Raw genomic sequence first — 56864 nt, 5'->3', positions numbered from 1 at the left:
GACCGGTGCCACTGACAATGCCTCGGCCCTGGACGGGGGGTCGCGGTCGCATGGTGCTCTCCTGCTTGCGGCACCGCACGGCCGGGGGCTTCTCCCGGGTGCGGGGAGAGGCATCGTACTGCGCTGCGAGAAGCGGACGGCCGTACGGCCCGGTCGTCGGCCGGGGAGGGCGGCCGTGGTGCCCGGGCGCCGGCCGGGGAGGGTGTCAGCGGCGCAGCAGCGCCCGCCGGGTGGCGCGGGCCAGCCGCACCGCCGGGCGGTGGGCGCGCGGCCGGGGCCCGGACCGGTCCCGCCACCACTCGTGCAGCGCGCGCCGCGCCCGGTCGTCCGCGAGCGCTTCGCCGCGCAGCAGCGACTCGGCGAACTCCAGCGCGTCCAGGCGGTACCCCCCGCTCATCGGGTGGTGCTGGGCGTAGGCCAGGAACGCCGGACGGTAGGCGGCGCCGAGGATGCCCGGCAGCTCCGGGGCGACCTTGGCCACCACGTCCGCCCGCTTCCCGGCCAGCGCCCGCGCCTGCACGGTCAGCCGCGCCCGGTCGAAACCCTCGGGCACGGGCGTGCCCGCGACCAGCGCCGACAGCAGCGCGGTCTGCGCCAGCGCGAGCCGCGCCCGGGTGGCCTCGGAAACGGCCGGCAGGCCGGGAGGACTCGCCGGCTGCGGCTGCGGCTGCGGTTGCGGTTGCGGCCCGGCGGGGGAGACGTCCGGCGCGGTCGCCGACGCCCGGCCCCGCTCCACCGCGGCGCGTATCGACACGAGCTCCCTCTCCAGCTCCGACGGCTCGGGGAAGTTGTCGTCCCGTTCCAGCAGGACGCCCGGCGGGCTGGTGCGGGAGGCCAGCGCGGTGAGGATGTCAAGGACCGGCTGCGGCACCGGGTGCGCGTGACTGTCGTGCCATACGCCGTCCCGCTCGACGCCGCCCGCGACATGGACGTAGGCCAGGGCCTCCACCGGCAGGTCGGCCAGCGCCTTGGCCGGGTCCTCACCCCGGTTGACGTGGTTGGTGTGCAGGTTGGCTACGTCGATCAGCAGCCGTACCCCGGTGCGGTCGGCCAGTTCGTACAGGAACTGGCCCTCCGTCAGCTCCTCGCCGGGCCAGGCGATCAGCGCGGCGATGTTCTCCACGGCGAGCGGAACCGGCAGGGCGTCCTGCGCGATGCGGACGTTCTCGCACAGCACGTCCAGGGCGTCCCGGGTCCGCGGCACCGGCAGCAGGTGGCCGGCCTCCAGCCGGGGCGAGGCGGTCAGCTCGCCGCCCGCCCGCACGAACGCGATGTGCTCGGTGACCAGCGGCGCCCCCAGCGCTTCGGCCCGTTCGGCGAGAGCGCCGAGCCGGTGCGGGTCGGGGCGGTCGGCGCCGCCGAGGCCCAGCGAGACACCGTGCGGCACCACGGTGACACCGCGCTCACGCAGCCGGCGCAGCGAGTCGGGCAGGTGTCCGGGGCAGACGTTCTCCGCCACGACCTCGACCCATTCGATGCCCGGCATGCGCTCGACGGCCTCGGCGATCTCGGGCCGCCAGCCGATCCCCGTGCCCAGTCGCTCCATGGTTCCCCCTCCTCGTCGCTCACCGCGGGCGGTCGATGTGACGGGGGTATGGCCCCGGCGACGGACGGCGAACCGCGCCGGGCCGGGGTTCAGAGCAACATTTGAGCTTGGACGACGGCCGACCGCTCAGCGCTTGACGCCCACGCCGCCGAAGCAGTCCACGTCCCGCCGGTCGGTGGAGGCCGGCTCGGGACGCCACTCGGCGACCGGGACCAGCCCGGGCGGCAGCAGCTCGAACCCGTCGAAGAACCGGCCCAGCTGCTCCGGCGTGCGATTGACCCGCGGATTGTCGCTCGCCTCGTTCCAGCGCTCGACCATCGCCCGCATCCGCTCGGCGTGGAACACCTCCGTGCTGTCGCAGAACACCAGGTGGCTGCCGGCCGGCAGGGCGTCCTTGAGGTGGTCCACCACCTCGTGGGCGCGCTCGCCCGGCACGTGCGCCGCGATGCCCAGCAGCATCAGCGCGACGGGCCGGTCGAAGTCGAGGGTGCGCCGGGCCGACTTCAGGATGACCTCCGGGTCGCACAGGTCGGCGTCGACGTAGTCGGTGGCGCCCTCGGGGGTGGAGGTGAGCAGGGCGTGCGCGTGTGAGAGCACCACCGGGTCGTGATCGACGTACACGACCCGCGCCTGCGGGGCGATGCCCTGGGCCACCTCGTGGGTGTTGTCCAGCGTGGGCAGGCCCGTGCCGACGTCGAGGAACTGCCGGATGCCGGCCTCACCCGTCAGGTGCGCCACCGTGCGGCGCAGGAACGCCCGCTGGGCGCGCGCGATGTCGGCGATCTCCGGATTCACCTCGCGGATCCGGTCGCCGACCTGCCGGTCGATCTCGTAACAGTCCTTGCCGCCCAGCCAGTAGTTCCAGATGCGCGCGGAGTGCGGCACCGCGCTGTTGATCATCGGTCGGTCCACCGACATCTCGACTCCCCGTGTCCCGGCGGCCGCTCACGGCCCGTGCGTCGCCCACCCACCGTAACGGGTGATCAACGCAGCGCCGGATGGTCCGCGACCACGGTGCAACTGCCCGGCGCGATCTCGGTGAAGCCCGCGTCGCGCACCAACGGCAGTCCGGAGCGGGTCAGTTCACGCCACTGCGCGGGCTCGGCGGTGCGCACGGCCAGCGGGAAACCGGCGTCCCGCCAGGCGGCCCGCTCCTCGTCCGACAGCTCCCACCAGGCCAGCTGAGCGCCGTGCCCGGCCTGCGCCATGGCCTTGCCGGCCGACATCTCGACGTCGGGACTCATCCACAGCACCGGCCCGGCCGGGTCCGCCTCGGCGGGCGGCTCCGGGTCGTCCAGCTCGGTGCCGGAGACCTGCAACTTGGCCAGATCCTTCGGCCAGCCGTCCAGCGGCACCGGCGGGAACACCCGCACCTCGGCCGACTTCCCGGTGACCGTGATGCCGGACAGCGCCTGGGCGCGCCGCCATTCCGCGCCGCGCGCCCGGCGCACCACCTTGCGGATGCGCGCGTCCTGCCAGTCCCGGATCGCCTGCGCCCACTCGCCGTCGCCGAGCGAGCGCTCGTCGCTCAGCATCACCAGGACCGCGCGCGCCGCCGTCTCCAGGGCGTCGGTACGGGCGGGCGGCTCGGCCTTCTCCAGCCGCACCACCAGCGGCAGCACGTACTGCGGGGCGAGGTCGCGGTCGCCGGGTTCGGAGCGGAAGGGGCTGTCCTGGACGGGCGTGGGTTCACTGTTCACGCCGTCCAGTCTGCCAAGCGGCCCCGGCGCGCTCGCCCGCGCGTCTCAGCCCGAGCAGGCGGTGCGCTGCGCCTCCTGCCATTCGCACACCGGGCACAGCGTGATGCCCTTGTACGACTCCGGGTACTCCGTGGGCTCGCGGCACAGCACACACGCGGCGTACGGCGGGCCGTCGGCCTTCGGGGGCCGGGCCGCTTCGATGAGGCAGTAGTCGACAGGGGCGTCGTCGTCGCTCATGCGTCCAGCGTACGAGAGGGCCCGCCGGCACACGCGTGTGTACGGGCGTCAGGGCCGGCCGCTCGCCTCGCCGATCAGCTCGGACACCTTGACGAAGGTGTAGCCGCGCTTGCGCAGCTCGGGCACGACGGCACGCACGACCCGCTCGGTCGTCGGGGCGGCGCTGCGGGTGCAGTGCATCACGACCACGGAGCCCGGCCGCACGCCGTCCAGCACCTGCCGCACGACCGCGTCCGCGTCCGTCGCGAACGCGTCACCGCTGACCACGTCCCACTGCACGGCCGTCACACCGGTACCGCTGAGCGCCTTCAGCGCGTCCCGGTCGTAGCAGCCGCCGGGGAAGCGGAAGTACGGCCGCGCGTCCTTCACCCCGGCCGCGCGGAACGCGGTGTAGGCGCGCTCGACGTCGTCGCGCATCCGGCCCGGGTCGACCGTGGGCAGCCCGTAGCAGTCGCCGGTGAAGGCGTAGTGGCTGAAGGAGTGGTTGGCGATCTCGAACAGCGGGTCGCGGTCGATGGCCCGCGCCTGCGCCGGGTACTGCTGTGCCCACCGGCCCGTCATGAAGACCGTCGCGGGGACCTTCAGGGTGCGCAGCGCGCTGATCAGACCGGGGTTGTCGAAGTGCTCGCCCGCCGCGGCGCGCGGTCCCTGGTCGGCCGTCATGTCGGCGTCGAAGGTCAGCGCGACGACCTTGCCGTGCCCGGTGCGCGGGCCGTTCTTGAAGACGGGCGTCAGCCCGGCCGGTCCGGGGGCGAGCGTCGGCGGCCGGGACACGGCGGCCGACGGCGACGCCGCGCTGGGCGCCGGCCGTGCGGCGTGCGGGGACGCCGTGTGCGGCGCGGGGGTACGGGCGGTCCCGCAGGCGGTGAGGGCGGCGCCGAGGGCGCACAGCGCGGTGAGACGGCGAAGGGGAACGATCACGGTATGAAGATATGACCGCAACCGTCCCGCCCCGCACCACCGACGGCCCGACGCGACGCCGGATCACCCACCCGGCAGGCAACACCCGGCAGGCAACCCGAAGGCGCCCCGGCCGGCCGGAAGGGGCGCGGGGCGCTGCGGGACGAGCCCCGGATCCCCCCGCAGCCGCCCGCGCGCACGAGCCCCGACCCTTCAGCACCCCGGAGCCCGTCTCAGGCCCCCGGCGCCCGCCGTCGAGGCACCTGGCGCCCGCCTTAGCGGCGCCCGGCGCTTCGAAGCCGAGGTCAGCCCTTGTGCCGCTTGGCTCAGTCCTTGTGCCGCTTCAGCGGCTTCAGCGCCGGCCCCTGAAGGATCTCCCCGTCGATCCCGAACCGGGACCCGTGGCAGGGGCAGTCCCACGAGCGCTCGGCCGCGTTGAAGTTCACCAGGCAGCCCAGGTGGGTGCAGCGCGCGGACAGGGCGTGCAGCTCGCCGTCCTCGTCGCGGTAGGCCGCGACCCGGTCGCCGCCCGCCCGGACCACCGCCCCCTCGCCGGGCGCGACGTCCTCCAGGGACTTCGCCGGGTGCAGCCGGTCGCCGACGAAGTGCCGCGCCACCTTGGCCTGCGTCTTCAGGAACGTCGGCGCCTCCCGCACCACCGTGGACAGCCGGCGCGGGTCGTACAGCTCGCTCCAGGCGCACTTCTCGTCCCGGATCAGCGCCGTCAGCAGCCGCCCGGCCATCATGCCGCCGCTCAGCCCCCAGCCGCCGAAGCCCGTGGCGACGTAGGTGTGCCGTGCGCCGGGGTGCATCAGCCCGACCATCGGCACGGTGTCGGTGGGGTCGTTGTCCTGCGTGGCCCAGCGGTGGGTGACGTACACGCCGGGGAAGTGCGTGGCCGCCCAGTCCGTCAGCTCCTCGAAGAGCGCCGGGGTGTCACCGGTGCCGGGCGTGAAGTGCTGGCCGGTGACCACCAAGAACCGCTGTCCGTCGCCGTAGGGAGCCGTCCGCACCGACCGCGTGTTCTCGTCGGGGGTGATGTACATGCCGTCCGGGTCGCGGTCGGCGGGGATCGTCCCGGCCACGACCAGCTCGCGGCGCGGGGAGAGCCGGGTGAACAGCAGGGCCCGGTCGAACACCGGGTAGTGCGTGGCGACGACCACCTTCCGCGCGGTCACCGTGACCCCCGCGTCGGTCGTCAGCCGGCACGGCTCGCCCTCGGTCAGCCCGGTCACCCGCGTGTACTCGTGGATCCGTCCGCCGCGCGCCTGGAGATCCGCGGCGAGGGCGAGCAGGTACTTGCGCGGATGGAACTGCGCCTGCCCGGTCACCTTCACCGCGCCCGCGACCGGGAACGGCAGCCCGGTCTCCGTCACGAACGACGCCGGCAGCCCCGCCTCCTTCGCCGCCCGCGCCTCCGCGCGCACCTCCTCCACCCGGCCCGCGTCGCGCACGTAGGTGTAGGCGCTGCGCTCCTCCCAGTCGCAGTCGATGCCCAGCTCGGCCACGATCCCGGCGGCCCGCTCGATCGCCTCGGACTGCGAGCGGGCGTACAGCCGCGCGGCCTCGTCGCCGCGGGTGCGGCGCAGCTTGTCGTAGATCAGGGTGTGCAGGGCGGTGACCTTGGCCGTGGTGTGGCCGGTCACTCCGGCGGCGACCCGGTCGGCCTCCAGCACGGCCACACCGAGTCCGGCGCGGGTCAGCTCCCACGCCGTGCTCAGCCCGGCCATCCCGGCGCCGATCACGGCGACGTCGACCGTCAGGTCCTCCGTCAGGGTGGGCCGGGGGCTGCCGCCGGGTTCCGTCTGCAGCCAGTACGAGCCGCTGACCTGCTCTTTCCGCGTCATGCCGGGGCGGGTACCCCGTCCCGGCATGATCACGGCTGCGGACCGTCCGCTATCGGCGCCAGGGGCCGGTGACCGCGAACGTCGTGCCCGGCGTGTAGCAGTTGACGTACATCGTGCCGCCGTCGGGCGAGAAGGTGACCCCGGCGAACTCGCCCCACTCGGGCTGCTCGGGGGTGCCGATGTTCTGCCGGCCGCGGGCCATGGCGTACACCTCGCCCCCGCGTGTGACACCGAAGACGTGCTGCGCGCCGTTGCCGTCCTCGCACACCATCAGTCCGCCGCTGGGCGCCAGGCAGATGTTGTCCGGGGACTCGCCGGGCAGTTGCACGTCGGTGTCCGGCCCGAAAACGACCACCAGGGTCAGGCGGCGCCGCTTCGGGTCGTAGCGCCAGATCTGGCCGTAGTGGTCGGCGCCCGAACCGTCCGCGCTGCGGGCGAAGGACGACACGAAGTACACGCACGAGCCGCCCCAGTAGCAGCCCTCCAGTTTCTGCGCGTGGGTGATGCCCCCGCGGCCGTAGTCCTGGAGCCGGGTCGGGGTGGAGGCGGCGAGCGGGTCGGGTACGTCCACCCACTCCACGCCGTCGAAGCGCGCGCCGGTCTCCTGGATCGTGGACAGATCCGGTACGCCGGGCACGCGCATCGCCTGGAGCCGGCCGCCCGCCCGCAGCGAACCGACGCCGCCCAGCGGCTTGTGCGGCAGGAAGCGGTAGAACAGGCCGAACGGCTTGAGGAAGGCGTCCTCCGTCTCGTAGACGATGCCGTTGCCCGGGTCGACCGCGATCGCCTCGTGCTGGAAGCGCCCCATCGCGGTCAGCGGGACGGCGCCGGTGCGGTGCGGGTCGCTCGGGTGGACCTCGAAGATGAAGCCGTGGTCCTTGGCGTAGCCGTTGGTGCCGGCCTTGTCCTCGGTCTCCTCGCAGGTCAGCCACGTGCCCCAAGGGGTGCGGCCACCGGCGCAGTTCACGGCCGTGCCGGCGATGGCGACCTGCTCGGCCAGGACGCGACCGCGAGGGTCCAGCGTCAGGGCCGTACAGCCGCCTTTGCCCGCAGGGTCGTAGGTGAGGCCCTCGATCGTGGGCACGGGGACGGCCGCGGTGACGCGGTTCTCGTGGTTGCGCACGAGATGGGTGCGGCCCGCTCGGCCGGCGAACGCGGCCATGCCGTCGTGGTGGGAGGGGACCGGGCCCTCACCGGAGCGCATCGGGTCGCCCTCGCGGGAGAGCACGGTGTAGCGGAAACCTTCCGGCAGGTCGAGCAGTCCGTTCGGGTCGGGGACGAGCGGGCCGTAGCCGGTGTGGCCCGTGTTCTGCGCGGCGGCGGTGCCCGCGAAGAGCTCGGACAGGGCCCCGGTGAAGGCGATGCCCGCTCCCAGGGCACTCGCACGGGCCAGGACCTGACGTCGAGTTGCAGACATGCGGCAGCAACCTTCCTGCTGGCGGACAGGAAATGCACAGGAACTCCTACTGACCCCGCCGTGTCTACCATCTGCCGCCGTGCGCGGGAACCACGCGTGTAGCACGTGTCACCGGACGTGACGTCCCGCCTCACTGCTCGACGACGTGGTCCTTCGCCACCTGTGCGTCGCCGAGGCCGTTCGGTGCCTGCTCGTCGAGGAGGCCGTTCGGCGGCTGGGGGCCGACGAGGCCCTTCGGCAGCTGTTCGTCGGCGAGGCTCTTCGGCGCCCGCTCCTCGACGTGCTCCTTCGGCGTCTGCTCGTTCCGCTCGGCGCCCCTCTCCAGGAACCGCAGCAGCTCCACCGGAATGGGCAGCACCAGCGTGGAGTTCTTCTCCGCCGCGACCGCCATCACCGTCTGCAGCAGCCGCAGCTGGAGCGCGGAGGGCGTGTCCTCCATGGCCTGAGCGGCCTGGGCCAGCTTCTTCGAGGCCTGCAGCTCGGCGTCGGCGTTGATGATCCGCGCCCGCCGCTCACGGTCGGCCTCGGCCTGCCGGGCCATCGACCGCTTCATCGTGTCGGGCAGCGAGACGTCCTTGATCTCGACCCGGTCGATCTGCACGCCCCAGCCGACGGCCGGGCTGTCGATCATCAGCTCCAGGCCCTGGTTCAGCTTCTCGCGGTCGGACAGCAGGTCGTCCAGTTCGCTCTTGCCGATGATCGACCGCAGCGAGGTCTGCGCCATCTGGGAGACCGCGAAGCGGTAGTCCTCCACGTTGACGACCGCCGCGGTGGGGTCCACGACCTTGAAGTACACGACGGCGTCCACCCGCACCGTGACGTTGTCCCGGGTGATGCCCTCCTGACCCGGCACCGGCATGGTCACGATCTGCAGGTTGACCTTCCGCAGCCGGTCGACCATGGGGACGATCATGGTCAGCCCCGGGGGCCGCACGTCACCGCGCAGCCGGCCGAGCCGGAAGACCACTCCGCGCTCGTACTGTTTGACGACGCGGGCCGCCGCGCTCAGGTACACCAGGCTGACCGCACCGGCCCCCACGATCGCCCCCACCAGCTCCTCAACCATGCCGACCTCCTCACCGAGAGGTCCGTTTCGTCTGTTCCTGCAACGATATGCCCGGCCTCCGGTCGCGGGCCACGCCCCCGACCGGTGGCCGGGCAGCTGGAAGCTCACGTCGGGAGGCCGGGCAGCGGGTAGCCCGCGTCGGGAGGCCGGGCAGCGGCACGGCCATGAACGAACGGTGGCGGTGGCCGGGCGGCCGTACGCGCTATGCCGCCGTCGTCACTTTCACCAGCTTCACCGGTTCGGTGCCGACCGCGCTGTGCCGCTCGGCCCAGGACTCGAGCGCCGTTCGGCAGGCGTGGTCCAGATGGTGCAGTCCCGAGAGGTCCAGCTCGACGGGCCGGTCCTGCGGGAGCGCCTCCAGGCTGTCGAGGATCCTGGGCAGCCGCAGGAAGGTCGCGTTGCCCGACAGGTGCGCCTGGACGGGGCCGGAGCCCTTGTCGACGATCTCCAGCCGGATGTGCGAGGCCTCCCAGGCGGTCTTGACCACGGACAGGGCCAGACCGATCAGCACGCCCTCGAACATGTTCACCGCGACGATCGACACGGCCGTGACCACGAGGATCAGCGCCTCGCCCCGGTGGCCGCGCCACAGGTCGGAGATCTGGCGGAACGGGATCAGCTTCCAGCCCGCGTGGACGAGGATGCCGGCCAGCGCCGGGACCGGGATCAGCGCCAGCGCGGCGGGCAGCGCGGCGGCGAACAGCAGCAGCCACACGCCGTGCAGCACCCGTGACGCCTTCGTCCTGGCACCCGCCTGGACGTTGGCGGAGCTGCGGACGATCACGGCCGTCATGGGCAGCGCGCCCAGCAGACCGCACACCGTGTTGCCGGCCCCCTGGGCGATCATCTCCTTGTCGTACCGGGTGCGCGGGCCGTCGTGCAGCCGGTCCACGGCCGCCGCGCTGAACAGGCTCTCGGCCGAGGCGATCAGCGCGAACGCGACGATGGTGCCCCAGATGGCCGGCTGGGCCAGGTCGCCGAAGGCGTCGGCTCCCGGCAGCTGGACGACCCCGAGCAGCCCCTCCACCTTCACCGTGGCGACCGGCAGATCGAGGGCGAGGGCGGCGACCGTGGCAAGGACGACCGCGGCGAGCGCGCCGGGCACGGACCGCACCGCCTTCGGGAGCTTCTTCCACAGCACGATGACGGCGACGGTGCCCGCGCCGATGGCGAGCGAGGCGAGGGCCTCGGTGCTGCCGAGCGCGTCGGCGAACGCACCGGGCAGGCCCGCGATCTTGCCGATGCCGGTCTTCGGGGCGGTGAGCCCGGCGGCCGCGTAGATCTGCCCGGCGATGATCACCAGGCCGATGCCGCAGAGCATGCCCTCGACGACCGAGACGGATATCGCCCGGAACCAGCGGCCGATGCCGAAGAAGCCCATGGCGAGCTGGAACAGGCCGGCGACCAGCACGATCCCCCCGAGGGTGCCCACACCGAACTCGCTGACGGCCTCGAAGACGAGCACCGTCAGGCCGGCGGCCGGCCCCGACACCTGAAGGCTGCTGCCGGGCATGACCCCGGTGACCAGACCGCCCACGATGCCGGTGACCAGGCCCAGTTCGGCCGGGACGCCCGAGGCGACCGCGACCCCCACGCACAGGGGCACCGCGACCAGGAAGACGACTATGGAGGCGAGGAAGTCCTGCCGCAGATGAGGGAAGGCGCGCATGCCGGACCTCACAGTGCCTCGAAGGAGTCGGTGGCCACGCGGTGTTCGCGCACCGCGCCGGTGTGCACCTCGTAGTACCAGCCGTGCAGGTTCAGCCGGCCGCCCGTCAGACGCTGCTGCACGCACGGGTAGGAGCGCAGTCGCAGCAGCTGGGCGAGCACGTGGTGCTGCACGGCCCCGGCCACGGTCGGGTCCTGCGGATCGGCCGCCCCGGGGCCCTCCGCGGCATGCGCGAGCCAGTCGCGTACGGCCGGTACGGCGTCGAGGTCGTCGCCGCGCACCAGGGCGCCGACGGCGCCGCAGTGCGAGTGGCCGCAGACGACGACGTCGCGGACGCCGAGCACGGTGACGGCGTATTCGATGGTGGCCGCCTCCGAGGTGGGCCGGCCCGGGCTGTACGGCGGGACGATGTTGCCCGCGGTGCGCAGTTCGAAGAGCTGGCCGGGGCGGGCGCCCGTGATCAGGGCCGGGACGACCCGGGAATCGGAGCAGGTGATGAACAGGACCTGCGGGGACTGGCCCTGGGCCAGCGGGGCGAACTCCTCGGGGCGCCGGCCGAAGGCACGGGCGTGGTCGATGAGGGGCTGCATGTGTGGTGACTCCTCCTGGCGCGCCGTGGGGGGCGCGTCGGGCTTCAAGGACAGAGGTGGGGTGTACTGCCTCCGCGCGGGGCGGAGTTGCCGGGTACTGCTCTGTTCTCAGCAGCGGAAGACCTGGAGTGCGGCCGGGGTGGGGGCCGGGGCGGGTCTGGGGGAGTGCAGCGGGGCGCTTCCGGCTGCGGAGGGCCGCGGGGCGGCCGGGTCCGGTGCCGACAGCGGGCGTTCGGGTGCCTGGGGCGCCGAATCGGCCGTGCGCTGACGGTCGCGGGGGCGCAGCGGGTCGGCCGGACCGGGGAGGTGGCCGCAGTCCCGGGAGGCGACGGTCTCCTCGCGCGGAGCCGTGACGGGCAGGACGGAAGCGGGACGAGCCTTGGCCTCCGCATGACGGGCCGTGTGCGCTTGTGCGAAGGACGGGGCGCAGGCGAAGAAGGGGAGGGCGAGCAGGACCGCGGTGAGCACCGCCAGGACGCGCCGGCCCGTCGTGCCTCGGAACATGTCCCTCCCCCCGCTCGGCTCACGCGTCATAGACGCACCAACGCTTGGTCAACGAATGGTCAAGGAACACGGTAGCGGTGCGAGGGCGTTTGCAAGGTTAACTACGCGTTACGAGCTGAAGAGAGCCTGAAAAGGCAGGTGGTTTGGCGCGAACTCGGCGCTGGTCACGCGGTCGTGGGAGTGCCGTGCGGCACGAAGCGGCTGAGCCGGTACGTCGTCGGCTGGGTCAGACGCCCGCACATCACGTCCACGCGCGTCGCCGACCAGTCCATGTGCGGCTGCTCGGTGCGCAGTTGCTCGACATAGGCGTGCCACGCGGCCTCGTCCCGGGTGACGAAGAGCACCTCCCAGCGCCCCGCCTCGGGTGCGAAGCGGTCGACGGCCCGCAGCACCTCGGCCTGCTGCCGCCGCTTCCTCTTGCGCTGACCTGGCATCGGCCCAGCATCGCCGCCCGGCCACGGGTGCCGCAAGGCCGGCAGTGCGGCAAGGCCGCCGACGACCGGTACCGGCCGGGCCTTACGGCTTCTCGACCAGGCCCTTGGCGTCGCGCGCCAGGGCCGTGAGGCGGGAGATGGCCCGGAAGTACTTCTTGCGGTAGCCGCCGTTCAGCATCTCCTCGCTGAACAGCTGGTCGAACGGCAGCCCCGAGGCGAGCACGGGCACCTCGCGGTCGTAGAGCCGGTCGGCGAGGACGACGAGCCGCAGCGCGGTGGACTGGTCCGGCACCGGGCGCACGTCCGTCAGGCACACCGCCTTGAGCCCGTCGGTCAGCGCGCCGTAGCGGCTGGGGTGCACCTTGGCCAGGTGCTCCAGGAGCTGCGGGAAGGCGTCCAGCGACGCGCCGGCGGTGGCGTGGGCGGTCCGCCTGACCTGCTCGTCGGTGAACGGCGCGGGCGCCTCCGGCAGGCCGCGGTGGCGGTAGTCCTCGCCGTCGATGCGCAGGGTGCGGAAGTGGGCGGACAGCCCCTGGATCTCGCGCAGGAAGTCGGCGGCCGCGAACCTTCCCTCGCCGAGCTTGCCGGGCAGCGTGTTGGAGGTGGCGGCGAGCGCGACACCGGCGTCGACCAGCTTGCCGAGCAGCGTGGAGACGAGGACGGTGTCGCCCGGGTCGTCCAGCTCGAACTCGTCGATGCACAGCAGGCGGTGACCGGAGAGGGTCTGCACGGTCTGCTGGAAGCCGAGGGCGCCGACGAGGTTGGTCAGCTCCACGAAGGTGCCGAACGCCTTCTTCTCCGGCTCGGCCGCGGTGGCGTGCCACAGGGACGCCAGCAGATGGGTCTTGCCGACGCCGTACCCGCCGTCGAGGTAGACGCCGCGGGGGCCGGCCGGGGCCTTCGCCGCCCTGGCCTTCGCCTTGCCGAAGCCGAACAGGCCGCGCTTGGCGCCGCCGCCCGCACCCGCCCCGTCGAGTCCGGCCGCGAAGGACTCCAGGACCTGGACGGCCTCGGTCTGGCTGGGCTGGTTCGGGTCCGGGATGTACGTGCTGAAGCGGACCGAGTCGAACCGCGGCGGCGGCACCATCTCGGCCACCAGACGGTCCGCGGGGACGTGCGGCTCGCGGGCGCACAGGGACAGCGGGGCCGCGTCGGCTATCGGGGCGAGGCCGGAGGCGGAGGTGGAGGACGACACGGTTCCCCAGCTTACGGGGCGTGCCAGACTGCACGACATGCGACGCCTGTTCCCTGTGACCGAAGAAACAGCAGTCCAGACCCCGCGGGGGGCTTCCGAGGAGGGGGTGGCCGCCGGGGCTGCCGGGGCCTCCGGGGCCCATGACGGCGCCGTGTCCGGCCGGGGTCCTGCGTCCGGTGCGGGCCCCGTGGGACTGCCGACCTTCGCCGACGGGACCGGCGGCCGCGAGTGGGGCTTCGCCGAGCTGGCCGCCGCCTACGCCTACCCCGAGCCGCCCGCCGGGCAGCCCCGGCCCTGGCTGCGGGCCAACATGGTCTCCAGCCTCGACGGCGCCGCCCAGCACGAGGGCCGCTCCCAGCCCATCTCCAACGCCACCGACATGCGGATCTTCGGCACGCTGCGGGCCTTGGCCGACGTGGTGGTCGTCGGGGCCGAGACGGTGCGCCAGGAGGGCTACCGCCCGGCACGCGTGCGTGCGGAGTTCGCCGGGATGCGGCAGGCCGCCGGGCAGGACCCGGTGCCCGCGATCGCCGTGATCACCGCGAGCCTGGACCTGGACTTCTCGCTGCCCCTGTTCACCTCGCCCGTGGTGCCGACGATGGTGCTCACCGGGGCCGCGTCCTCCCCGGAGCGCCGGGCGGCGGCCGAGAAGGCGGGCGCGAAGGTCGTCATCGCCGGCGACGGCGTCGGCGTGGACCCGGTCCGCGTCGTGCAGGCCCTCGCCGAGCTGGGCCACACCCGCCTGCTGACCGAGGGCGGACCGCGGCTGCTCGGGCAGATGGTGGCCGCCGAGGTGCTCGACGAGCTGTGTCTGACGATCTCCCCGATGCTCACCGCCGGGGACGCCCAGCGCATCGCCGGAGGGCCCTCCGTCACCGTTCCGCACCGCTTCGCACTGGTGTCCCTACTGGAGGAGGACGGCTTCCTCTACAGCCGTTACTGCAGGTCGCAGCCCTGAGAGCGGCGCCGGGAGGCCGATCGCCGGGCCCCCGGCGGGCGGGGTGCGGCCCGGGGGACCGACATCAGCGGAATCTGTCGTTCCGTTTCGCTCCGGGCGGGCACACTAAATCCGGCAGTACCCGTGCGATCACGGGGCAGGATGGTTTCCGCAGGGCCTGGTACGGCCTACGGAGGACAGGGGGCGCGGCCCCCGCAGCAGAAGGGGCGCCTGGTGTTCACAAGCGTTTTGATGATCGAGAAGGCCCTGACGTCCGCCGACGTGGAGTTCGTCACCAGCTTGCACGGGGAGGAGCCGGTCACCTTCCACGTCCTGCTCCAGCCCAGAGGCGACCAGGCCGACCGGCTGCTGAGAGCCATCGACGACATCGCGCTCGGCGAGATCGACGAGGCCGCCCGCGAGGGGGAGACGCCCGAGGGCGACGAGGCCAAGAGCGTCGGCCGGCAGGCCCTGGACGTGTCCCTGACCGCCCTGCGCTCGTCCGGCAGCGCGGCCGAGGGCCGGCTCGTCGAGGACCACCCGCTGGACGCGCTGCGGACGCTGGTGGACGAGATCGGCGCCGACGAGGTGATCGTGCTCACCGATCCGCACTACGTGGAGGAGTTCTTCCACCGTGACTGGGCCTCGCGGGCGCGGCACAAGGTGGGTGTGCCGGTGCTGAAGCTCTTCTCCCACAGCAAGGCGTAGCGCTCCGCGGGGGTGCCGGTGAGCGCAGCCGGAGTGCGGTGCGTCGGCACTCAGCGGGGTGCCGGTGAGCGCGTCGGAGTGCGGTGCCATGTCGGGTGCGGGTGCGTCGTGGCTGGTCGCGCCGTTCCCCGCGCCCCTGAGCACGTCCACTCCCGCACCTTGCACAGCGGCCCGTGCTTCAGCACATAGGCTAGGCACGCTCCAGTCCGCACCGTACTCGGGAGAAGAACGCATGGCACCCGGCCTTCCTACCGCCATGGACCGACCGCACTTCATCGGCATCGGCGGCGCCGGGATGTCGGGCATCGCCAAGATCCTCGCGCAGCGCGGCGCCAAGGTGGCCGGCAGCGACGCCAAGGAGTCCGCCACCGCCGAGGCGCTGCGCGCGCTGGGCGCGACCGTGCACATCGGGCACGCCGCCGAGCACCTCGCCGACGACGCGAGCTGTGTCGTCGTCTCCTCCGCGATCCGGGCGGACAACCCGGAGCTGGTGCGCGCCGCCGAGCTGGGCGTCCCCGTCGTGCACCGCTCCGACGCGCTCGCCGCGCTGATGGAGGGCCTGCGCCCGATCGCCGTCGCCGGCACCCACGGCAAGACGACGACCACGTCGATGCTCGCGGTCTCCCTGACCGCGCTGGGCCTGAACCCGTCGTACGCCATCGGCGGCGACCTCGACGCGCCCGGCTCCAACGCGCTGCACGGTGACGGCGAGATCTTCGTCGCCGAGGCCGACGAGAGCGACCGCAGCTTCCACAAGTACGCCCCCGAGGTCGCCATCGTCCTCAACGTCGAGCTGGACCACCACGCCAACTACGCCTCGATGGACGAGATCTACGAGTCCTTCGAGACCTTCGCCGGCAAGATCGTGCCCGGCGGCACGCTGGTGATCTCCGCCGACCACGAGGGCGCGCGCGAGCTGACCCGGCGCGTCAAGGACGTGCGCGTGGTGACCTACGGCGAGGCCGAGGACGCCGGCGTACGCGTGCTGTCGATCGTGCCGCAGGGTCTCAAGAGCCAGGTCACGGTCGTCCTGGACGGCCAGGAGCTGACCTTCGAGGTCTCCGTGCCCGGCCGTCACTACGCCCTCAACGCGGTCGCCGCGCTGACCGCGGGCGCCGCCCTCGGCATCCCGGCCGCCGAGCTGGCCCCGGCGATCGCCGCGTACACGGGCGTCAAGCGGCGCCTGCAGCTCAAGGGCGAGGCGGCCGGGGTCCAGGTCATCGACTCCTACGCCCACCACCCCACCGAGATGACCGCCGACCTGGAGGCCATGCGGGCCGCCGCGGGCGACGCGCGCATCCTCGTCGTCTTCCAGCCGCACCTGTTCTCCCGCACCCAGGAGCTGGGCAAGGAGATGGGCCAGTCGCTGTCCCTGGCCGACGCCTCCGTCGTCCTCGACATCTACCCGGCCCGCGAGGACCCGATCCCCGGCATCACCAGCGAGCTGATCATCGAGGCCGCGCGCGCCGCGGGCGCCGATGTCACGGCCGTTCACGACAAGGCGGAGGTGCCGGACGTGGTCGCGGGAATGGCGCGGGCCGGTGATCTCGTTCTCACCATGGGCGCGGGCGACGTCACCGACCTCGGACCGCGCATCCTGGACCGTCTCGCGCAGAAGTGAAGGGGTTGGCCGACATGTCGTACGACGTCGAGAAGCCGGACGAGCAGTGGCGCGCGGAGCTGACCCCGGCGGAGTACGCGGTGCTGCGCCAGGCCGCCACCGAGCCCGCGTTCGTCGGTGAGTACACGGACACCAAGACCAAGGGCGTCTACTCCTGCCGGGCCTGCGGCGCCGAACTGTTCACCTCGCGGACCAAGTTCGAGTCCCACTGCGGCTGGCCGTCCTTCTACGACCCGAAGGACACCGACGCGGTGGAGCTGGTGCAGGACCGTTCCCACGGCATGGTCCGCACCGAGGTGCGCTGCGCCCGCTGCGGCTCCCACCTCGGGCACGTCTTCGAGGGCGAGGGCTATCCGACCCCGACCGACCAGCGCTACTGCATCAACAGCATCGCGCTGCGCCTGGAGCCCGAGGAGGGCTGAGAGCGTCACCGGGCCGCCCTGGACCGACGAGGGAGGCCCGGCCCACGGCCGGCGCAGACCGGCATGGTCCGAAGCGGAAGGCGGTGGACCCGCATGCCGTATGTCGCCGTGAGCGCACTGAGCCATCCGGGGCTGGTACGCGAACGCAACGAGGACAGTCTCGTCGCCGGACCGTGGACCTTGTGCGCCACCGTCACCGAGAGCCCGCAGACGCTGGTCTTCCCGCTGCGCTCACCCGTCGTGGTCGCCGTCGCCGACGGGCTCGGCGGTCACCCCGGTGGTGACGTGGCCAGCGCCCTCGTCGCCCGCCTGCTCGCCCGGGCCGGGCCCGTGCTGGCCGACGAGGACGCCGTACGGCAGGCGCTGAGCGACTGCAACCGCGCCGTGTACCAGGCCGCGGAGGGCGGCGACCTCACCGCCATGGGCACGACCGTCGCCGGTCTGGTCCTGCTGCACGACTCGGTGCTCGTCTTCAACATCGGCGACAGCCGGGTCTTCGCGACCTCCTCCGACGGGCTGCGCCAGGTGAGCGTCGACGACAGCCCGCCCCTCGAACCCGGTCAGCGCACGACGTCCCTGGTCACCCAGTGCCTCGGCGGCTCCGCCGCCCACCGTGACGTCCGGGCGCACGTCACCGTCCTGCCCCTGCGCCCCGGCGACCGCTACCTCGTGTGCACCGACGGGCTGACCGACCCGGTGACCGAGGACGTGCTCGAGGCGGTGCTGCGCGAGAGCGACGACGGCCGGGCGGCCTTCGAACTGTGGCGCGCGGCCATCGAGGCGGGCGGGCCGGACAACATCACCCTGGCGGTCGTGCGGGTGGGAGGGGACGCAGGCCCGTGATGATCCCGGTTGTGCGCGGCCGGGCGGGCGCTGTCACGATTTGATCGTGTTCAGCGTTGTGCGACGGATCAGAGCGCTCGGCCGGCCGGCCTCCCCGGGCCGGCCCGCGACCGCCCCGGGCGCCGGGGACCGGCGGCTCGCGGGGTTGCGGTCGCTGCTGAGCCGGGTCGGCACCACGCTCGACGCCGACCTCACCTGCGCGGAGCTGACCCACGCCGCGAGCGTGTTCGCCGGGTGCACGGCGGCGGTCGTCCGGATCACCGGCGGGACCGTCTCCGGGTACGAGGCGATCAGCGGCGACGCCGACGCGCTGCCCGACGTACGCCGGATCACCGAGGCGGTGCGGGAGGGCGGGCCGCTCCCGCCGGGAGCGGTCTTCGCGGGTGCCGCCGTCTGCCTGCCGCTCGCCACGTCCGAGCAGATGTACGGCGTCCTGGTGTGCGCCCGGCCGACGCCGCCCCTCACCTCGCAGGAGGCGGAACTGCTCGGGCTGCTGGCCGCTCCCGTCGGACCGTCCCTGCGGCACGCCGACGAGTACGCGCGCGTCAGCCGCACCATGGGCGACCTGCAGCGCGCGCTGCTCGCCGAGCCGGGACGGCCGCATCCGAACCTCGACGTGGCCGTACGCTATCTGCCCGCCGGGCGGCGCGCCCTGGTGGGCGGCGACTGGTGCGAGACCGTGCGGCTGCCCTTCGGCCGGACCCTGCTCGTCGTCGGCGACGTCATGGGCCACGGAGTGGAGGCCGCCGTCGACATGGCCGCGTACCGCTCCTCGCTGCGGTCGATCACCGCCACCGACCTGCCGCCGCACCGGGTGCTGCGGCAGATGGACGACCTCGCCGCCGGGGAGCCGGACATGCGGCCCGCCACGTGCCTGATCGCCCGCGTCGATCCCGCGCGCGGGCAGGTCACGCTGGCCGGGGCCGGGCATCTGCCACCGGTCGTGATCGACGAGCACGCCGGCAGCCGCCTGCTGCCGCTGCCCGTCGGGCCGCCGCTCGGGACCGGGCTCGGCGGGTACGAGTCCGCCACCTACGAACTGGACAGCGGCCACACGTTGCTGCTGTTCACGGACGGGCTGGTGGAGCGGCGCGGGGAGGACATCGACCGGGGGCTGGAGCGGTTGGCGCGGGTGCCGTTCCCTGCCGGGGCCACGCTGGAGCAGATCCTGGACACCGTTCTGGTCCGGATGGACGCACGGCACGCCGAGGATGACGTGGCGGTCCTGGGGGCGCGGCCGCGAGGGCGCGGCGGGCCGTAGGAGCGGGTGGCGGGCACCAGGAGAGGGTAGTGGGCACCGGGAGAGGGTGGCGGGCGTCAGCTCAGTTCGCGCAGAGCCCGGCCCAGACCTGCCACTCCCTCGGTGATCACTCCCGTCGGCGTCGCCGCGTAGCCGAGGACCAGGCCGGGGCGGCCGGGGCGCTGGCGGTGCCAGGAGAGGGGGTGGCACTTGACGCCGTGGGTGAGCGCGGCCCGGGCCAGGTCGGTGTCCGGGACGTCCGCGGCGTAGGTGACCGTCAGATGCAGCCCGGCTGCCGCACCGTGCACCACCGCGCCCGGCAGGTGGGCGGCGAGGGCGCCGATCATCGTGTCCCGGCGCCGGCGGTGACGGCCGCGCAGGAGCCGGAGGTGGCGTTCCAGGTCGCCGCAGTCCATCAGCTCGGCCAGCGTGAGCTGAGGGAGCACCGCGTTGCCCAGGTCGGCGAAGCGTTTGGCGGTGGTGAGGGCGGCGCGGTAGGCGGGCGGGGGGATCAGCCAGCCGATCCGCAGGGCGGGCGCGAGCAGCTTCGACACGCTGCCCATGTAGCAGACGCGGTCGGCCAGCAACTCGCGCAGCGCCGGCACCGGCGGCCGGTCGTAGCGGTGCTCGGCGTCGTAGTCGTCCTCCAGGATCAGCCCCCCGTCCCGCGCCCAGCGCAGCAGCTCACGGCGGCGCTCGCCGCTCGTGACGACGCCGGTGGGGAACTGGTGGGCCGGCGTGAGCAGGACCGCGCGGGCGCCCGAGGCGCGCAGGGCGTCGACGCGTATCCCGGCCTCGTCCACCGGTACCGGGGGTGTGGCCAGCCCGCCGTTGCGCAGATGCTGGCGCGAGCCCAGCGAGCCGGGGTCCTCCAGTGCGACGGCGTCGATGCCGTCGGCGCGCAGGACGGTGTGCAGCAGGGTGAGCGCCTGCGCGATCCCGGCCACGATGAGTACGTCGTCGGGAGCCACCCGCACCCCCCTGTTGCGCGCGAGCCAGTCGGCCACGGCCCGGCGCAGGGCCGGCGCGCCACGCGGGTCACCGTAACCGAGGCTGTCCGCCGACAACCCGGCGAGGACCGCGCGTTCGGCGCGCAGGTACGCGGCGCGCGGGAACGCCGTCAGATCGGGCCGGCCGGGGGTGAAGTCGAACGGGGCGGGGGCCGCACGCAGCGCGTCGAAGACGTCCGGGCCCGGCTCGCCGGTGAACGCGTCCGTGCCCGGGCCGGCCGGGGCGGCGGCTTCGCCGCGGACCCGCTCCTGCGGGACCGCGACCACGACCGTGCCCCCGCGCCGCCGCCCCTCCAGGTGCCCGTCCTCGGCCAGCCGGCGGTACGCCTCTGTCACCACGCCCCGCGACACGCGCAGTTCGGCGGCGAGCACCCGGGTGGGCGGCAGCGTGCTGCCCACCGTGAGCCGGCCGTCGGCCATGGCCCGGCGCAGACGCTCGGTCAGCCACCGCGCCTTGCCCCCGGCCGGTGCCCTGCCGATGTCGAGCTGCAGGAAGTCGGAGCCGCCGGGTGCTGCGTTCATCGGGCACATGCTGTCACGGTCCGCTCAGTCCCCGAAGGCGAACTCCGGCGCCCCGGCGATGAGAACGGCGTCCGTGACGAGGACCGGCCCGTGCGCGGCGAACTCCTCCGCGACCGTCTTCAGCAGCGCCCGCACGGTCTGCGAGCCGCCGTCGTGCATCGCCTCGGCCACCACCAGGACGCGGCGGGTGTCCGGGCCGACGGCGGAGTATCCGCTCTGCCGGTGGGTCCAGCGGCGGGAGTGCGCACGGCCGGCGCAGTCGACGAACGTCACCTCGCCGGGCGCGGGATGCTCCGTGGCGCCGCCGAAGGCCGTGTACACCTCGTCGCCCCGGGCGGGCCGTACTTCGAGCAGGGGGCCGGCGACGCGGTCCGCGTCGAGGGCGGCGACCGGGACGGCGTGGGCCACCGAGATCGCGTTGCACAGGTCCACCACCGGGTGGATGCGCGGCAGGCCGCCCTCCTTGCGCAGCCGCCGCAGCAGCGACTCCGCGGCGCACCGGTACTGCGTGGGCCGCAGACCCAGCCGGGAGAACGTGCGGCGCCAGGCCGCCACTTCGGGGAACTCGCCCTCCGGGGCCCCGGCCAGGCGGGCCGCGGCCAGGGCGGTGTGCGCGGCTGCCCGCGGGCCCGTGTCCGCGAGGGCGTCGACCCCGTCGGCGTACAGCACACCGGCGGCGAGCCCCGGGTGGGCGGACCAGATCGCGTCCGCGTGCCGGAAACGCATGCTCACGCCACCGCCAGCCGCAGGCTCAGGGCGACGAAGCAGGCGGCGAAGCCCCGGCGCATCCCCGTCAGCAGTCCGGGCCGCTCGGGCAGCCGCTCCCGCAGCGCGGCGGCGCCGAGGGCGTACGCGGTGAAGACGACGAAGGTCAGGGCCATGAACACCGCTCCCAGCCGCAGCATCGCCCCGACGTCGCCCGGCGTCACGAACTGCGGCAGGAACGCCAGGAAGAACAGGGCCGGTTTGGGGTTGAGCAGGTTGACCAGGACGGCGGAACCGATCAGGCGGGAGGCGGAGCGCGGTGCGGCCTCCCGGTCGACCACCAGGGCCGAGCGGTCGCGCAGCATCGCCCCCGCCATGTACAGCAGATAGGCGACACCGAGGTACTTCACCACGGTGAAGGCGACGGTGCCCGCGTGCAGCAGGGCGGCCAGCCCGGTCACGGCGGCCAGCAGGTGCGGCAGGGCGGCGAGGGTGCAGCCGCACGCGGCCACCACGCCGGCCCGCCGGCCGTGCGTGAGCCCGGCGGCCAGCGTGTACACCACGCCGGTGCCCGGGGTGACGACCACCACCAGGGTGGTCAGCAGGAACGTGACGCTCAAGGGAACCTCCGCGAGAAGGGCGAGGTGCCCCACCCTGCCCGCGCCTTGGCCCGCCGGACAGGGCCAAAGACGGCACTGTTCACCGGTCCATAACAGCGGCCTTCCGGGGTAGGGACGTTCACGGCGTCTAGACTCGTCCGGCATCGGGCGTCCGTACGCACGTACGGAAAGACGCCTGCCGCCAGGCACGTGCTGCCAACCGAAGGGCGTTCGGCGTTTTGATACGGATGGAATCAGTCACCAAGCGGTACCCGGACGGCACGGTGGCGGTCGACGGGCTCACGCTGGAGATACCCGAGAAGGCGATCACCGTCCTCGTCGGCCCCTCCGGCTGCGGCAAGACGACGACCCTGCGGATGATCAACCGGATGGTCGAGCCCAGCGAGGGCCGCATCCTGCTCGACGGCACCGACCTCCAGCAGCAGCCGGTGCACACCCTGCGCCGGTCCATGGGATACGTCATCCAGCACGCCGGGCTCTTCCAGCACCGCACGATCGTCGACAACATCGCCACCGTCCCGCGTCTGCTCGGCTGGGGCAAGGCCAAGTCCCGCGAGCGGGCCCGTGAGTTGATGGAGCGCGTCGGCCTCGACGGCTCGCTCGCCCGGCGCTACCCGCACCAGCTCTCCGGCGGCCAGCAGCAGCGCGTCGGCGTGGCCCGGGCGCTCGCCGCCGACCCCCCGGTCCTGTTGATGGACGAGCCGTTCTCCGCCGTCGACCCCGTGGTCCGCAAGGGTCTCCAGGACGAACTGCTGCGCCTGCAGGACGAGCTGGGCAAGACGATCGTCTTCGTCACCCACGACATCGACGAGGCCGTCAAACTCGGCACCATGGTCGCCGTCCTGCGCACCGGCGGCCGGCTCGCCCAGTACGCGCCGCCCGCCGAGCTGCTGTCCCGGCCGGCCGACGCCTTCGTCGAGGACTTCCTCGGCGCCGACCGGGGCATCCGGCGCCTGTCCTTCTTCTCCTCCGCCGGCCTCGGACTGCTCACGGAGCCGGTCGTCGCGGTGGACGCCACAGCGCAGCAGATCGCCGCGGCGGACGGGGGCGAGGCGCCCTACCTCCTCGTCACCGACGCCGACGGCAGGCCGCTCGGCTGGGGCGAGCCGGGCGAGCTGACCGCCGGGAGCATCGACCCGGCCCGACTGCTGCCGTACGGGCGGCCGTTCGTCGCCGGCACCGACTCGCTGCGGGCCGCGCTGGACTGCGCCGTGCTGTCACCGACCGGCTGGGCCGTCGCCGTGGACGACACCGGGCGCGTGCGCGGTGTCGTGTCGCAGCAGGCCATCGGGGCGGCGATCCGGGCCGCGCACGCCCAGAGCCCGAGCGCGCCGAAGGCCCTGCGATGAACGGCCTGTTCCACCTTCCCAGCGATCTGCAGAACACCTACCTCGGCCTGGTCGGCATGCATCTGCGCGAGGCGCTGATCCCGGTCCTCGCCGGGCTGCTGGTGGCGCTGCCCCTCGCCCAGCTGTGCGTGCGGCTGCGCTGGCTGTACCCGCCGGTGCTCGGGGTGGCGACCGTGCTGTACGCCGTCCCCTCCCTCGCCCTCATCGTCTTCCTGATCGACTACACCGGCCAGAGCGAGACGACCGTGATGATCCCGCTCGGCCTCTACAGCCTGGTGGTCCTCGTCCCGGCCGTAGTCGACGGCGTCCGCTCGGTGCCGCAGGAGACCCTGGACGCCGCGACCGCCATGGGCTTCGGACCCGTGCGCCGCTATCTGACGGTGCAGTTGCCGATCGCGGTGCCCGCGATCCTCGCCGGACTGCGCGTCGCGACGGTCTCCAGCATCTCCCTGGTCAGCGTCGGCATGCTGATCGGCAACCAGGGCGGCCTCGGCAACCTGCTGAACGACGGCATGACCTACCAGCAGCCCCGGCTGGTGTGGCTCTCGGTCATCGGCACCGCCGTCCTCGCCGTCCTCGCCGACGCCGTCCTCGTCGCCGTACGCCTGCTGCTCACGCCCTGGATGCCGCGCGGCACCCGTACGGCGACCGCCGGACCGCGCCCCGAACCTGTGGTGTCCGCGACCGAGGAGGCCACGCGGTGAACATCCTCCACTTCGTCGACGCCTTCTTCAGCGACAGCTCCCACTGGCACGGCTACGACGGCATCCCCACCCGGCTGCGCGAACACGTGCAGTACTCGCTGCTGGCGCTGGTGATCGCCGCCGCCGTCGGGCTGCCGGCCGGACTGCTCACCGGGCACACCGGACGCGGCGGCAACGCGCTCGCGCTGATCGCCACCGCCGCCCGCGCCCTGCCCAGCTTCGGCCTGCTGGTGCTGATGTTCATCCTGCTCGGCTTCGGACTGCTGCCGGTGATGATCCCGCTGGTGGTCCTCGCGATCCCGCCGATCCTCGTCACCACCTACGAGGCGGTGCGCTCCGTCGACCCGTCCCCGGTGGACGCGGCCCGGGGCATGGGCATGCCCGAGACACGCATCCTCTTCCGGGTCGAACTGCCCGTCGCGCTCCCGCTGATCCTCAGCGGTCTGCGCTCGGCGGCCATCCAGATCGTCTCGACGGCCACCATCGCCGCGTACGTCAGCTTCGGCGGGCTCGGCCGGTACGTCATCGACGGCCTGTACCAGCACGACTACGAGAAGGTCGTCGGCGGCGCCACCCTGGTGGCCGGGCTGGCCCTCGTCACCCTCGCGCTGTTCTGGGCCGCCGGCCGTTACGCGGTGTCGCCGGGGGTGCGCCGGCGGGGCTGAGAGGACGAGCCCAACGGGCGCCATGACGAAGTGCATTGGTAACACAAATGCCCTTGACGGGGGAGAAGTGGCTGGATTGGATCAGTGGGTGACTACTACCGCCCAGCACCGCAGGACCCGCAGGCCCCTCGCCGCCGCCGTCGTGCTCGCCGCGACGTCCGTGCTGCTGGCAGGGTGTTCCTCCGACAGCAAGGGCGACAACCCGCTCGCGGAGAACGACTCCGACGGCAAGACGGTGGTCGTCGGCTCCAACAACTTCCCCGAGTCCACGCTGCTCGCCGACATCTACGGCGAGGCGTTGCGCGCCAAGGGCGTCAAGGTCACCTACAAGCCCAACATCGGCACCCGCGAGACGACGTACGGCCTGATCAAGAACGGTTCCCTCACCGTCCTGCCCGAGTACAACGGCGCGTTGCTCGCCTACCTCGACCGCAAGGCCACGCCGAAGACGGCCGAGGAGACCACCCGGGCCATCGCGGCCAAGCTGGACCCGGAGCTGACGCTGCTGCAGCCCTCTCCGGCCGAGGACAAGGACGCGCTGGCGCTCAACGCGCAAACGGCGGCGAAGTACCACCTCACGTCCTCCTCGACCATCGCCGACCTCAAGGACATCGCGGGGGAACTGGTCGTCGGCGCCTCGCCTGAGTTCCAGAAGCGGCAGCAGGGCCTGGAGGGCCTGAAGTCGGTGTACGGCCTGGAGTTCAAGTCGTTCAAGGCGCTGGACGCGGGCGGCCCGCTGACCCAGGCGGCGTTGAAGCAGAACAACGTCCAGGTCGCGGACCTCTTCTCCACCGACCCCACCGTGCAGAAGGAGAAGTTCGTCGTCCTGCAGGATCCGAAGAACCTCTTCGGCTTCCAGAACGTGCAGCCCCTGGTCTACAAGAAGGGCCTGCCGCAGCCGGGCGTCGACGCGCTCAACGCCGTCTCCGCCAAGCTGGACACGAAGACGCTGCTCGCCCTGGACGCCCAGGTCCAGTTGGACAAGAAGGACCCGCTCGACGTGGCGCAGGCCTGGCTGAAGTCCGTGGGACTGGGCTGACCGAGCCGGAAACAGACCTTCCGCCCCGTACTCCCGGCCATGTTCGGCCGGGAGTTGAGTGGGTAGCAGCTCGGGAGCGGGACCACGCGTGCGCGTGCCGCTCCCCTGGCCGGGGTGGGCCCGGGCGACCGGTGAGCTAGCATGTACGCGGAGTGAGCAACACCCGTGAAACAAACGGCGTGGTCCGTTCTCTCTTCCCGTACCCCCAGGAGTGACCTGTCGATGCCGAGGCAGTTACGCGCCGAACAGACCCGCGCGACGATCCTCACCGCCGCAGCCGACCTGTTCGACCGGCACGGCTACGAATCGACGAGCCTCAGCGACATCGTCGAGCACGCCAAGGTCACCAAAGGCGCCCTCTACTTCCACTTCGCCGCCAAGGAAGACCTCGCGCACGCCATCCTGGAGATCCAGTCCGAGGCGTCCCGCAAGGTCGCCGGTGACGTCGACGGCCACGGATACCCGTCCCTGGAAGCGCTGATGCGCATCACCTTCGGCTTCGCCCGGCTGTCCGTCGAGGGCCCGATCGCCCGGGCCGGTCTCCGGCTCGCCACCGGTTCCGTCCCGGTCCGCCCGCCGTTGCGCCACCCGTTCACCGAGTGGCGCGAGCTGGTCTCCCGGCGGCTGCGCGGCGCGGTCCGCGAGTCCGACCTCCATCCGGACGTCGACATCGACGCCGTCACCCACTCCCTGGTCTCCTTCTTCGTCGGCACCCGAGTCGTCGGCCGCTCCCTGGAGCCCGTCACCCGGCTGCCCCGCCGGATGGCCGAGATGTGGCACCTGCTCATCCGCGGCCTGGTGCCGGTGCCGCGCCGCCCGCGCTATCTGACGCTCGTCACCCGCCTGGAGCGCGAGGCCGCGGCGGCCGCCGTCTGACACCGGCTTCCCGGCCGTCCCACCGTCGCCCGACGGCAGGCGAGCGCCGGGCCGCTCGCCGCCGGGCCGACGGGAAGCGGAACGACGCCGTCGCCGGGCCGGCGGAAAGGAGAACGGCGCCGTCGCCGGGTCGGCCGGGACGAGAACGGCGCCGTAGCCCGGCCGGAGGTACGGTGAGCGGCATGCCCGACACCCCGCAGCCCCCGGAGCTGCGCGCCGACGAGCCCGGATCCTTCCCGCACAGCGTGCTCGCCGAACGGCACCTCGCGATCGTCCGGCAGGTCCGCGACGCCTTCCCCTACGGCCCCGACCTGCGCGCAGCCCTCGACGCGCTGCTCGCCCAGTGCGCGCACGGCGTGATCGAACCCCTCCCGGACCAGGCCCCGGACCGCGACCGCTGGCTTGCCTGGGGGCTTGGGACGTACACCGGCCGGTCCTGGTTCGACGTGCCCTGGCTGTGGTCGGAGAGCTACTTCTACCGCCTGCTCCTGGAGACCGTCGGCTACTTCGGCGACGGCCCCTGGCGCGGCATCGACCCGTTCCGGCCCGCCAAACGCGCCGAACTCGACGCCCCCGAGACCGACGAGGAACTCGCCGCACTCGACCGGCTCGCCACGCTGACCCCGCACGAACAGGGCACCGCCCTGCTGCACGGCTCCCTGTGGGGCAACCGCGCCGACCTGAGCTTCCGCCTCCAGACGGCCGGCGGTGCCGCCCGGGACACCGCCCCGGCCCTGCTCGCCGACGACAGCGCGGCCCTGTGGGCGCTGCTCCCGCCCGGCCGCGCGGACGGCACCCTCTGCCTCGTCGCCGACAACGCCGGCCGCGAACTCGTCCCCGACCTCCTGCTGATCTCCCACCTGCTCGCCCACGGCCACGTCGCGCGCGTCCAGCTGCACGTCAAACCGCATCCGTACTACGTCTCCGACGCCACCACGGCCGACGTCGTGGACGCCCTGCGCCGGCTCACCGCCGCCCCGGGCGCGGCCGGGGAACACGGGCGGCGGCTGTGGCAGGCCATGACCGACGGCACCCTCGCCGTGCGCGCCCACCCGTTCTTCGCCGGTCCGCTGCCCTACGCGCGGATGCCCGGCGACCTGCGCGCCGAGTTCGCCGCCTGCACGCTGACCGTGGTCAAGGGCGACCTCAACTACCGGCGCCTGGTGGGTGACCGGATGTGGCCCGCCACCACGGCGTTCGCCGAGGTCACCGCCCACTTCCCGGGGCCGGTCGCCGCGCTGCGCACCCTGAAGTCGGACGTGGTGACCGGTCTCGACTCCGCCACCGTGGCCGCCCTCGACTCCGCCGAGGGACCGGGATGGCGGACCAGCGGTACGCATGCGCTGATCCAGGTCCGGCGGTGACCATCGAGCCGTGGGGGCGAGGGGCGCTGGTCGGGGGGCCGAGGGTGCGAGGGGCGCCGGCGCGCGGGACGCTCAACCGGTGCGCACCGGCAGCTCCTTGATGCCGTTGATGAAGTTCGACACCAGCCGCTTCTCCGGCCCCGCGAGGCGCAGTACAGGCAGCGTCCGCAGCACCTCCTCGTACAGCAGCCGCAGTTGCAGCCGGGCGAAGTGCGCGCCCAGGCACACATGCGGGCCGTTCCCGAACGACACATGCGGATTCGGGGAACGGGCGAGGTCGAGCCGGTCGGGCTCGGCGAAGACCCGCTCGTCGCGGTTGGCGGCGGCGTGGAAGACGACCACCTTCTCGCCCGCCCGGATGCGCCGCCCGGCCAGCTCGGTGTCCCGCAGCGCGGTTCGGCGGAAGGTGAGCACCGGCGGGTGCCAGCGCAGCAACTCGTCCACGGCCGTGGCGAGGCCGGCTTTGCCCGCGCGCAGAGCCTCGTACTGCTCCGGGTGGCCGGCGAGCGCCAGCAGGCCGCCGGGCGCCGCACTGCGCACGGTGTCGTTGCCGGCGACCGTGAGCAGGAAGAAGAACATCTCCAGCTCCGGCCCGGTGAGTTCGGCGTCGTGAGCGAGGGTCGTCATGATGTCGTCGGCCGGACGGCGGCGCTTGTACGCGGCGAGCTGCCGGGCGTACGCGAACATGTCCCCGAGCATCGCCGGTGAGCGCGGGTTCACCGGGCGCCCCGCCGCGTCCCGCACGGCCGGCCCGGCCTCGTCGGGATCCTGGTAGCCGATGACGCGCTGCGTCCAGTGCAGCAGCAGCCCGCGGTCGCTCTCCGGTACACCCAGCAGGTCGGTGAGGTTGAGCAGCGCGTAGTCGTCGGTCACCGCCGCCACCAGATCGACGGTGCCGCCGTCGGCCGGGACCCCGGCCAGTGCCCGGCCGAGCAGCTCCCGGGCGCGGTCCCGGGCGACGTGCGTGAAGCGTTCGACCCGGCCCGGGGTGAACGCCCGGCTGACCAGGCGGCGCAGCCTGCCGTGCCCGGGCGGGTCCTGGTTGAGCATCATCCGCCGGATGAACGGCAGGTCCTCGGGGTCGGGGTCGCGGATCTGGGTGGCGCCCAGGTGCGAGGAGTACGTCGTCGTGTCCTTGAGCACCCGCACCACGTCCGCGTGCCGGGTCACCGCCCAGAACCCGGGGCCCGCGGGCCAGCCCAGCACCTCCGCCTCGGTCTGCCAGGCCACCGGATGGTGGTCGCGCAGTACGCGGTAGGCGGCGTACGGGACGGCGTGCGCGTACTGCCGGGGGTCGAACACGTCGGGCACGGGCGGGGCGGTGGGAGCGGTCACGCGTCCTCGCCGGCCGCGTCCTCGGCGCGGGGGCTGCCGGCGTCCCGTGTGCCGTCACCGTCCTGTGAGGCGTCCCTTGCGTCACCGTCCGGTGAGTGGTCCCTCGTGCCGCCGCCCTCCCGCGGGTCGTCGGCCCGCAGGAAGTCCTCGACGACGCGGATCAACTCCAGCGGCGTCTCGTCCATGGCGTAGTGACCGGCGCCCGGCAGTTCGTGGATCTCCGCTCGCGGGAACCAGGCACCCCAGGTACGGCGCAGCAGATCCGCGGAGAGCGCCGGGTCCAGCGCACCGGCGACGGCGAGCGCGGGGTGGCCGGCACCGCGCACATCGGCGTGGAAGTCCTCCCCGGCCCAGGAGTCCAGCCAGGCGCGGAACGCCTTGTCGTCGCCGCACTCCAGCGAGCGGGCGACCATCCGCTCGAGCCAGGCCGCGGGGCGGCGACCGCCGGTCGTGATGTCGATGATGGCGCGCCGGTTCTCCGGCCGGTGCGCGGCGTCCGCGAACAGCTCCCACTGCTCGGGCGGCAGCGCGAGCCCCGAGGCGGGCACGGGGGACACCCCGACCAGCCGGCGCAGGCGGTGCGGGGCGGCATGGAGCAGCCGCTGCCCGACCGCGCCGCCCATCGAGTGGCCCACCACCGAGAACCGGTCCCAGCCGAGCCGGTCGGCCAGCGCCACCAGGTCCCGGGCGGCCTGTCCGGTGGTGAACGGGCCGCCGGCGTCCCTCGCCCCGCCGTAGCCGCGCAGATCGACCAGGGCGTAGGTGAAGGACACGCCGTCGAGGTCGGCGCGTACGGGTGCGAAGGCGGAGCGGTCGGCGAACCAGCCGTGCACGGCGAACACCTTGTGGGCGCCGTCGCCGAGCAGCTCGTGCGGGAGCGTGAACGTCGTCATGCGACCACGGTGGACGCAAGGCCGCGCGGCGTCCAGGGGCCGTGCGGGGGCAACTCCCGCGTCTGTTCGGGCCTGTTCGGGCCGTGGTTCACGCGATGGTGTGATCATGTCCGCCCGCCCGGATGCCTGCCGAGGGCCCTGGGTAGGGCCCGGCCATGACGCAGCCGTTCGAACTCCCGCACTTCTACATGCCGTATCCCGCGCGGCTCAACCCGCATCTGGAGGAGGCCCGGGCGCACTCCACGCTGTGGGCGCACGAGATGGGCATGCTGGAGGGGTCGGGGATCTGGGAACAGTCCGACCTGGAAGCGCACGACTACGGACTGCTCTGCGCCTACACCCACCCCGACTGCGACGGGCCCGCCCTGTCGCTGATCACCGACTGGTACGTGTGGGTGTTCTTCTTCGACGACCACTTCCTGGACATGTTCAAGCGCACCCAGGACCGCGCCGCCGGGAAGGCCCACCTCGACCGGCTGCCGCTGTTCATGCCGCTGGACCCCGCCGCGCAGGTGCCGGAGCCGGAGAATCCGGTGGAGGCCGGGCTCAGGGACCTGTGGCAGCGCACCGTGCCGTCCATGTCGGTCGGCTGGCGGCGCCGCTTCTCCGTCGCCACCGAGCATCTGCTCAACGAGTCGATGTGGGAGCTGTCCAACATCAACGAGGGCCGGATCGCCAACCCGGTCGAGTACATCGAGATGCGCCGCAAGGTGGGCGGCGCGCCCTGGTCGGCGGGGCTCGTGGAGTACGCGACGGCGGAGGTCCCGGCGCAGGTGGCGCTCACGCGGCCGCTGCGGGTGCTGATGGAGACCTTCTCCGACGCCGTGCACCTGCGCAACGACCTCTTCTCCTACCAGCGCGAGGTGGAGGACGAGGGGGAGAACAGCAACGGCGTGCTCGTGCTGGAGACCTTCTTCGGCTGCACGACGCAGGAGGCCGCCGACACCGTCAACGACATCCTCACCTCGCGGCTGCACCAGTTCGAGCACACGGCGCTCACCGAGGTGCCCGCGCTCGCCCTGGAGCACGGGCTGAACCCGGCCGAGGTCGCCGCCGTCGCCGCCTACACCAAGGGGCTGCAGGACTGGCAGTCCGGCGGCCACGAGTGGCACATGCGCTCCAGCCGCTACATGAACAAGGGCGCCCGGACCGATGCGCCGTGGCAGGCCCTCACCGGACGCGGCACCTCCGCCGCCGACGTGGGCGCACTGCTCGCCTCGGCCGCCCAGGACCGGCTGCGCACCTATCGGAACGTGCCTTTTCGGAAGGTCGGCCCGTCCCGCATCCCCGACCTGTACATGCCCTTCCCGCTCGCACTCAGCCCGCATCTGGACGCCACGCGCGTGCGCCTGGCCGACTGGTGCCGGGCGACCGGCATCCTGCGGGAGGGTGTCTGGGACGAGGACAAGCTCCGCGCCTACGACCTCGCCCTGTGCTCGGCCGGCCTGGACCCCGACGCCACCCCCGAGGCCCTCGACCTCAGCGCCCAGTGGCTGGCCTGGGGCACCTACGGCGACGACTACTACCCGCTCCTGTACGGCCACCGCCGTGACCTGGCAGCCGCCCGGCTGACCACCGCCCGGCTGTCGGCGTGCATGCCCGTCGACGGCGAGGAGCCGCTCGCCCCGGCCAACGCCCTGGAACGCGCCCTGGTCGACCTGTGGGCGCGCACCACGGCCCGGATGACGCCGGAGCAGCGGCGCACGATGAAGGCGTCCGTCGACGTGATGACCGAGAGCTGGGTGTGGGAGCTGTCCAACCGGCTGCAGAACCGGATCCCCGACCCGGTGGACTACCTGGAGATGCGCCGCCGGACGTTCGGCGCCGACCTCACCCTCAGCCTGTGCCGCATGGGGTACGGCCCCGCCGTACCGGCCGAGGTCTACGCCGCCGGACCGGTGCGCTCCCTGGAGAACGCCGCGGTCGACTACGCGTGCCTGCTGAACGACGTCTTCTCCTACCAGAAGGAGATCGAGTACGAGGGGGAGATCCACAACGCGATCCTCGTCGTGCAGCACTTCTTCGGCTGTGACTATCCGCAGGCGCTCGGCGTGGTCCACGACCTGATGACCCAGCGGATGGAGCAGTTCGAGCATGTGGCCGCGCGCGAACTGCCCGTGCTGTACGACGACCTGGCGCTGTCCGCCGAGGCTCGCGCGGCCATGGACGGCTATGTCACGGACCTGCAGAACTGGATGGCCGGCATTCTCAACTGGCACCGCGGCGTGGACCGCTACAAGGCCGAGTGGCTGGCCCGCGGCGCCCACGGCTTCCTGCCGGACCGCCCGCCCGCCGTGCCGGCCCTGACGCTCGGCTGACCCCGGCACCCCGTCTGCCGCTCACCGGACGCGTGGCATCGGGCCCGTACGTCAGGCGGGTTGACGGGTCGCGCGGGCCGCATGGTCGACGGCGGCCCGCGCCAGGGCCCTGATCATCGGGTGCGCGTGCGAGCCGTCGCCGGACAGCTCCGGCTGGAAGAGCGAGGCCAGGAAGAAGGGGTGGTCCGGCAGTTCGGCGATGCGGACCCGCCCCTGTGCGTCGTGACCGCTGAAGCGCAGCCCGTGCTGCCGCAGGGTGTCGAGGTGACGGGAGGGGCCGTAGTGGCAGTTGTAGCGTTCCACCGTCCGCTCCGCGCCGATCACCGACTGGGCGAGCGACCCCGCCTCCAGGACGACGGTGTCCTCGTGGCCGGCCAGTGAGCAGGCCAGCGGCTCGATGAGGAAGTCGTCGGCGCCGGGGTCGTTCTCCGCGTGCGCCACCCCCGTCAGCCCGCAGACGCCCCGGGCGAACTCCAGCAGCGCGTGCTGGAAGCCGCCGCACGTGCCGAGGAACGGGATGCCCTCCGTGCGCGCGGTGCGGATCGCGGCGAGGACACCCGCCTCGCTGCGGTACGGGCTGCCCGGCACCACCCACACGGCGTCGAAGCCGCGCACGGCGCCCTCGGCCGCGGCGTCCTGCGACGGGATCCAGTACGCGTCCAGGACGAGCCGGTCGTGTGCGGCGAGCGCGTGCAGCAGTTCGGGGATGCGCGAGTGCGAGACGACGTTGGGAGAGCGGTCGCCGACCAGGGCGACCTTCGCGACAGGGCTGAGGGTGGTGTCGGTCATGGGCCTCATCCTGGTTCGCGCCCTCGTTCACGTCCAACGATGATCCCTGCACTGTCCATAAGGAACGCTGATGTCATCCTGGACGGCATGGACCCGCACCTGCTGCGCACCTTCGTCGCCGTCGCGCGGCTCGCCTCCTTCTCCGAGGCGGCCCGCGACCTGGGCTACACCCAGTCGGCGGTCTCCCAGCACATCGCGGCGCTGGAGCAGGACCTCGGCGCCCCGCTGCTCACCCGCCGGCCCGTCGCCCCGACCGCGGCGGGCGAGCGGCTGCTGGAGCACGCGGGCGCGCTGCTGCTGCGTCTGGACGCCGCCCGTGCCGACGTGCGGCGCCTCGCGGCCGCCCCCGACCACGGGCTGACCCTGGCGGCCACCGCCACGGCGCTCGGGCCCGCCGTCGTGGCGGCGCTGCCGAGCGCGGGCGTCACCGTCCGGGTGCTGCCCCGCGACGCGGTCCCCGCGGCGGTCGCCACCGGAGCGGCCGACCTGGGCCTGGCCGACGGCCTCGCCGCGCCCAGCGACCCGCTCCGGCTGCCCGACGTGGCGCCCCTGACCGCGTACGGCGTCGGGGAGGAGCCCGTGTGCGTGCTGCTGCCGGCGGCGCACCCGCTGGCCCGCCGCCCGCAGGTGCGGCTCGGCGACCTCGCCGACGCGCGATGGCTGGACGCGCCGGACGCGGGCCTGCCCCTCGCCCACCTGCGAGCCGCGCACGGCGGTCACGGCTTCCGCCCCTCCCTGCGCTACGAGGGCACCGACGTGCGCGCCCTGACCGCGCTGGCCGCCGCCGGACACGGCCTGACGCTGCTGCCCCGCACGGCGGCCGGGGCCGTGCCCGGGGCGGTCGCCGTGCCGGTGAGCAGCCCCCGGCTCGTGCACCGGACGGAACTGCTGTACGCGGGGCGGCCCCGGGGCGCGGCGGCGGCCCTGGCGGACGCCCTCGGGACACGGCCGTGAGCCGGCGCGAGCGCGGCCCGGGCGGCCTGCCCCGCCGCCGTTGACGCCGGGTCAGTCTCACTCGTTCGTGGCACGTTCCGCGCCGGTGTGCCGGGTAGATCACCGGCCGGAGGCGAACCATGGAACACACCGCGTTGCGTCCCAAGCCGATGCCGGGCCGCGATCCCGGCGCTGCCCGCCCCGCGGGACAGCCCCGGCGCCCGCACGCTGCGCGGCGCCGCGGCCGGCGGCTCACCACCTGGCTGTTCGGCCTGTTCGCCGGGGCGGTCCTGGTCCTGACGGGCGTCGGGCTCGGCACCGTTGGTGCCACCGTGATCGGCCTGGGCAAACTCGCCGACCTGCAAGGACAGGCCGCCGCCCCCGGCCCCGCCCGCCCCTCCGGCAACGCCTCGCACGGCGCCGCGAGCCCGGCTCCCACCCCCGCGGACACCCCCGGGCCCGCCGGTCCGCCCGGCCCCGTACGGGCGTCGCTCGGCGTGGAGGTGATGGACGGCGAGAAGGCGGGCGCCCTCGTCGTCGGCGTCCACGTCCCCGGCCCGGGTTACGCGGCCGGTCTGGTCCGGGGGGACGTCGTCCTCGCCGTGGGCCGAAGCCGCGTCGACTCCGCCGCCGACCTGGGGCGGCTCGTCGCCGCAACGCGTCCGGGCACACCCCTCGTGCTGACGGTCCGCCACCGCGGGGGCTACCAGCAGTTGACCGCCGTACCGGGCGTCCTCACCTGACCACGAGCACGGTCGTACGCCCTCCCCCCAGGGGATCTCACGGATTTTCCGCGACGAAGCACGCCAGGCGACGGTCGGGCGACGGGTCGCCGTCGGTCACGGGTGGGGAAACCGGCTCGCGTGGCCACCGCGGGGCGGGCAGGATGCTGGCAGGCGAGACCGATCCTTCCGGGAGCCCCGACCGGGGCTTCCGGGCAGACCCTTCGTCAGACAGGAGAGGCCGATGACCGGCACCGCGCCCGCACCGTTCGGCGCCGACGACTACCGGGCCCGGATGGAGCGTGCCGCGCGCACCGCCGCCGACGCGGGCCTCGCCGGCCTCCTCGTCGCGCCGGGTCCCGACCTGGTGTGGCTCACCGGCTACGCGCCCACCGCCGTCACCGAACGCCTCACCCTCCTGGTCCTCGCCCCGGGCCGCGATCCCGTCCTCGTCGTCCCCACCCTGGAGGCCCCGGACGCGGCCCACGCGGCCGGCGCCCCCGCCCTGACGCTGCGCGACTGGACCGACGGCACCGACCCCTACGCCGCCACCGCCGGCCTCCTCGGCTCCGCCGGCCGTTTCGGCATCAGCGACAACACCTGGGCGATGCACCTGCTCGGCCTGCAACGCGCCCTGCCCGGCAGCTCCTACGCCGCGCTCACCGACGCCCTGCCCATGCTGCGCGCCGTCAAGGACGCCGCCGAACTGGAACTCCTGGCCGCCGCGGGCGCCGCCGCCGACGCGGCCTTCGAGGAGATCCGCAAGGTCGCCTTCGCCGGCCGCCGGGAACGCGAGGTCGGCGCCGACCTGGCCGGTCTGCTGCGCCGGTTCGGCCACTCCCAGGTCGACTTCACGATCGTCGGTTCCGGACCCAACGGCGCCAACCCGCACCACGAGGTCGGCGACCGCGTCATCGAACGCGGCGACATGGTCGTCCTCGACTTCGGCGGCCTCAAGGACGGCTACGGCTCCGACACCACCCGCACCGTCCACGTCGGCGAACCCACCGACGAGGAACGCCGGGTCCACGACATCGTGCGCGCCGCGCAGGAGGCCGGATGCGCCGCCGTACGCCCCGGTGCCGCCTGCCAGGAGGTCGACCGTGCCGCCCGCGAGGTCATCGAGGACGCCGGGTACGGCAAGTACTTCATCCACCGCACCGGCCACGGCATCGGCGTCACCACGCACGAACCGCCGTACATGATCGAGGGCGAGGAGCAGCCGCTCGTGCCCGGCATGTGCTTCTCCGTGGAGCCCGGGATCTACCTGCCCGGCCGGTTCGGGGTGCGCATCGAGGACATCGTCACCGTCACCGAGGACGGCGGCCGGCGGCTCAACAACACCACCCGCGAGATGGTCATAGTGGACTGAAGGCGACACTGGTACCACCATCACCCATCGAACGAGTGACGACGGCGCGACCATGACCCAGACACCGACACCCACCGCGGACACCGTCCGCGCACTGGTCCGCACCCTGCTGAAGGAAGCGGGGAGCGACCCGGCAGGCCCCGACGTGCGGCCCGTCGCCGAGGGCGGCGAGCACCGCACGTGGTGGGTCGGCACCCGCCATGTGCTGCGCCTCGCCCCCGACCGCGACGCCGCCCTCCGGCAGCGCCGGGAACTGCGGCTGCGGGATCTGGTCCGCCCGCACGTCCCCGTCGCCGTGCCCACCAGCGTGTCCCAGGGCGAGTGGAGCCCCGGCCTGACCTACACCCTCGACACGGCGGTGCCGGGCGGTACGGCCGAGGAGCACGACGTGTCCGCCGTCGGCGAGGCCGACCTCGCCGGGTTCCTGACCGGGATGCGCGCGGTGCCCGCCCGGCAGGCCGAGACGCTCGGCGTGCCGCGCGCCGCACCGCGCTCCCTGGAGGCGCTGCGCCGGATGGCCGTACCCGCCGCCCGGACCCTGGCCACCGCCGAGGAGTTCGATCCCGCGCGCCTGGCGCAGCTCACCCCGCCCGGCGCGGCCCAGCTCGCCACCCAGCCGGGCACCGCCGTCCTCGTCCACCACAACCTCAAGGGCGAGCATCTCGTGGTCAGCGCCGACGGCCGGGTACGCGGCGTCCTGGACTGGACCGGCGCCGTCCTCGGCGACCCGGCCGAGGACATCGCCGGTCTCGCGCTCGCCGTCGGCTCCGGCGCCGCCGTCCGCGCCGCCACCCTCGCCGGGTACGGCGCCCGCCCCTGCCTGCGCGGCCTGTGGCTGGCCCGCTGCGACACCGTCATCCGCCTGGCCGAACGCCTCGAGGGCCGCGACCACGGCCCCCTGGAACTCCTCCAGACCCAGCTGCAGCGGGCCTGGGAGGCGATCCTGCTGGAGCGGGTGACGGAGCTGCGGGAGGAGTAGGGCGGCCACCTGCGGGCCGCCCCGGCCCACGCGGCCACCCGTGCGCAAGCGCTTACGCCTGCTCCAGCACCACACTCGACTCCCCGGGCAGATGCAGCACCCCCCGGTCGTCCGGCTCCTGCACCGGCTCCCAGGCGGCGAGGACCCGCGCCGGGCGCGTGCCCAGCGGGATCGCCGCCGGTTCCTTGCCGAGGTTCACCGCGACGCGGACGTCGCCGCGCCGGAAGGCGAGCCAGCGGGCGTCCTCGTCGTAGGCCACCTTCGCGTCGGCGAGGTCCGGGTCGGTGAGGTCCGGGTGGGTGTGCCGCAGGGCGATCAGCTGCCGGTACCAGGCCAGCACGCGCGCGTGCGGTTCGCGCTCCCGTTCGGCCCAGTCGAGGCAGGAGCGGTCACGGGTCGCGGGGTCCTGTGGATCGGGCACGTCCTCCTCGGCCCAGCCGTGCGCCGCGAACTCGCGCCGCCTGCCCCGCCGTACCGCCTCCGCGAGCTCCGGATCGGTGTGGTCGGTGAAGAACTGCCAGGGCGTGGAGGCGCCCCACTCCTCGCCCATGAACAGCATCGGCGTGAACGGCGCGGTGAGCACCAGTGTGGCGGCGCAGGCCAGCAGGCCGGGGGAGAGGGCCGCCGACAGCCGGTCGCCCTGGGCGCGGTTGCCGACCTGGTCGTGGGTCTGGCTGTAGCCCAGCAGTCGGTGCGCGGCCGTCCGTGACCGGTCCAGGGGGCGGCCGTGGGAGCGGCCGCGGAAGGAGGAGTAGGTTCCGTCGTGGAAGTAGCCGCCGCCGAGCGTCTTGGCGAGGGCGGCGAAGGGGGCGCGCGCGAAGTCGGCGTAGTAGCCCTGGGACTCGCCGGTCAGCGCGGTGTGCAGGGCGTGGTGGAAGTCGTCGTTCCACTGGGCCTGCAACCCGAGGCCGTGCTCCGCGCGCGGGGTGATCAGCCGCGGGTCGTTCAGATCGGACTCGGCGATCAGGAACAGCGGGCGGCCGGTGTCCGCGGCCAGCGCGTCCACGGCCGCCGTCAGCTCCTCCAGGAAGTGGTACGCGCGCGTGTCGATCAGGGCGTGCACCGCGTCCAGCCGCAACCCGTCGAGGCGGAAGTCCCGCAGCCAGGCCAGGGCGCTGCCCACCAGATAGGCGCGCACCTCGTCCGAGCCGGGCGCGTCCAGGTTCACCGCGGCACCCCAGGGGGTGTGGTGGGTGTCGGTGAGGTAGGGGCCGAAGGCGGGGAGATGGTTGCCGGACGGCCCGAAGTGGTTGTGCACCACGTCGAGCACGACCCCGAGGCCCAGCTCGTGCGCCCGGTCCACGAACCGCTTCAGCGCCTCCGGGCCGCCGTACGGTTCGTGCACCGCCCACAGGGACACCCCCTCGTACCCCCAGCCGTGCCGCCCGGGGAACGGGCACAGCGGCATCAACTCGACATGGGTGACGCCCAGTTCGGCGAGGTGGTCGAGCCGCTCGGCGGCCGCGTCCAGCGTGCCCTCGGGCGTGTACGTGCCCACGTGCAGCTCGTACAGGACGGCGCCCGGCAGCGGCCGGCCGGGCCAGGGCGTGCGCCAGGCGTACCGCGCCTGGTCGACGACGGCGCTCAGCCCGTCCGGTCCGTCCGGCTGCCGCCGCGAGCGCGGATCGGGCAGCACCGGTCCGTCGCCCAGCGCGAAGCCGTACCGCGAGCCCTCGTGCGCCTCCGCCTCGCCGGTCCACCACCCCGCGCGTTCCGGATCACGCTCCATCGCGCGCGTGGCGCCGTCGCACACCAGCGTCACACGATCGGTCTGTGGTGCCCACACCTCGAACTGCACGGACGGTTCCCCTTCGTCTGTTCACCGTGATGTAGCCCGTCCATGGTGCGTCACACCCGGCGAATCCGCTTTCGGATCCTCCCTTTTGCGGGGTGTCGCCGCGCGGGGAGGCCGGGCCGTACGCGCGTGTGACGGCCGATGTACCGTTTTCTGGACACCCCGTGTCCGCTGACCGACAATCACATGCGTGACGTCGTCCTTCGAGTTCCCCACGTACCCCGCGCGGCTGTCCGACGCGGAGCGCGACCACGTGCTGAAGGCGCTGCGCGACGGCGTCGCCCTGGGCCGGCTGTCGCAGGACACCTTCGTACGGCGCATGGAACTGGCGCTGGCCGCCCGCCACGCCGACGAGCTCGCCGTGCTCACCGCCGACCTGCCCCAGGACAACCGTCTCTCCCGCGCCGTGTTCGGCGCCGTCGAGGCCGTCTCGGGCTTCACGGTACGGCTGCGCAGGGCCTGGCAGGCCGAGCGGCTGCCCAAGCTGCTGCTGCCGCACCCCGGCGCCGGCCACCCGCTGCGCATCGGACGCGACCCCGCCAGCGGTCTGCGGCTGAACCACGAGACCGTCTCCCGGGTCCACGCCGAGCTGCGGCGCCAGGGCGGGATGTGGGTGCTGCGCGACCTCGGCTCGACCAACGGCACCACGGTCAACGGCCGCCGTGTCGTCGGCGTCGCGGTCGTCCGCGAGGGCGACCTGGTGGCCTTCGGGCAGATGGCGTTCCGGCTCTCCGGGCAGTGAGAGCGGGGCTCCCCTCCCGCCACAAAGGGGCCCGTGCGCCGCGGTGTTGACGTACCCGCTGAGCCGTGACTGACTGTGCGTACACCATCGACACCAGGTGAACCGTCGGTACCGCACGTGGAGGTGTGCCCTGCCGCCGCTCCTGCGCTACCCCGGCGTGGACGAGCTGGCCGCCCGCGCCGCCGCGCTGGCCGCCCGCCGCCCCCGGGACGTCCGGCTGCGCCGGGCCGGCACCTCCCGCGGGGGCCGCCCGCTGTGGCTGCTCTCCGTCGGCAACGGCAGCCGTCAGGCCCTCGTGGTCGCCGGACCGCACGCCAACGAGCCCGTCGGCGGAGCCACCGCGCTGCGTCTCGCCGAACGCGCGCTCGCCGACCCGGGCCTCACCGAAGGCGCGGACGCCACCTGGAATCTGCTGCTCTGTCTCGACCCCGACGGGCTCAGCCGCAACGAGGGCTGGCTGTCCGGCCCGTACACGCTCGGCCGCTACTTCCGCCACTTCTTCCGCCCGGGTTTCCTGGAGCAGCCCGAGTGGCTTCCGGACGGCGCGCAGGCCGCCGCGCTGCCGGAGACGCGGACACTGCTCGCTCTCCAGGACGAGCTGAAACCTTTCTTCCAGGCGTCCCTGCACGGCGTCGACGTCGGCGGCGGCTTCATCGAGGTGACCCACGACCTGCCCGGTCTCGACCTGCGGCTCGCCCGCACCGCCGCCCGCCTCGGCGTGCCCCGCGAACTCGGCCCCTACGACACCCTGTACTGGCCGAGCCTCGGCCCCGCCGTCTACCGCATCCCGCCGCCCCGCCCGAGCGGCCTGGCCGCCGCGATCACCGAGGCGGCCGTGCAGTCCACCTGGTTCCACCCCTACCGGTACGGCACCGTCACCGCGGTCGTCGAGGCGCCCATGTGGGGTGTGCCCGCCGTCGAGGACGGCTCCCCGCCCGCCGACGCCGACACGGCCCTGCGCGCGGTCAGCGCCACGCTGCGGCGCGAGACGCGGCTCCTGGAGCGCCTCCTCGCCCGCATCCGGCCGCATGTCACGGGCACGGCCGACGCGGCGCGCCTGCTCGCCCCGGTGGACGACTACTTGCTCGTCTGCCCCGGCCTGGCCGACGCCTGGGACCCCGGCACGGCCGTCCCCCACCGCCCCCTGCCGCCGCTGAGCACCGCCCACCTCACCGCCTTGCGCATCGCCGGGCGGCGGCTCGTCCTGCGCACCGCCGGGCTGCTGCACCGGCTGGTCCGCGAGAGCGGGCGCGACCCGGCGGACGCCCTGCCCGAACTGGACCGCTTCATCGACGCCGGCTGCGCCGACTACCACGACGCCTGCGGCGCGCGCTGGATCCCGGTCGCCCGCCAGGCGGAGTACCAGGCGGGTGTGGTGCTCGCCGCGTTCGAGCTGGCCGGCGAACACGCGTCCGCGCGCTCCCGTTCGGGTGAGCCGGGCTGGTGTTCCGGCCGCGCCGTGCCGATGCACCGGGAATGACGCACCTGACACGAGCGGCGGTGGCCGGCCTCCTCACGGCCGCCGCCGTCCTGACCGCGACCACCCCCGCCGACGCCCTGCGGACGCGGCACGGCGACTGGCTCCGGATCACCGTCAGCCGCGGCGAGGACCGGGCCGGCGACGCCCGGGGCGCCCTGCTGCGCTGCGACCCGCCCCAGGGCCACCCGCGCGCGGCGGAGGCCTGCGCGCAGCTGGCCGCCTTCGACGGCGACATCGGCGCCTTTCCGGCAGCGAAAGGGGCCGTCTGCACCATGATCTACGCCCCGGTGACCGCCGAGGCGCACGGCCGCTGGCACGGTCGTCCGGTCGCCTACCGGCAGACCTTCGCCAACCGCTGCGAGATGCGGGCCCGGACGGGGGCGGTGTTCGCGCTCGACCGGTGAGCGGGCGCTGTTCACCGGCCGCCGGGTGGCGGGGTGGTGTTCACGGACCGGTAGGTGAGCGGGCGGCGGTCACCGGCCGGCAGGTGCCTCGGCGGCGTTCAGCGACCGGGCAGTGAGCGGACGGTGTTCACCGGCCGCCGGGTGGCGGGGTGGTGTTCACGGACCGGCAGGTGAGCGGGCGGCGGTCACCGGCCGGCAGGTGCCCGGGCGGCGTTCAGCGGCCGGGCAGTGAGCGGGGCGGTGACGGCGGTCGCGGGTGACCGCCGTGGCGGGCACGCGCGTGGCCTGTCGGGCGCACGCGCGTGGCCTCTCGCGCGCGCGTGGCCCTTCGGGCGTCACGCGCGTGTCTTCCCGCCCGTTCAGTCCGCCTGTTCCCGGGCCTGCTGGGCCGCCGTGACGACCGTGCGGGACTGGTGTTCCATCTGGTCGTGCAGCGGCACCCAGCGGGCGTGGAAGCGGCGGGCGAAGTTCTCGCTCCAGTACGCCACGAGCCGCTCCAGACGCGGTGCCGCGAGGTCGTCGCCGTCGCGCAGCACCCGCAGCAGCATCGACGCCGCCCGCAGCGGCAGCCGTCGCGCGAACGCGTCCACGCTGCCGATGTACGCCATCGTCGTGTCGGCCGGCGAGGTGCGCACCCAGTCCTCGGCCAGACCCGGCACCAGGGCCAGCGTCCACCGGGCGGCCCGCAGCAGGGGACCGTCCGGACCCACGAGCCGCGGCTGTGCCTCGGCGAGCACCTCCTCCACGAGCAGCGCGTCGCTGCGCAGCCGGTGCGCGAGCCGGCCCAGCGCGGCGGCCGGCGCCGGGTGCGGCGCCGGATCACCGACCAGGTCGCTCGCCCACATCGGCACCTCGACGATCGCGGTCAGCCCGCCGTACCGGTGCGCGTGGTACCAGGTGCTGTGCCGGGCGTCGTCCGGCATGCTCGGATACGCCGCGCCCGCGCCCGGCGCGGGCATCACGTGCACGCCCGGCCCCGAGGCAGGCCAGCCCGCCGCGTCCGAGGCGCCCGCCTCCACCGGTATGTGCAGCTCCGCCGCGGACTTCGCGAACGGCTCGGCGAGCCCGGGGATGTCCTTCGTCAGCTGCACCCAGGTGCCGCCCAGGTCCGTGCCGTGCAGCGTGACCTGCAAGTAGGGCCGCACCTCGTCGATCACCGACGTCAGCGCGCGGGTCTCGGGCGGCAGCCGGTCCGGCGGCAGCACGGACGGGGACCACTCGGGCTGCTCGTCCCCGGCGGGCCGGAAGAATCCGAGGTGGTAGTCGAACAGGCTGCGCGGCGCCGGGGTGACGTGCAGGCTCGCCCCGTCCGGATCCGCGCACAGCAGGAAGTGCCAGGAGACACCGTCCCGCAGGGATCTGTCCTCCACGACCCGTTCGGACAGCAAGCGCAGGGTGGCGCCGCCGGTGGGCTCGTTCGCGTGGGCACCCGCGACGACCAGGACGGAGCGCCGGGCGTGGCCCACGGACAGCAGATGCAGCGGCCGGCCCGCCCGGGAGACGCCCACCTGGCGCAGCGCGCACAGACCGGGCCGCTCCGCGGCCAGCGCCCGTGCGGACGCCTCCAGTTCGGGAACACTGGGGTAGCGCAGCTCCGGCAGGAGACTCACCCCCGACTCGTCGTCCCGGCCTCGCCCTGGCAGTACCCCACGGACGCGTGCCCCTGTCAAGGAGCCGGGAGCGGCCGTGGTACGGCCGTGACGGCGGCCTCACGGATTCACTCGCGGACCCGCTCCAGCAGCGCCACGGGCAGCTGCCCGAACAGCTCCGCCACGCGCGCGTGCCCCTCGTACTCCCGCTCCGGATCCAGCGTGTCCACCCACCGCCCGGGCGGCAGCGCCAGCACCGTCTCCCGCCAGCCGCCGGCCCGGGCCAGCCGCAGCGACAACCGGGTCACGGCCGTGATCACCTGTCCCGAACGGGCGAACGCCACACAGTGGTCCGCCGCCGGCCCGTCCGCCGGCAGCGCCTCGTACGTCGCCGACGTGCCGAAGACCTCCGGCCGCCGCCGGCGCAGCCGCAGCGCGGCCGCGGTCACCGCGGCCTTGACGCCCGGGTCCGCCGGCGGGAACGACGCCGGGCGCCGGTTGTCGGGGTCGACCAGGGCCCGGTACTCGGCCTCGGTGCCCTGGTAGACGTCGGGCACGCCCGGCATGGTCAGCTGGACCAGCGCGGTGCCCAGCACGTTCGCCCGGATGTGCGGCTCGAGCTCCGCGCGGAAGGCGGTGACCCGCTCACCCGGCACCCCGCACGGCCCCTCCGTCACGAACGCCGCCACCGCCTCCTCGTACGGCGGCTCCTGCTCCGTCCAGCTCGTGTACAGGCCCGCCTCCCGTACGTGCTTCAGCAGGGCCTCCCGCACCCGCGCCGGGTCGGCCGGGCCGAGCCCGAACACCGTCTGCCAGGCCGCCCATGCCAGCTGCCCGTCCGGTACGCCCTCCTCTCCGCGCGTGACGCCGTCGAGCAGCTCCACCCAGCGCTCCGGGCACTCGGTGAGCACCGCGAGGGCGGCGCGGACGTCGGCGCTGCGCTTGGTGTCGTGCGTGGAGACCACCGTCCCGGTGGCGGGCCAGTCGCGCTGGAGGCGCGCGCAGTAGCCGTGGAAGTCCCGCGGGGACACCGCCGGGGCCTCGGGTTCGCCGCCCACCTCGGTCGCCGACAGCAGCGGCACGTACCGGTAGAACGCCGTGTCCTCCACCGATTTGGCGCGCAGCGCGGACGCCGTCTGCGCGAACCGGGTGCGCAGCTCGACCTGGGCGGGGTCGTCGCCGTACCGTCCGAGCAGCAGGTCGCGCACGACGTCGACCGCGCCGCCCTCCTCGGCGACGAGGAACGCCTGCCGGGCCTGCGCGGCCGCCTCCTCGGTGATCACCCGCGCCGCGTCGTCCGTGGTGTACGGCCGGTACACCTCCAGCCGCACGAGCAGTTCCTGCAGCGCGGTGCGCAGCGCCCACGGGGCGCGGTCGCGCAGCGCCGGGTCGGCGGAGCCCGAGCAGACGCGGTGCGCGACCCGGGTGAGACGGTCGACCTCGGTGGCCAGTTCGTGGGTGAGGACGCCGTACGCCGCGCGGCGGGCCGTCGCCGCCCAGTCGCCGCCCCGGTCGGTCTGCGGGGCCGCGAACCGCCGGTAGGCCGCGGTGAGGTCCGCGGCGCCCGCCGGGTCCGCGAACAGGCCGTCGATGTGGCGCAGGGCGTCGTAGCCGGTGGTGCCGGCGACGGGCCAGGACGCCGGCAGGTGCTCGCCGTCGGAGAGGATCTTCTCCACGACCGTCCAGCGGCCCCCGCTCGCCTCGTGCAGCCGCCGCAGATAGGCGCCGGGATCGGCGAGCCCGTCCGGGTGGTCGACGCGCAGCCCGTCGAGGACGCCCTGCTCGAGCAGCTGGAGGATCTTGCCGTGGGTGGCGTCGAAGACCTCGGGGTCCTCCACGCGCACCCCGATCAGCTCGGAGATGCTGAAGAAGCGCCGGTAGTTCAGCTCGGTGCGGGCCAGCCGCCACCACACGGGGCGGTACCACTGGGCGTCCAGCAGCTGCGGCAGCGGCAGGTCCTCGGTGCCCTCGCGGAGCGGGAAGAGATGGTCGTGGTAGCGCAGCAGGTCGCCGTCGACCCGCAGGTCCGCGATCACGTTCCCCAGGGGGCCGCCCAGCACGGGCAGCAGCAGCTGGCCGCCCTGGGCCTCCCAGTCGATGTCGAACCAGCGCGCGTACGGCGACTTCGGCCCCTCCCTCAGGACCTCCCACAGGGCGCGGTTGTGGCGCGGGGCCATGGCCATGTGGTTCGGCACGATGTCGGCGATCAGGCCGAGGCCGTGCTCCCGCGCGGTGCGGGCGAGCGCCCGCAGCCCCACCTCACCGCCCAGCTCCTCGCGTACGCGCGCGTGGTCCACCACGTCGTAGCCGTGGGCGGAGCCGGGCACCGCCTCCAGCACGGGTGACAGATGCAGGTGGGAGACGCCGAGCGAGGCCAGGTACGGCACGGCTGCCGCCGCGGCGGCGAACGGGAACGCGGGCTGCAGCTGCAGCCGGTAGGTGGCCGTCGGCACGGAAGGGGCGTTTCGCTCGGGTGTCATGGAAACGTACGTACCCGCCCAGCCGCCTTTCGTGTCACCGGCTCCTCCACCTGCACGCGCGCGTGGCCGGATGGCGCCCGCCGGGCCGGGCACCATCGCGTGGCCGTACGGGGCCCGCCTGGCCGGGCACCCTCGCGTGGCCCGACGGGGCCCGCCCGGCCGGGGATATCGCATGGCCGGACAGGGGCTGCCGGTCCGGGCACCACGGCGGCGGCCGTCACCGCCGGCCGGGGCGCCCCTCCCCGCGCGCGTGCCCCGCCGGACCGGCCACGCCTGCGGGCGTCAGGCCGGTCGCCTCAGGACCGTCATGCTGCGGTCGAGCAAGGTCAGCTTCTCGCCCGCCTGCACCTTCGGGCCGGCATCCGGCGGGACGCCCTCCGGCAGGGCGGTGTCGACGACGACCTGCCACTGCCGGCCGTGGTCGACCGGCACCACGAAGTCCAGCGGCTTCGGCGAGGCGTTGAACAGCAGCAGGAACGAGTCGTCCGTGATGCGCTCGCCGCGCGGACCCGGCTCCGAGATCGCGTTGCCGTTGAGGAACACCGCGAGCGCCGAGGCCGTCGAGGACTCCCAGTCCCGCTGGGTCATCTCCCGGCCCTCGGGGGTGAACCAGGCGATGTCGGAGAGGTCGTCGTGGGTGCCCTCCACGGGACGTCCGTGGAAGAAGCGGCGCCGCCTCAGGACCGGGTGGTCGCGGCGCAGCCACACCATCGCGCGCGTGAAGTCGAGCATCGGGTGCCCGCCGTCCTCGGGCCAGTGCACCCACGACAGGTCGCTGTCCTGGCAGTACGCGTTGTTGTTGCCCTTCTGGGTGCGGGCGAACTCGTCCCCGTGGCTGATCATGGGCACGCCCTGGGACAGCATGAGCGTGGCGATGAAGTTGCGCATCTGCCGCGCGCGCAGCCGCAGCACGTCCGCGTCGTCGGTCTCGCCCTCGACCCCGCAGTTCCAGGACCGGTTGTGGCTCTCGCCGTCGCGGTTGTCCTCGCCGTTGGCCTCGTTGTGCTTGTCGTTGTACGACACCATGTCGTGCAGGGTGAAGCCGTCGTGGCAGGTCACGAAGTTGATCGAGGCCAGCGGCCGGCGCCCGTCGTCCTGGTAGAGGTCGGAGGACCCGGTCAGCCGGGAGGCGAACTCCGCCAGGGTGCGCGGCTCGCCCCGCCACAGATCGCGGACGGTGTCGCGGTACTTGCCGTTCCACTCGGTCCACAGCGGCGGGAAGTTCCCCACCTGGTAGCCGCCCTCGCCCACGTCCCACGGCTCGGCGATCAGCTTCACCTGGGAGACCACCGGGTCCTGCTGGACCAGGTCGAAGAACGACGACAGCCGGTCCACCTCGTGGAACTGCCGGGCCAGGGTCGCCGCGAGATCGAAGCGGAAGCCGTCGACATGCATCTCCGTCACCCAGTACCGCAGCGAGTCCATGATCAGCTGCAGCACGTGCGGGGACCGCATCAGCAGCGAGTTCCCGGTGCCGGTGGTGTCCATGTAGTAGCGCGGGTCGTCCGCGAGCCGGTAGTACTGCGGGTTGTCGAGGCCCTTGAAGGACAGCGTCGGTCCCAGGTGGTTGCCCTCGGCGGTGTGGTTGTAGACGACGTCGAGGATCACCTCGATGCCGGCCTCGTGCAGCGCGCGCACCGCCGACTTGAACTCCAGCACCTGCTGCCCGCGGTCGCCCCAGGAGGCGTAGGCGTTGTGCGGGGCGAAGAAGCCGATCGTGTTGTAGCCCCAGTAGTTGTTCAGCCCCATGTCGACCAGCCGGTGGTCGTTGACGAACTGGTGCACCGGCATCAGCTCCAGCGCGGTCACGCCCAGCTCCACCAGGTGATCGATGATCACGGGGTGGGCGAGCGCCGCGTAGGTGCCGCGCAGCTCCTCCGGCAGCCCGGGGTGCCGCATGGTCAGCCCCTTGACGTGGGCCTCGTAGATCACCGTGTGGTGGTACTCGGTGCGCGGCCTGCGGTCGTCGCCCCAGTCGAAGTACGGGTTGACCACCACCGACGTCATCGTGTGGGGCGCCGAGTCCAGGTCGTTGCGCTTGTCGGGGGCGTCGAAGTGGTAGCCGTACACCTCCTCGCCCCAGTTGATCGAGCCGCTGATCGCACGTGCGTACGGGTCCAGGAGCAGCTTCGCCGAGTTGCACCGCAGCCCGCGCTCGGGCGCGTACGGGCCGTGGACCCGGTAGCCGTAGCGCTGTCCGGGCATCACGCCCGGCACGTACGCGTGCCGGACGAACGCGTCGCTCTCGCGCAGCTCGATCGCCGTCTCCGAGCCGTCGTCGTGCAGCAGACACAGCTCTACTCGGTCCGCGGCCTCCGAGAAGACCGCGAAGTTCGTTCCGGCGCCGTCATAGGTGGCGCCGAGTGGATACGCCTCGCCAGGCCAGACCTGCATGGATACGACTCTTTCAGGTGTACGGCGCCTGAGGGAGCGCCTTGCCAGCGAGTCTCCCGCAAAGTGCGGGAAGCACCTGTGATGTACGCCCTTTTTGCCGGATCATCGGCGCAAAACATCGATTGTGCGCCAAATGGGGCGGGAGGGGGTGCTGGGGTGTGTGGGGCGCCGGGCGGCACTGTGGCCGGCGAGGCTGCGGGGACGGCTGCCCGAGGCGACCGGGGCGCCGGTCCGCGCTATGAATCCGCTCACTCCGTGCCCGCGCCAGGGTGGAACGGCCCCGGGAATCGCAGCAGTTGGGACGCGACCCTGCCCATCGGGCTGCACCGCCGGGCGCTCGCGGAGTACCCTTCCTTGATCGTTGGGAGCGGGGAGTGCTCGGGGGAGCGGAAGGCGGTGCGCGGGTGGGCTCGGGAGAGCTGGAGCTACCCCCTGGGGACGAGGGCCGTGAGGGGGACTCCGCGGAGGTCCCGCCCGGAGCGGTGTCGCTGGCCAGGCCCATGCAGACGGGCGCCATCGGACCCGAGCTGGACTGGGACGCCGACGCCTGGCGCGAGGTGCGCACCCGCGCCCAGCGGGCCGGCCGGGCCTACATCTGGCTGAACCTCGTCGAACAGCGGCTGCGCGCCGTGGTGGCCGCCGTGCTGCGGCCCGTCTACGAGCCCGTCCACGGCGACGACTGGGTGGTCGCCGCCGCCGGACCCGCCGGACAGGAGTGGGTGCAGCGCGCGGCAGCCGTCCGCGAGGTCAGCCGCCGCAAGGGCTACCTCCTGGACCCGGCCGACGACAACGTCATCAGCTTCCTGACGCTGCCCCAGCTGCGCGAGCTGATGGTGCAGCACTGGCCCTGCTTCGAGCCGTACTTCGACGACCGACGTGACGTGGAGCTGGCCCTTGACGAGCTGGAGGTGACCCGCAATGTCGTCTCCCGCAACCGTGCCCTGTCCGAGGCGGTCCTCGGCCAGGCCGAGCGCGCCTCCGCGCGGCTGCTCGAGATGCTCGGCACAAGCGGCGACGTGCCCTCCGCGCGCCGGCTGCCCGTCGACGCCGTCGAGGACCTCGTCGGCGACCGCTACGCGGACGTGGTCGCCGTGCACCCCGACCGGGTGCGGCTGATGCGCCAGTTCCCGGCCGAGGACATCTTCGGCCAGGCCCGTCGGCTCGACGCCATCGGCATCGGCCTCAACCTGCTCGTGCAGAACTTCTCGGGCCGCCGCCTGGTGCGCCTCGCCGAGGCCGGCGCCCGGATCCGGCTGCTGTTCCTCAACCCGGCCTCCAGCGCCGTGAAGCGGCGCGAGCGGGAGCTGGGCATGAAGCGGGGCGAGCTGAGCCGAGCGGTCGAGATGAACATCCTGCACATGCGCCGGGTCCGGGCCCGGCTGCGCGACCCCGGCGCCTTCGAGATCCAGGTCTACGACGACACCCCGCGCTTCACCGCCTACCTCGTCGACGGCGACGGCGCGGACGGCATCGCCGTCGTGCAGTCCTATCTGCGCCGGGCGCGGGGCATGGAGGCGCCCGTGCTGGTGCTGCGCGGCGGCAACCGGGTGGTGAAGTCGGACGGCGTCGAGGACGGCGGGCTCTTCTCCACCTATCGCGAGGAGTTCGAGATGGCTTGGGCGGATTCGCGCCCCGTGTCCTGAAGTGTCCCCCGGGCGGGGCCGGGTGGACCGGCCGCCGGTCGATTGTCAGTGGGCCGTGCGATGGTGGAGGCCACTGGGGGACAGCACCACCGAGAAGGGGGGCCGCCATGGCCTGGCACCGCGAGCTGCTCATCGGCTTCGACCTGGAGACCACCGGCACGGATCCGTGTGAGGCGCGCATCGTCACGGGCGCCGTCATCGAGGTCAGGGGCGGGCAGGTGCTCGGGCGGCGGGAATGGCTCGCGGACCCGGGCGTGGAGATCCCGGCGGACGCGGTGGCGGTGCACGGCATCAGCAACGAGCGCGCGGCGGCCGAGGGCAGGCCGGCCGACCAGGTCGCCGACGCGATCGCGGACGTCCTGGCCGGGTACTGGAAGACGGGCGTCCCGGTCGTCGCCTACAACGCCGCCTTCGACCTCACCCTGCTCTCCGCCGAACTGCTGCGGCACGGCCTGCCGTCCCTGCGCGACCGGCTCGGCGGCCAGGCCCCGGCCCCGGTCATCGACCCGTACACCATCGACCGCTGGGCCGACCGCTACCGCCGCGGCAAGCGCAACCTCGAAGCCGTCTGCGCGGAGTACGGCGTCCCGCTCGACGCGGCGCACGACGCCTGCGCCGACGCCCTCGCCGCGGCTCGCCTGGCCGGTGCGATAGCCGGCCGCCACCCCAAGATCGCGGCCCTGGGCCCGGCGGAACTGCACCACCGCCAGGTCGAGTGGTACGCGGAGTGGGCGGCGGACTTCCAGGCCTTCCTGCGCCGCAAGGGGGAGACGGACGCGGTGGTGGACGCCACCTGGCCCGTGCGGGAGGTGGCGGGGGAGCGCGTGTGACGCACCGCGAGCGCGACTGGGCCGCTGCGGCCATGGGCTGATCGGACGTCACCTTCGCCGGGGCGGCGCGCGTCAGCTGCCGACCGGCGTCCGTTCCGCGTCGGCGTCGGCGACCGCGGGGAGGCCGCCGCCAATCTCCCTTCTGCGTCGGCGACCGCGGGGAGGCAGCCGTCAATCTCACGTCGGCGTCGGCGACCGTCGGGGGAGGTCGCCGTCAGCTTCCCCTCGGCCTCGGCGTCGCGCCCGCCGGGAGGCCGCCGTCAGCTTCTCGCCGGCGTCCGCGTCGGCGTCGGTGCCGTCGGATGTTCCTGGTCGGCGTCGGAGCTCGCCGGGAGCCTCGCGTCCGCCTGTGTGCCGGCCCGGGCGGAGGTCGCGCGGTGGCTGCGCTCCACCGCCTGTCCCCAGTAGGTCCCCGCGACCATCAGCGCCGCACCCAGTCCCGTGAGCGCCGTGAGGTGCTCGCCGCCGAGCGCGACGCCGGCCACCGCGGCCCACACGGGCTCCGTGCCCAGCAGCAGGCTGGCCCGGCTGGCCGAGGTGCGCTGCACCGCCCAGGTCTGCGCGAGGAAGGCGAACACGCTGCAGAACAGGGCGAGGTAGAGCAGCTGCGTCCAGGTGGCGGCCGGGGCGCGGACCAGGTCCGGCAGCCCGGCGGCGGTGACGGGGAGGAACAGGGCCGTGCCGACGGCCGTCTGCACCGTCGTCAGATGCAGCGGACGTACGGCCCGGCGGGCGGTCAGCCGGCCGACGAGGGCCACGTGCACCGCCCGGACCCCGGCGGCGGCCAGCATCAGCAGGTCGCCGAGGCGGAACGCGTGGAAGCCGTTGCCGGACATCAGCAGCCCGACGGCGAGCACGCACACGCCGGCGGCGGCGTAGAAGGAGCCGGGCAGTCCGCCCGGGTGGCCGGAGCGGTCGAGCAGGGGGGTGAGGACGATGGTCAGGCTGATGATCAGGCCCGCGTTGGCGGCCGTGGTGTGGGCGACGCCGTAGGTCTCCACCACCAGCACCGCGGCCTGGGTGACGCCGAGCGGCAGCCCGGCACGCCACTCGTCGCGGCGCGGTCGCAGCGGCCCGCGGCGCCCGGCGATCAGGACGAGGCAGGCCAGGCACGCCAGGAAGGAGAGCGCGTAGCGAGCGAAGAGGACGGACAGGACGGGCAGCGCGGCCGTGGCCGTCTGGGCGGAGAGATAGCTGGAGCCCCAGACGAGTGCGACCAGGAGGAGTACCGCGTCGGTACGGCGGGCGTCGGACACCCGCCCACCGTGCACCGCGGACGACCCTGAAGCCCAGCACGAGTTCCTTCAGCGATCTTTTAGCAGCCCTACATCATGCCCCTACACTGCGGCCATGGACGGACGGCAGCTGCGGATCCTGCGCGAGCTGGGGGAACTGGGCAGCGTCAGCGCGGTGGCCGAGGCGCTGCTGGTCACGCCGTCGGCGATCTCCCAGCAGCTCCGGCTGCTGCAGCGCACGATGCCGGTGCCGCTGACCGAGCGGCAGGGCCGTCGGCTCGTGCTCACCGACGCGGGGCAGGCGCTGGCGGCCGCGGCCGTCGACGTGGAGGCGGCGCTGGCGCGGGCCCGGCACGCCGTGGAGGACTTCGTGGGGCAGGCCGACGGAGAGGTGTCGGTGGCCGCGTTCCACAGCGCGGGCTCCGCCTTCTTCCCGCTGCTGCTGCGCGCCCTCGCCGCAACTGGCGGCCCGCGGCTCGCACTCGCCGACGAGGACGTGCCGCAGGAGGACTTCCCCCGGCTGACCCGCCTCTACGACCTCGTGCTCGCTCACCGCCTGGACCATGCCCCGCCCTGGCCGGGCACGATCGCCGCGACGACACTGCTGCGCGAGCCGCTCGACGTGGCGCTGCCCGCCGGGCATCCGCTCGCCGGCAAGCGGCGGTTGAGCCCGCGGGACGTGGCCGACGAGCCGTGGATCACGGTGCACGACGGTTTCCCGGTGCTGGCGACGATCGAGGCGATCGCCGCGGCGGCCGGACGCAGGCTGCGTCTCGCGCACCGCATCAACGAGTTCGCGGTGGTCGCCGAGGCCGTCGCCGCCGGGGGCGGCATCGCGCTGATGCCGCGCTGGACCGTGCGGCCCCATCCGGACCTGGTCCTGCGGCCGCTCAGCGGGGTGCAGGCCCGCCGCCACATCGACGTCCTGTGCCGCCCGGAACGCACGGCGAGAGCGGCGGTCCGCACGGTCCTGACCGAACTGCGCCGCGCCGCCGGGGCGATCAGGCGGCGCGACGCGGGAGAAGGCGACGCCGACGAGCGGGACGCCGAGCGGGCCTGCGGCCCCAGGGCCTGACCGTTTCCGCTCAACGCGGCACGGGGGCGGCCGGCTGCGGCCCGGTGGGGGCGACGGAGGCCCGCGCGGACCCGGCCGGCTGCGCGGACGTGTCCTCGTGGGTGGCGGTCAGGAACAGCACCGCGCCGAGGGTCACCACCACGAAGGCCGCCAGGGTGTGCACCCGCGCCCGGCGCACCGCGTTGCGCACCGCCCAGGCGTGGATCAGCGTGAGCAGCCGCTGCTGGAGCGCACGGGCCTGTTCCGCGTTGGCGCGCGCGTCGGCAAGGCCCTGCTGGAGCACCCGCGTGCGGTCCGTGTCCTGTTCGCGGGCCAGGCGGACCGCGAGCTCGGCGGCGACCTTCTCGTGCAGCCGGCGTCCGGCGGCCAGCTCGTCCAAGGAGGCGTAAGGGCCGTAGTAGGCGGACGGATCGCGGGCGACGGCCTCGCGCAGACCGGCCATGCCGGGGGAGCGCAGATCGGCGAGCGTGGCCAGACGCGGCGTCAGCGCCTCGCCGGTCTGCCAGATGGCCCAGCCGATGCCGAGCACCGCCAGCGCGAGCCCGCCGAACGCCGTGGCGGCGTCCGCCCAGCCGTGGATGCGGCCGACCGCCACCAGCGGACCGCCACCCAGCAGCAGCGCGCCGACGGCCGCCGTTGCGGCGATCGTCCAGCGGGCCGTGGCCCGCAGATCGGTCACCGCGTCGGCGGGACCCGTCGCTGAGGGGTCGGCGGCCGGCCCGGCGGCGACCGGGTCGGGCAGCGGCGAGGTCACCGGTCGTCCTGCTCGGCGTCGTCACCGCGGAACACCACTCCGTGGTGGAACGCCTCGCCCTCGGTCAGCCGGACATAGGGCGTCCATTCGGTGCCGTCCCAGTACAGCAGTTCACCGTCCTCCGAAAGCCGCACGGCACCCGCGTGCGGGGTGGGCGGATCGACGTCGTCCGGGTTGCTCATGCGTCAGAGTATGTCTGAACGGCGAGCCGTCATGGGTAACCCGTTACCGGATCGCGCAGACCCACCGGAGGCGGTGTGACCGACGACGATGTCCGACTCGCCCGGTACCAGGAGGCGTTGCTGTACGCCCACGGGCAACTCGCCCAGGGCCGCCCGGCGGAGGCGAAGCGGCTGCTGCTCGCCCTGGAGGCCGTCTCGGAACAGGTGGCCGACGCCGACGCGCGGTTCCTGCTCTACCGGCTGCTCGGCCAGGTGGCTCGGACGGAGGGGCGGCCGGCGGAGGCACTCGCGTACTACGAGAAGTGCCTCGACGCCGCCGCGACGGAGGCGACCCGCAGCGGCGCACTTGAGGGGCTCGCCCTCACCGCCGTGGCGTCGGGGGACCTGGGGCGGGCCGTGGGCTGGTTCGAGGAGGCGGCCGACGCCGCCCGGAACGCCGGCGATGCCATGGGGTACGCGATGGTCCTGCAGAACCACGCCACGGCCCTGATCCGGCACTCCCGCGACGGTGCCGAGGAGTTGCTGCGCGCGGCGCTGGAGGTGGAGGGACTCACCGATGTCCAGCGCGGCATCGTGACCGACAACCTCGCCCGAGAGCTCGAGCGGCAGGGCCACTTCGACGAGGCCGTGCGGCACACCGAGGAGGCGGCGCGGCTGCTGGCCGCCGCGGGCGCCGAGCACGACGCGTACAAGGCCTGGCTGAACCTGGCGGACCTGCACCGGGCCGCCGGTGACGAGGCCGCCGCCGGTGTCGCGTTCACCCACGCCCACGACCTGGGCGTACGGCTGCACGCCCGGATCGACGAGGAACACTACGGGCCCGGGTACGACGAGCGGGTCCGGGCCATCGAGGCCCGTACGGCGCAGATGCTGCGCGAGCGGTACGCCGGCGAGCCCGGCGTGGGCGACGCGGAGATCGCGCTGGACATCGGCCTGCACGCGACGGCGGGCGGAGACCTTGCCGACCAGGCCGAACGGCGGTTCGAGGCAGGGGACCTGGCGGGGGCCGAGGAGTTGCTGCACCGCGCCGAGACGCACTGGGCCCACCTGCAGGCGCTGCACCTCATGCCGCGCGTGTGGAACCTGCGCGGGGTCATCCGGTTGTACGCGGGTGACCACGACCGTGGCCACGAGGTGCTCATGCGGTCGCGGGAGGTGACGCAGGGCCTCGGCGACGCGTTCCGGGAGAGCATCGCGCTGCGCCATCTGGCAATCTGCGCCCAGCGGTTGGGCATCGGGGAGGAGGACGAGCTCGCGCTCCTGCTGCGGGCGCGGGCGCTCAGCCGTTTCTCCCTGCGCAGGCGTCTGGGCGCGGCCGCCGCCTCCCTGCCCGAGGAGGCGCCCGGAGACGACTTCGGGGTGCACGACGGCCGGCTGGCGCAGATCTGCCTGGGCTACGGCGCCCACGAACTCGCCCGCACCTACAGCGAACTCAGCATCGCGGCCGCCGGGGCCGACGACGGCCCCTCGGCCTACCGGCTGGCGGCCCGGCTGACCGTACGGCTCCACCTGGCCGAGAGGACCGGGCGGGACGCGGAGGCCGCCGAGACGGTCGAACGGCTCACCGCGCTCGCCGCTCGCCACCCCGCGCCCCAGACGGTCATGGTGGCGTCCCTGGCGGTCGGCGCGTACCGCTTCCGCCGGGGCGAGCGCAGCCCCGAGCTGCTCGACCGGCTGACCGAGGCGTGCGACGCCCACGAGGAGGTGCGCCGGCATGCCCTGGACCTCGGACCGTTGCCCGACTTCCACACGCTCACCACCCCGCCGTACCGGGAAGCGGTGGAGGTCGCGCTGGCGGTCGGCCAGGTCGGGCAGGCCTTCACTCTGGCGGAGCGGGCCCGGAGCCGTTCACTGCTGGACGCGGTGCGGCACGGACTCATGGACGCCCCGGCCCCCGCCGCGTCCACCGACCCTGGCGCCGCGTCCACCGACCCCGGCGCCGCTGTCACCGACCCCGCCGCCACGGACCCTGCCGCCACGGCCCCCGCCTCTGCCGGCCCTGCCTCTGCCGGCCCTGCCTCCACCGGCCATTCCTCCACCGACCATGTCGCCGACGATCCGCTCGCCCGCGAACAGGAGCTGTGGCTCCGTCAGCGCCGGCTGCGCGAGGAGTTGTCGCTGTGGCGGCAGGGCGAGCGGCCGGACGAGCGGATCCGCCGGCTGTACGCGGTGGAGGACGAGCTGGGCGCGGTCCGCGCCGAACTGGCCGCTCTGTGGGACCGGTTGGCGGACACGCGCCCTGAGGTGCGCCGCCACCGGATGGCCGAGCCCATCACGGCGCGCGAGGCGGCGCGTCTGCTCGCCCGCGCCGGGGCGACGGCCCTGGTGGAGCTGTGGAGCGGCGACGAAGCGCTCCACGCGTTCGTGATCGTGCCCGGCCGCACCGAACCGGAACTGGTGACCGTGGGCCGGCACGACACCCTGGGCCTTCGGGACGGAGCCGGCCGGATGCGGGCCCTGCGCACCGCGCGCAACCGCCGGGACCGGCAACGCGCCCTCGGTTCCCTGCTGGTGGGCCCCCTGCACGCGGCGCTCCGCTCGGTCGTGGACGGCGCCGCGCCCGCGGGAGACCCGGCGGGCTCGGTGCTTGTCGTGCCCCATGGCCCGCTGCACGGCGTACCGATGCACCTGTCACCCGACCCTGCCGTCGCCCGCGGCCGCCCGCCGCTGCGCTACCTGCCGTCGGCGTCGCTGCTGCGCTCGTCCGGCGCCTGGCACCGGGACGGCACCGTCGTGGTGGGCGGCTTCCCCGGCGCCGGGCGGGCCGACGGCAGCGCGGAGCTGGCGTTCTGCCGCAGTGAGTGCGCCGAGGTCGCCCACCGGCTGGGCGGCACCGCCCGGGTCGGCCACACGGTCACGGGGGAGTGGCTCCAGGAAGCCGTCACCGCCGCGGAACGGCTGTCCCTGGTGCATCTGGCGTGCCACGCCACGTTCGACGAGCGGCACCCGGAGCGCAGCGGACTGCTGCTCGCCCGCGGAACCGGCTCCGGTGGCGAGGTGGTCACCGTGGACCAGCTCGCCGCCTTGGACTGGTCGGGCGCGCTCGTCACCCTCAGCGCCTGCGGCAGCGGCCGCCACCGGGTGCGGCGCGGCGACGAGCTGACCGGCCTCGGGCACGCCCTGCTGTCCGCCGGTGCGCGCGGGCTGATCGTCAGCCAGTGGCCGGTGCTGGACCACGAGACGGCGGTGC

51 protein-coding genes (2 of these 51 only partly in view) are annotated in these 56864 nt (G+C 73.9%); 24 read left to right on the top strand and 27 right to left on the bottom strand.

Annotated elements, in window-relative coordinates:
- The 14 genes from AB0E88_RS06295 to zapE form a co-directional block, all read right to left on the bottom strand.
- Positions 1–52, bottom strand: partial view of a DUF4142 domain-containing protein gene (locus AB0E88_RS06295; protein WP_361624670.1) — the 5' end (the start) only. 716 nt of this gene lie to the left of the window's left edge; 52 of the gene's 768 nt are visible here — the first part of the coding sequence; its start codon is at positions 50–52; its stop codon lies off the left edge, out of view.
- Positions 53–205: 153 nt separating this feature from the next.
- Positions 206–1546: a DUF692 domain-containing protein gene (locus AB0E88_RS06290; RefSeq protein WP_361624667.1), complete on the bottom strand. Its 1341-nt coding sequence runs from the start codon at positions 1544–1546 to the stop codon at positions 206–208.
- A 126-nt stretch (positions 1547–1672) separates the two neighbouring features.
- Positions 1673–2464: an SAM-dependent methyltransferase gene (locus tag AB0E88_RS06285; RefSeq protein WP_361624664.1), complete on the bottom strand. Its 792-nt coding sequence runs from the start codon at positions 2462–2464 to the stop codon at positions 1673–1675.
- A gap of 65 nt (positions 2465–2529) precedes the next feature.
- A complete protein-coding gene (locus AB0E88_RS06280; RefSeq protein WP_361624661.1) occupies positions 2530–3246 on the bottom strand; it encodes an aminoacyl-tRNA hydrolase in 717 nt (238 codons plus the stop codon).
- A gap of 45 nt (positions 3247–3291) precedes the next feature.
- Positions 3292–3483, bottom strand: a complete 192-nt coding sequence (locus AB0E88_RS06275) for a hypothetical protein (protein WP_361624658.1) — start codon at positions 3481–3483, stop codon at positions 3292–3294.
- Positions 3484–3531: 48 nt separating this feature from the next.
- Positions 3532–4404, bottom strand: coding sequence for a polysaccharide deacetylase family protein (locus tag AB0E88_RS06270; RefSeq protein WP_361624655.1), 873 nt, complete (start codon positions 4402–4404; stop codon positions 3532–3534).
- 305 nt (positions 4405–4709) lie between these two features.
- A complete protein-coding gene (locus AB0E88_RS06265; RefSeq protein ID WP_361624652.1) occupies positions 4710–6230 on the bottom strand; it encodes an FAD-dependent oxidoreductase in 1521 nt (506 codons plus the stop codon).
- Positions 6231–6279: 49 nt separating this feature from the next.
- Positions 6280–7647: a PhoX family protein gene (locus AB0E88_RS06260; RefSeq protein WP_361624649.1), complete on the bottom strand. Its 1368-nt coding sequence runs from the start codon at positions 7645–7647 to the stop codon at positions 6280–6282.
- A 130-nt stretch (positions 7648–7777) separates the two neighbouring features.
- Positions 7778–8713 (bottom strand): slipin family protein, encoded by a 936-nt coding sequence (locus AB0E88_RS06255; RefSeq protein ID WP_361624646.1) that lies wholly within the window; start codon positions 8711–8713, stop codon positions 7778–7780.
- Positions 8714–8915: 202 nt separating this feature from the next.
- Positions 8916–10382, bottom strand: a complete 1467-nt coding sequence (locus AB0E88_RS06250) for a SulP family inorganic anion transporter (RefSeq protein WP_361624643.1) — start codon at positions 10380–10382, stop codon at positions 8916–8918.
- An 8-nt stretch (positions 10383–10390) separates the two neighbouring features.
- Complete coding sequence (locus AB0E88_RS06245; RefSeq protein WP_361624640.1) at positions 10391–10972, bottom strand: carbonic anhydrase; 582 nt, start codon at positions 10970–10972, stop codon at positions 10391–10393.
- A 108-nt stretch (positions 10973–11080) separates the two neighbouring features.
- Positions 11081–11476 carry a hypothetical protein gene (locus AB0E88_RS06240; RefSeq protein WP_361624637.1) on the bottom strand — a complete coding sequence of 132 codons (396 nt, stop codon included), beginning with the start codon at positions 11474–11476 and terminating at the stop codon, positions 11081–11083.
- A gap of 164 nt (positions 11477–11640) precedes the next feature.
- Entirely contained in the window at positions 11641–11910 is a 270-nt protein-coding gene (locus AB0E88_RS06235) for a hypothetical protein (RefSeq protein ID WP_361624634.1), read from the bottom strand.
- Between the two features lie 82 nt (positions 11911–11992).
- The gene (gene zapE, locus AB0E88_RS06230; protein WP_361624631.1) at positions 11993–13105 is read right to left on the bottom strand and encodes a cell division protein ZapE; all 1113 of its coding nucleotides are present in this window, start codon (positions 13103–13105) and stop codon (positions 11993–11995) included.
- Between the two features lie 187 nt (positions 13106–13292).
- Between zapE and AB0E88_RS06225 the strand changes: the two genes are divergently transcribed.
- The 6 genes from AB0E88_RS06225 (at position 13293) to AB0E88_RS06200 (ending at position 18897) form a co-directional block, all read left to right on the top strand.
- Positions 13293–14063, top strand: a complete 771-nt coding sequence (locus AB0E88_RS06225; protein ID WP_361624628.1) for a pyrimidine reductase family protein — start codon at positions 13293–13295, stop codon at positions 14061–14063.
- 213 nt (positions 14064–14276) lie between these two features.
- Positions 14277–14750 (top strand): indole-3-glycerol phosphate synthase, encoded by a 474-nt coding sequence (locus AB0E88_RS06220; RefSeq protein WP_361624625.1) that lies wholly within the window; start codon positions 14277–14279, stop codon positions 14748–14750.
- 232 nt (positions 14751–14982) lie between these two features.
- A complete protein-coding gene (gene murC / locus AB0E88_RS06215) occupies positions 14983–16371 on the top strand; it encodes a UDP-N-acetylmuramate--L-alanine ligase (RefSeq protein WP_361624622.1) in 1389 nt (462 codons plus the stop codon).
- A 14-nt stretch (positions 16372–16385) separates the two neighbouring features.
- A complete protein-coding gene (gene msrB, locus AB0E88_RS06210; RefSeq protein WP_361624619.1) occupies positions 16386–16793 on the top strand; it encodes a peptide-methionine (R)-S-oxide reductase MsrB in 408 nt (135 codons plus the stop codon).
- Between the two features lie 93 nt (positions 16794–16886).
- Positions 16887–17636, top strand: coding sequence for a protein phosphatase 2C domain-containing protein (locus AB0E88_RS06205; protein ID WP_361624616.1), 750 nt, complete (start codon positions 16887–16889; stop codon positions 17634–17636).
- A 46-nt stretch (positions 17637–17682) separates the two neighbouring features.
- Positions 17683–18897 carry a SpoIIE family protein phosphatase gene (locus AB0E88_RS06200; RefSeq protein WP_361624613.1) on the top strand — a complete coding sequence of 405 codons (1215 nt, stop codon included), beginning with the start codon at positions 17683–17685 and terminating at the stop codon, positions 18895–18897.
- A gap of 56 nt (positions 18898–18953) precedes the next feature.
- Here AB0E88_RS06200 and AB0E88_RS06195 read toward each other — a convergent pair whose 3' ends face one another.
- Genes AB0E88_RS06195 through AB0E88_RS06185 form a run of 3 tightly spaced genes read right to left on the bottom strand, consistent with a single transcriptional unit; the run spans position 18954 to position 21733 of the window.
- Entirely contained in the window at positions 18954–20408 is a 1455-nt protein-coding gene (locus AB0E88_RS06195) for a PLP-dependent aminotransferase family protein (RefSeq protein WP_361624610.1), read from the bottom strand.
- A gap of 24 nt (positions 20409–20432) precedes the next feature.
- Positions 20433–21134, bottom strand: a complete 702-nt coding sequence (locus tag AB0E88_RS06190; protein WP_361624607.1) for a phenylalanine--tRNA ligase beta subunit-related protein — start codon at positions 21132–21134, stop codon at positions 20433–20435.
- Between the two features lie 2 nt (positions 21135–21136).
- On the bottom strand, positions 21137–21733 hold the full coding sequence (locus AB0E88_RS06185) for a LysE family translocator (RefSeq protein WP_361624604.1): 597 nt from the start codon (positions 21731–21733) through the stop codon (positions 21137–21139).
- Positions 21734–21951: 218 nt separating this feature from the next.
- Here AB0E88_RS06185 and AB0E88_RS06180 point away from each other — a divergent pair, with 218 nt between their 5' ends.
- From AB0E88_RS06180 to AB0E88_RS06155, 6 genes are all read left to right on the top strand, one after another.
- Positions 21952–23082, top strand: a complete 1131-nt coding sequence (locus AB0E88_RS06180) for an ABC transporter ATP-binding protein (protein ID WP_361624601.1) — start codon at positions 21952–21954, stop codon at positions 23080–23082.
- A complete protein-coding gene (locus AB0E88_RS06175) occupies positions 23079–23786 on the top strand; it encodes an ABC transporter permease (RefSeq protein WP_361624598.1) in 708 nt (235 codons plus the stop codon). Before AB0E88_RS06180 ends, AB0E88_RS06175 begins: the two co-directional genes overlap by 4 nt.
- Positions 23783–24451 carry an ABC transporter permease gene (locus AB0E88_RS06170; RefSeq protein WP_361624595.1) on the top strand — a complete coding sequence of 223 codons (669 nt, stop codon included), beginning with the start codon at positions 23783–23785 and terminating at the stop codon, positions 24449–24451. The genes AB0E88_RS06175 and AB0E88_RS06170 overlap by 4 nt, the downstream gene beginning before the upstream one ends.
- Positions 24452–24539: 88 nt before the next feature.
- A complete protein-coding gene (locus AB0E88_RS06165; RefSeq protein WP_361624592.1) occupies positions 24540–25490 on the top strand; it encodes an ABC transporter substrate-binding protein in 951 nt (316 codons plus the stop codon).
- A gap of 222 nt (positions 25491–25712) precedes the next feature.
- On the top strand, positions 25713–26366 hold the full coding sequence (locus tag AB0E88_RS06160; protein WP_361624589.1) for a ScbR family autoregulator-binding transcription factor: 654 nt from the start codon (positions 25713–25715) through the stop codon (positions 26364–26366).
- 182 nt (positions 26367–26548) lie between these two features.
- Positions 26549–27730 carry a damage-control phosphatase ARMT1 family protein gene (locus AB0E88_RS06155; protein WP_361624586.1) on the top strand — a complete coding sequence of 394 codons (1182 nt, stop codon included), beginning with the start codon at positions 26549–26551 and terminating at the stop codon, positions 27728–27730.
- A 72-nt stretch (positions 27731–27802) separates the two neighbouring features.
- Here the strand turns inward: AB0E88_RS06155 and AB0E88_RS06150 are convergent, their stop codons facing one another.
- Complete coding sequence (locus AB0E88_RS06150; protein WP_361624583.1) at positions 27803–29065, bottom strand: cytochrome P450; 1263 nt, start codon at positions 29063–29065, stop codon at positions 27803–27805.
- Positions 29062–29958: an alpha/beta hydrolase gene (locus AB0E88_RS06145; RefSeq protein ID WP_361624580.1), complete on the bottom strand. Its 897-nt coding sequence runs from the start codon at positions 29956–29958 to the stop codon at positions 29062–29064. The genes AB0E88_RS06150 and AB0E88_RS06145 overlap by 4 nt, the downstream gene beginning before the upstream one ends.
- Before the next feature lie 155 nt (positions 29959–30113).
- On the opposite strand from AB0E88_RS06145, the gene cyc2 reads away from it, so the two are divergent.
- On the top strand, positions 30114–32276 hold the full coding sequence (gene cyc2 / locus AB0E88_RS06140) for a germacradienol/geosmin synthase Cyc2 (RefSeq protein WP_361624577.1): 2163 nt from the start codon (positions 30114–30116) through the stop codon (positions 32274–32276).
- A gap of 51 nt (positions 32277–32327) precedes the next feature.
- Here cyc2 and AB0E88_RS06135 read toward each other — a convergent pair whose 3' ends face one another.
- A complete protein-coding gene (locus tag AB0E88_RS06135) occupies positions 32328–33065 on the bottom strand; it encodes a hypothetical protein (protein ID WP_361624574.1) in 738 nt (245 codons plus the stop codon).
- Between the two features lie 87 nt (positions 33066–33152).
- On the opposite strand from AB0E88_RS06135, the gene AB0E88_RS06130 reads away from it, so the two are divergent.
- From AB0E88_RS06130 to AB0E88_RS06115, 4 genes are all read left to right on the top strand, one after another.
- Positions 33153–34019: a LysR family transcriptional regulator gene (locus AB0E88_RS06130; RefSeq protein WP_361625148.1), complete on the top strand. Its 867-nt coding sequence runs from the start codon at positions 33153–33155 to the stop codon at positions 34017–34019.
- A 119-nt stretch (positions 34020–34138) separates the two neighbouring features.
- Complete coding sequence (locus AB0E88_RS06125) at positions 34139–34741, top strand: PDZ domain-containing protein (RefSeq protein WP_361624571.1); 603 nt, start codon at positions 34139–34141, stop codon at positions 34739–34741.
- A gap of 223 nt (positions 34742–34964) precedes the next feature.
- A complete protein-coding gene (locus AB0E88_RS06120) occupies positions 34965–36092 on the top strand; it encodes an aminopeptidase P family protein (RefSeq protein WP_361624568.1) in 1128 nt (375 codons plus the stop codon).
- 52 nt (positions 36093–36144) lie between these two features.
- A complete protein-coding gene (locus AB0E88_RS06115) occupies positions 36145–37071 on the top strand; it encodes an aminoglycoside phosphotransferase family protein (RefSeq protein WP_361624565.1) in 927 nt (308 codons plus the stop codon).
- 52 nt (positions 37072–37123) lie between these two features.
- Here the strand turns inward: AB0E88_RS06115 and treZ are convergent, their stop codons facing one another.
- Positions 37124–38869 carry a malto-oligosyltrehalose trehalohydrolase gene (gene treZ, locus AB0E88_RS06110; RefSeq protein WP_361624562.1) on the bottom strand — a complete coding sequence of 582 codons (1746 nt, stop codon included), beginning with the start codon at positions 38867–38869 and terminating at the stop codon, positions 37124–37126.
- A gap of 187 nt (positions 38870–39056) precedes the next feature.
- On the opposite strand from treZ, the gene AB0E88_RS06105 reads away from it, so the two are divergent.
- From AB0E88_RS06105 to AB0E88_RS06095, 3 genes are all read left to right on the top strand, one after another.
- On the top strand, positions 39057–39608 hold the full coding sequence (locus AB0E88_RS06105; protein ID WP_361624559.1) for a DUF1707 and FHA domain-containing protein: 552 nt from the start codon (positions 39057–39059) through the stop codon (positions 39606–39608).
- 97 nt (positions 39609–39705) lie between these two features.
- Positions 39706–41088 carry a M14 family zinc carboxypeptidase gene (locus tag AB0E88_RS06100; RefSeq protein ID WP_361624556.1) on the top strand — a complete coding sequence of 461 codons (1383 nt, stop codon included), beginning with the start codon at positions 39706–39708 and terminating at the stop codon, positions 41086–41088.
- On the top strand, positions 41085–41492 hold the full coding sequence (locus AB0E88_RS06095; protein ID WP_361624553.1) for an SSI family serine proteinase inhibitor: 408 nt from the start codon (positions 41085–41087) through the stop codon (positions 41490–41492). Before AB0E88_RS06100 ends, AB0E88_RS06095 begins: the two co-directional genes overlap by 4 nt.
- Positions 41493–41851: 359 nt before the next feature.
- Here AB0E88_RS06095 and AB0E88_RS06090 read toward each other — a convergent pair whose 3' ends face one another.
- From AB0E88_RS06090 to glgX, 3 genes are all read right to left on the bottom strand, one after another.
- Positions 41852–43102 (bottom strand): M14 family zinc carboxypeptidase, encoded by a 1251-nt coding sequence (locus tag AB0E88_RS06090; protein ID WP_361624550.1) that lies wholly within the window; start codon positions 43100–43102, stop codon positions 41852–41854.
- Between the two features lie 107 nt (positions 43103–43209).
- Positions 43210–45561: a malto-oligosyltrehalose synthase gene (gene treY / locus AB0E88_RS06085; RefSeq protein WP_361624547.1), complete on the bottom strand. Its 2352-nt coding sequence runs from the start codon at positions 45559–45561 to the stop codon at positions 43210–43212.
- A gap of 282 nt (positions 45562–45843) precedes the next feature.
- Positions 45844–47955 (bottom strand): glycogen debranching protein GlgX, encoded by a 2112-nt coding sequence (glgX, locus tag AB0E88_RS06080; protein WP_361624544.1) that lies wholly within the window; start codon positions 47953–47955, stop codon positions 45844–45846.
- A 404-nt stretch (positions 47956–48359) separates the two neighbouring features.
- Between glgX and AB0E88_RS06075 the strand changes: the two genes are divergently transcribed.
- Both AB0E88_RS06075 and AB0E88_RS06070 read left to right on the top strand, forming a co-directional pair.
- Positions 48360–49598 (top strand): SAV2148 family HEPN domain-containing protein, encoded by a 1239-nt coding sequence (locus AB0E88_RS06075; protein WP_361624541.1) that lies wholly within the window; start codon positions 48360–48362, stop codon positions 49596–49598.
- Between the two features lie 107 nt (positions 49599–49705).
- Positions 49706–50428 carry a 3'-5' exonuclease gene (locus tag AB0E88_RS06070; RefSeq protein WP_361624539.1) on the top strand — a complete coding sequence of 241 codons (723 nt, stop codon included), beginning with the start codon at positions 49706–49708 and terminating at the stop codon, positions 50426–50428.
- Between the two features lie 260 nt (positions 50429–50688).
- Here the strand turns inward: AB0E88_RS06070 and AB0E88_RS06065 are convergent, their stop codons facing one another.
- Positions 50689–51684 carry a DMT family transporter gene (locus AB0E88_RS06065; protein WP_361624536.1) on the bottom strand — a complete coding sequence of 332 codons (996 nt, stop codon included), beginning with the start codon at positions 51682–51684 and terminating at the stop codon, positions 50689–50691.
- Between the two features lie 94 nt (positions 51685–51778).
- Here AB0E88_RS06065 and AB0E88_RS06060 point away from each other — a divergent pair, with 94 nt between their 5' ends.
- On the top strand, positions 51779–52738 hold the full coding sequence (locus AB0E88_RS06060) for a LysR family transcriptional regulator (protein WP_361624533.1): 960 nt from the start codon (positions 51779–51781) through the stop codon (positions 52736–52738).
- 10 nt (positions 52739–52748) lie between these two features.
- Here AB0E88_RS06060 and AB0E88_RS06055 read toward each other — a convergent pair whose 3' ends face one another.
- Both AB0E88_RS06055 and AB0E88_RS06050 read right to left on the bottom strand, forming a co-directional pair.
- Positions 52749–53492, bottom strand: coding sequence for a hypothetical protein (locus AB0E88_RS06055; RefSeq protein ID WP_361624530.1), 744 nt, complete (start codon positions 53490–53492; stop codon positions 52749–52751).
- Positions 53489–53674: a hypothetical protein gene (locus AB0E88_RS06050; RefSeq protein WP_361624527.1), complete on the bottom strand. Its 186-nt coding sequence runs from the start codon at positions 53672–53674 to the stop codon at positions 53489–53491. Before AB0E88_RS06050 ends, AB0E88_RS06055 begins: the two co-directional genes overlap by 4 nt.
- Before the next feature lie 75 nt (positions 53675–53749).
- Here AB0E88_RS06050 and AB0E88_RS06045 point away from each other — a divergent pair, with 75 nt between their 5' ends.
- A protein-coding gene (locus AB0E88_RS06045; protein ID WP_361624524.1) for a CHAT domain-containing protein crosses the window boundary here: on the top strand, positions 53750–56864 show its 5' portion. Its footprint extends 509 nt past the window's final position; 3115 of the gene's 3624 nt are visible here — the first part of the coding sequence; the start codon lies at positions 53750–53752; its stop codon lies beyond the right edge, outside the window.

Origin of the sequence: Streptomyces sp. NPDC028635 (assembly GCF_040637635.1) — a bacterium.
Classification (GTDB): Bacteria; Actinomycetota; Actinomycetes; order Streptomycetales; family Streptomycetaceae; genus Streptomyces.
This window is presented reverse-complemented; position numbering and strand designations above follow the sequence as displayed.

Bases quoted from the DNA above. Each gene is read 5' to 3' on its own strand.
- AB0E88_RS06290 (WP_361624667.1), bottom strand. From the start codon at position 1,546: ATGGAGCGACTGGGCACGGGGATCGGCTGGCGGCCCGAGATCGCCGAG.
- AB0E88_RS06285 (WP_361624664.1), bottom strand. From the start codon at position 2,464: ATGTCGGTGGACCGACCGATGATCAACAGCGCGGTGCCGCACTCCGCG.
- AB0E88_RS06275 (WP_361624658.1), bottom strand. From the start codon at position 3,483: ATGAGCGACGACGACGCCCCTGTCGACTACTGCCTCATCGAAGCGGCC.
- AB0E88_RS06265 (WP_361624652.1), bottom strand. From the start codon at position 6,230: ATGACGCGGAAAGAGCAGGTCAGCGGCTCGTACTGGCTGCAGACGGAA.
- AB0E88_RS06260 (WP_361624649.1), bottom strand. From the start codon at position 7,647: ATGTCTGCAACTCGACGTCAGGTCCTGGCCCGTGCGAGTGCCCTGGGA.
- AB0E88_RS06255 (WP_361624646.1), bottom strand. From the start codon at position 8,713: ATGGTTGAGGAGCTGGTGGGGGCGATCGTGGGGGCCGGTGCGGTCAGC.
- AB0E88_RS06250 (WP_361624643.1), bottom strand. From the start codon at position 10,382: ATGCGCGCCTTCCCTCATCTGCGGCAGGACTTCCTCGCCTCCATAGTC.
- AB0E88_RS06245 (WP_361624640.1), bottom strand. From the start codon at position 10,972: ATGCAGCCCCTCATCGACCACGCCCGTGCCTTCGGCCGGCGCCCCGAG.
- AB0E88_RS06240 (WP_361624637.1), bottom strand. From the start codon at position 11,476: ATGTTCCGAGGCACGACGGGCCGGCGCGTCCTGGCGGTGCTCACCGCG.
- AB0E88_RS06235 (WP_361624634.1), bottom strand. From the start codon at position 11,910: ATGCCAGGTCAGCGCAAGAGGAAGCGGCGGCAGCAGGCCGAGGTGCTG.
- murC (WP_361624622.1), top strand. From the start codon at position 14,983: ATGGCACCCGGCCTTCCTACCGCCATGGACCGACCGCACTTCATCGGC.
- msrB (WP_361624619.1), top strand. From the start codon at position 16,386: ATGTCGTACGACGTCGAGAAGCCGGACGAGCAGTGGCGCGCGGAGCTG.
- AB0E88_RS06205 (WP_361624616.1), top strand. From the start codon at position 16,887: ATGCCGTATGTCGCCGTGAGCGCACTGAGCCATCCGGGGCTGGTACGC.
- AB0E88_RS06195 (WP_361624610.1), bottom strand. From the start codon at position 20,408: ATGAACGCAGCACCCGGCGGCTCCGACTTCCTGCAGCTCGACATCGGC.
- AB0E88_RS06190 (WP_361624607.1), bottom strand. From the start codon at position 21,134: ATGCGTTTCCGGCACGCGGACGCGATCTGGTCCGCCCACCCGGGGCTC.
- AB0E88_RS06175 (WP_361624598.1), top strand. From the start codon at position 23,079: ATGAACGGCCTGTTCCACCTTCCCAGCGATCTGCAGAACACCTACCTC.
- AB0E88_RS06160 (WP_361624589.1), top strand. From the start codon at position 25,713: ATGCCGAGGCAGTTACGCGCCGAACAGACCCGCGCGACGATCCTCACC.
- AB0E88_RS06155 (WP_361624586.1), top strand. From the start codon at position 26,549: ATGCCCGACACCCCGCAGCCCCCGGAGCTGCGCGCCGACGAGCCCGGA.
- AB0E88_RS06145 (WP_361624580.1), bottom strand. From the start codon at position 29,958: ATGACGACGTTCACGCTCCCGCACGAGCTGCTCGGCGACGGCGCCCAC.
- cyc2 (WP_361624577.1), top strand. From the start codon at position 30,114: ATGACGCAGCCGTTCGAACTCCCGCACTTCTACATGCCGTATCCCGCG.
- AB0E88_RS06135 (WP_361624574.1), bottom strand. From the start codon at position 33,065: ATGACCGACACCACCCTCAGCCCTGTCGCGAAGGTCGCCCTGGTCGGC.
- AB0E88_RS06130 (WP_361625148.1), top strand. From the start codon at position 33,153: ATGGACCCGCACCTGCTGCGCACCTTCGTCGCCGTCGCGCGGCTCGCC.
- AB0E88_RS06125 (WP_361624571.1), top strand. From the start codon at position 34,139: ATGGAACACACCGCGTTGCGTCCCAAGCCGATGCCGGGCCGCGATCCC.
- AB0E88_RS06120 (WP_361624568.1), top strand. From the start codon at position 34,965: ATGACCGGCACCGCGCCCGCACCGTTCGGCGCCGACGACTACCGGGCC.
- AB0E88_RS06115 (WP_361624565.1), top strand. From the start codon at position 36,145: ATGACCCAGACACCGACACCCACCGCGGACACCGTCCGCGCACTGGTC.
- AB0E88_RS06095 (WP_361624553.1), top strand. From the start codon at position 41,085: ATGACGCACCTGACACGAGCGGCGGTGGCCGGCCTCCTCACGGCCGCC.
- treY (WP_361624547.1), bottom strand. From the start codon at position 45,561: ATGACACCCGAGCGAAACGCCCCTTCCGTGCCGACGGCCACCTACCGG.
- glgX (WP_361624544.1), bottom strand. From the start codon at position 47,955: ATGCAGGTCTGGCCTGGCGAGGCGTATCCACTCGGCGCCACCTATGAC.
- AB0E88_RS06070 (WP_361624539.1), top strand. From the start codon at position 49,706: ATGGCCTGGCACCGCGAGCTGCTCATCGGCTTCGACCTGGAGACCACC.
- AB0E88_RS06060 (WP_361624533.1), top strand. From the start codon at position 51,779: ATGGACGGACGGCAGCTGCGGATCCTGCGCGAGCTGGGGGAACTGGGC.
- AB0E88_RS06050 (WP_361624527.1), bottom strand. From the start codon at position 53,674: ATGAGCAACCCGGACGACGTCGATCCGCCCACCCCGCACGCGGGTGCC.